This is a genomic window from Vibrio sp. 10N.247.311.47, assembly GCF_041467535.1.
In the GTDB taxonomy this organism is placed as follows: Bacteria; Pseudomonadota; Gammaproteobacteria; order Enterobacterales; family Vibrionaceae; genus Vibrio; species Vibrio crassostreae_C.
On sequence record NZ_JBFSUR010000003.1, the window covers coordinates 173,015 to 230,685 of the forward strand.

Consider the following 57,671-nt stretch of genomic DNA (forward strand, 5'->3'; position numbering starts at 1 on the left):
TCGTACGCTTTTTCTAGGGCTTGGACAAAGTCTAAAGGGTGATAATAAGAAATGTACTGAAGTGCGTCAGCGACACTGCTGATCACATCTTGCTTACGAATAACCGTCATTGCATGCCTCTTTATTGTTCTGGTTCCATGTGGGTTCACAGTTTGACTATATGTGCCAAATCGAATTAGGTGGTTTAGCTTTTTATTGTGTTGAGCTGTATTTAGTTGCTTTAGCAATCGCTTGCATAGCTTTAAACTAAACCACTTGGATTACTCCGTTCTAATCAAGAACCCATTTTATTTTCAATTTATGATACTCTTGCTTCCTCTCACACGCCATGCAGTGATCGAACTCTTTGTCACAAATTAAACAAATGAATAACAACGAATTTCGCTCTATCCAAATCAAGCCGCTTGAATATCAATCAACTTTAGCTAAACAGCTGTTTTCCCATATTGAAAACCTGCCGTGGGCAATGCTATTACGCTCCGCTTCAGAAAGCCACGTTGATAGTCGATACGATATTTTAGTTGCTCAACCCATCGCCACCTTCGAGACAATCGGTGCAGAAACGACCGTTAATGTTAATGAGACGTGCGAGGTTTCAGACTCTGATCCTTTCGAACTACTCGACCAATATCAGCAACAATTATTGCCTGCGACTAAAGAGCACACTCAGTTGCCATTCGTTGGCGGCGCTTTAGGCTATTTTAGCTATGATTTAGGGCGCAGAGTCGAGACACTTCCATCACTCGCAAAGCGTGATATTGAAGCACCTGACATGGCAGTTGGCTTGTATGAATGGGCTGTTATCGTTGACCACCAATTGAAAACGGCGTGTATTGTCGGTAGCAATATCGATGAACATCATGATTGGCTAATGCAGCAGATGGCTCAATCACACCTATCACATGCGCCCTTTGGGTTAACCACACCGTGGCAATCCAATATGAGCGAAGAGAGCTACGCCACTAAGTTCGATAGTGTTCAAGAGTACCTGTTATCCGGGGACTGCTATCAGATTAACTTAGCTCAGCGCTTCAATGCCCAATACCAAGGTAGTGAATGGCTGGCTTATGACAAGTTAGAACAGTACAACTCAGCGCCCTTTTCGGGTTTTATCCGTTTGGCCGACTGCGCAATCATCAGTGTTTCGCCAGAGCGTTTCTTAGAACTCAAAGACAACGTCATTGAAACCAAGCCAATCAAAGGCACACGACCTCGTTCTGAGGACCCGATGATTGATAATGCCAACGCGCAAGACCTAGCAAGCGCCGATAAAGATCAGGCGGAAAACTTGATGATCGTCGACCTACTTCGTAATGACATTGGCCGAGTAGCAAAACCGGGCACAGTGCATGTACCAAAGCTCTTCGATATTGAAAGCTTCCCTGCCGTGCACCACTTAGTGAGCACGATACGAGCGGACCTTGATGACCAATACTCTGCAACTGACCTTCTGAGAGCCTGTTTCCCTGGAGGCTCGATTACTGGCGCACCAAAAGTTCGCGCGATGCAGATCATTGAAGAGTTAGAACCGCATCGACGTTCAGCGTACTGCGGCAGTATTGGCTACATCAGCCGAAATGGCAGAATGGATACCAGTATTACCATTCGTACATTAGTCGCCGAGAACAACACGCTTTATGCTTGGGCTGGCGGTGGTGTGGTATTTGATAGTGATTGTGCTTCTGAATACCAAGAAACACTGGATAAGCTGAGTCGAATTCTACCGGTACTTGAAGATTGCTAAACCTAGTGTCATTAACTGCGAGTTCCGCGACTTAATGACGAGTTCCGTAGCTTAACGGCTAGCAAAAGTTCGATATAAAAAGAAACCGAAGGATCGTAAGATCACTTCGGTTTTTTAGTCTGTAAGTTAGAGTACATAACTCACAACGCTTTATTCGCGTGTTTAAGCGACCTTCACCGCTGAGACACCCCACTTCTTGAGCATCTCTTTCAGATCGTTGGCGGTGTAAGGCTTACTCAAAATGTCATCCATTCCACACTGAATACAACGTTCGCGTTCTTCCAATGTCGTTCCGGCGGTCAGTGCCACAATAGATTTAACGTAACCCTTCTCTCTTAGCTTCTCTGTTGCTTCAAACCCGTCCATAACAGGCATTCTGCAATCCATGAATACAATGTCGTATTCGTTGTCTGACGCGAGCTCAAACCCTTCGACACCATTGCTTGCGATAGCTGGTTCAATCTCATGTTTACGAAGCATCTGTTGGATGATGATCTGGTTCATCTTAATATCATCAACCACCAGCACTTTAAGTAGTGACAATTCCGCCTCATACTCAAAGCCCTTGGCGACACTATCACTCTCTGCCGGAACATCGACAACTTGAAGAGGAATCGAGATGGTAAACGTCGTGCCTGAACCAACGACACTGGTCACCCCAATATCACCATTCATCAGAGCCACCAGTTTGCGACAAATCGCTAACCCAAGTCCTGTACCCTCATAGTTCCGACTACTTGAGTTATCTGCCTGCGTAAAAGGTTCAAACAGCGTCTTATGCGCCGATTCAGCGATTCCGACTCCGGTATCTTCTACAGAGAAAACAAATTGGTTTTTGTCCCACTCAATATCAACATTCACATGCCCTTCTTCTGTAAATTTAATCGCATTACCTATTAAGTTCACAAACAGTTGTGTGATGCGCTCTAAATCGCCTTGGAAATGGGAGGGAACGTTTGACGTAACACTGATATTGAATTCGAGCTGCTTCTCAATTGCTCGATTGACGAAGATGCTTTCAATCGTGTTTCTCAAATCACGTAGGGCAAATTTCTTTGGAATAAGCTCTAACATCCCTGCGTTAATTTTGCTGTAATCCAATAGATCATTAATGATGGTTCGGAGAAACTCTCCAGATTGGCTCAGGTTGTTCACTATCTCACGCTGAGAGCTATTCAGTTCGGTATCACTGATCAACTCGGCACTGCCTAGTAAGCCATTAAGTGGAGTTCTTAACTCATGATTAATCATGGCCACAAAGTCACGCGTTGCCCTTTCGGACTCTTCCGCTCGTTTACGTGATTCAATATTTCGGTTGATTGCTAGTTGATGGGTTAAGGCACTGCAGATAAGGTCCGTGACCAACAACAGTTGGCTTTGGATAAACTCGTAGTCTTGGTCTAACAACCTGACTCTGACGATTAACGCACCAACTATGACTTTTTCAACCTCTAAGGGCACGGTCAGTAGGTTGTCTTGCCAATGAGGTTCTTGAATGTCTTGCTCTAACACCTCGACAGTCTCATCGCCATAATCATAGGTCTGTAACTGAGGGATGAGCTTGGGAGGTAGAATCAAACGACTGGCTTCGATTAAGTAACTGTTAGTCACGTTGGTCGTTAGTTCAGATAGCATGACATCATCGAGATCATTTCTTAGAAACGCGCGCCCAAAATCAATCAACAGGTTGTCGATTTGTTCTTGGAATTCAATGCGGCGTATATTCGCGTTGGAGCGCTTTTCTAACTGACGCAAAGCAAGCTCAAGCTGTTGGTTAGCCTCGAACAGTTCGAGGCTCTTCTGTTCCAACAATCCTTCAGCCGCTTTCCTTGCCGCGATTTGACGCTTAAGCTTCTTCTCTAGGGCAGATGCCAGATCCATATTACTTTTCTACTTTGAGATTAAACCTAACCACGCTTTGGTCATCATTTTGTGGCGTCATCTCCACCGCGATAGATTCACCGTGGTATTCAGCACATCCTTCAATAAGCCCTAAGCAAACATGAGACATACACCTTGCGCTTTTGTAGTCAAAAACAAGTTGTGCTTCGTTCGTGGTGATAAAACTGAATTCAGGTGGCTCAGCATCTGGATAGAGCTTCTTCACTTCAACATGAATGTAACGCTCTACGTGCTGAATAAATTGAAAGGTGGTATTGCTGTGAGCAAGGCTCGCTTTATTCGGTAATGAGGCCAGTAAGTTCTTAAATACAGACTGCCCAAACACGCGTTGCAAGCTTGCCGCATCAATATCGGTTTTCTTACTCAAGTTGATAATCAACCTGACAAGGTCTTTGTGGTCGTAACTGCCGACCGACGTATAGATTCCTTCATCTTCTGACATTTCTAGAACTTCTTCCAAAAGCTCTAGCCCAAACTTGTCTTCAACAAGCTCTAAAAATTCGGTGAATATGATTCCTTTCATCTCATACCTTTTCTTCTATTTCTTTTTAGAATGGTCCACTAAGTTATTGTTATCAAATTCTTAAACAAAAAATCTACGTTTCGTCACCCAATTTTATGACATCGATAACGCTTACTCGCCTGTATGCACATATTGAATATAGCAAAAATCGTCATTTTGAGGAGATTCATCGGTAAACAGCCCCTCATGACGCCCAATTAATAACTAAAAGAGGGAAAGTGAATGAAGAAAAACTCAATATTGGTAATCAACCCACGGTTATGTCTATAATTAAAATCATAATAATCAATATATTGGCTTGATATGAATAAAGAAAACTTCCTTCAGCAATTCCAACTTAACCCTACCGTTGGCTATCACCCAGAGTCAGTAGAGCGTGTTTCGCACATCAGTGGCGAGCAATTACGTAAAGCGGCAGTGGTGGTAGGTTTAGTTGAAAGAGAAGATGGTTTACATGTCATTTTTACTAAAAGAGCGGCTCATTTAAAGCATCACCCCGGCCAAGTCAGCTTTCCTGGTGGTAAACACGAACTTTCTGACCCTTCTATGCAATTCACTGCACTCAGAGAGCTCCATGAGGAGGTGGGAATTCGATCGGATCAAGTTAAAATTGTTGGGCAATTACCTACATTGAGTACTATTAGTAAATTTTCTGTGACGCCGATTGTTGCCATGGTCGATCCTGACTATGAAGCCATCATTGATGAGAACGAAGTTGCCTCAATTTTTGAGGTGCCCGCTACCTATGTTTTAGACCAAGCCAAGTTACACAGCCACACTGTTAACTTTAAACAAATCAAGCATCGTGTTTTTGCGATGCCCTTCCAAGAGCACCTAATTTGGGGCGTTACGGCGCAAATCATCCAATCACTGCAGCAACATGTAGTGCAACGAATTACATAGAAACTACGTTTTGTTTAATCTCTGTTAACAAAATCCAGACTTTCTATGGAACAGATTTATTAATGCAATTTTACGCAAACGTTTCCCTGGTATAAATCTATACAACCCCGCCTTTCGCATAAATAAAAGTAATACCAAGCATAAACATAAATCACCTGTGGCACGCTATTTTCGTGATCAAAAATCCGTTTTTCGCATATCATGTGACACGCCGTTTCATTACATGATTTAGATCTATTTTTTGCAGAAGAAAATTCTGCAGAATTAGCCCCGACTTATTTCCTGTTCCCAAAAAATGAGTAATTTAACATGAACACAACAACTTCTTCGGCAAATGCCGTTAAAGATTCAAGCAAGTTTAACTATAAAGATTTTACCTGGTGTTTATCACTATTCGGTACAGCAGTTGGTGCTGGCGTACTATTCCTTCCAATCAAAGCTGGTGCGGGTGGTTTTTGGCCATTAGTTATCCTAGCTCTAATTGCGGCACCAATGACTTGGTTCGCACACAAATCTCTAGCTCGTTTCGTACTGTCTGCTAAAAACCCTGAAGCTGATATTACAGACACAGTTGAAGAGCACTTCGGTAAGACTGGCGCAAACATTATTACTTTTGCTTACTTCTTCGCTATCTACCCGATCGTTCTTATCTACGGTGTTGGTATCACAAACACAGTTGATTCTTTCCTAGTAAACCAAATGGGTATGGAATCTATTCCACGTCCTCTTCTTTCTGGTGCACTTATCCTTGCTATGACAGCAGGTGTTGTATTCGGTAAAGAGCTGATGCTTAAAGCAACTTCAGCAATGGTTTACCCACTAGTATTCATCCTACTAGCGCTATCTTTTTACCTAGTTCCTGATTGGAACACTTCAATGATGGACGTAAGCCCAGAATGGTCAACAATGCCTTCTATTATCTGGCTTGCTATTCCAATCATCGTGTTCTCTTTCAACCACAGCCCAATCATTTCACAGTTCTCTAAAGAGCAACGTCGTGTATACGGTGATGACGCAGTTAAGAAAACTGACGCGATCACTGGCGGCGCAGCAATGATGCTGATGGGTTTTGTAATGTTCTTCGTATTCTCTGTAGTTCTTTCTCTATCTCCAGAGCAACTAGCAACAGCACAAGCACAGAACATCTCTGTTCTTTCTTACCTAGCAAACGTACATGAGTCTCCACTTATCTCTTACATGGGTCCTCTAGTAGCGTTCGCAGCGATTACTTCTAGCTACTTCGGTCACTTCCTAGGTGCTCACGAAGGTCTTGTTGGTCTAATCAAGTCTCGCTCTGGTTCTTCAGTAAGCACTATCGAAAAAGCATCTCTAGCGTTCATCGTTGTTACTACTTGGATTGTTGCGGTAGTTAACCCAAGTATCCTAGGTATGATTGAAACAATGGGTGCTCCAATGATTGCAGCTATCCTGTTCCTAATGCCTGTATTCGCGATGCAAAAAGTACCAGCAATGGCTAAGTACAAAACTTCAGCACCTGTACAAATCTTTACAGCTTTATGTGGTCTAGCGGCTATTAGTTCTGTAATCTACGGCGCTCTTTAATCTCAAGCCCTTTTTATAAGATGGCATCCATCTTATATCACGAGATTAGACAAAAAATATAATGATAATAAATGAGCCTCCCTACTCCCCTTGGGAGGCTCTCTTTTTGAGGTAATCGCTATGATTAGTGTATTTGATATCTATAAAATCGGTGTTGGTCCATCGAGCTCACACACAGTTGGACCAATGAAAGCGGGTAAAGAATTTATTGATGACCTACGTTCAATGGGAAAATTGCGCGACATCACTAAAATCACCGTGGACGTATATGGATCACTATCACTGACAGGGAAAGGTCACCACACAGATATCGCAATCATCATGGGTCTTGCTGGCAATACTCCTGAGCGTGTTGATATCGATTCTATTGCTGGCTTCATTGCTCGCGTAGAAGAAACTGAGCGCCTTCCTGTTGGCATGCACTGTCATACAGTATCGTTCCCACGCGATGGCGGTATGAACTTCCACACTAGCAACCTTTCTCTACACGAGAACGGCATGAGCATTCATGCATGGGTTGGTGACGAAGTTGCATACTCAAAAACGTACTACTCAATTGGTGGCGGTTTCATCGTTGACGAAGAGAACTTCGGCAAAGAAGAAGAAAACCCAATCAAAGCACCTTACGAATTCACAACAGCTGAAGAGCTGGTTAATCAGTGCAAAGAAAGCGGTCTTTCTATCAGTACACTGGTTATGAAAAACCAAGCAGCGTTCCACTCAGACGAAGAGTCTCGCACTTACTTCGCTAACATCTGGAAAACTATGCGTGAGTGTATGGATCGCGGTATGAATACTGAAGGTATCCTGCCTGGTCCACTACGTGTTCCTCGCCGTGCAGCAGCACTTCGCCAACAGCTAATGACTTCAGAAAAAACAACCAATGATCCAATGTCGGTTGTTGACTGGGTAAACATGTTTGCTTTCGCAGTAAACGAAGAAAATGCAGCTGGCGGCCGTGTAGTAACGGCACCAACAAACGGCGCATGTGGCATCATCCCTGCTGTATTGGCTTACTACGATAAGTTCATCCAAACAGTGACAGAGAAAGATTACATCCGTTACTTCGCAGCTTCTGGCGCGATCGGTGGTCTTTACAAGCGTAACGCTTCAATCTCTGGTGCTGAAGTTGGCTGTCAGGGTGAAGTTGGTGTGGCATGCTCTATGGCTGCTGCTGGTCTTGCTGAGCTTATGGGTGGTAGCCCTGAGCAAGTATGTATGGCTGCAGAAATCGGCATGGAGCACAACCTAGGTCTAACATGTGACCCAGTTGCTGGCCAAGTACAAGTACCATGTATCGAGCGTAACGGTATTGCTGCAGTTAAAGCAATCAACTCGACTCGTATGGCGCTTCGTCGCTCTTCTGCTCCTACTGTTTCTCTAGATAAAGTTATCGAAACAATGCTAGAAACAGGTAAAGACATGAACGCTAAATACCGTGAGACATCTCAAGGTGGTTTGGCTGTTAAGGTTGTTTGTTAATCATTCTGAATTAATAAACCGATAATAAAAAAGGAACGCCGCGGCGTTCCTTTTTTGTATCTGAAGCTTTTGGAGCTAAAGCTTGGTGACTGATTGATTCAACCGACCAAATTGTTTTGTTAAATCACTTGCGAGATAAGCAGGAAACAACCAAACAGCAGTGAGAACAACATCATTGCGCTGCCACCTTCTGCTCGGTATCGGTCATCAGCAACTTTCATGAAACGCTGTTTGTGGACCATAACCAGAGGAACAAACACCGCTAGGAACACCAAGATGATACCTGCGTAATTCAGTACTTGTAGGAACTTGTCTGCCGCAAGCAATGAACCAGCCAACGGCAAGATAAAGCTAATGCAGTACGTTACCGCTGTATTTTGGTTGAACATGTCTTTGTTCTGGTTGAACAACGCCATCGCCACACCAAAGAAAGAGGTCAACAACGCCAAGCCCGTGAAGGTAGACAGAACGTTACCCACCCAAGGAGACTGAGCCTCAAACGCCGCCATCAAATCTGATACGTTCTCAAAGCTTCTGAATTGCTCTTCACTCAAGTTGCCCACTACCGCAAACAACCAACACAAGTAACACACTAATGGGATCAGAGAACCGATGATCACCATGTTACGCAGCTGTTTGTCTGTCGCTTCGTGGTTGTAAGAAACCAAGGTTGGAATCACCACCATAAAGCCAAAGCTCGTAAACAGGATGGCACTGGTTTTGATTAGGTCAACGTGGTCATGGCTGGTTACCTGCATCAAGTTTTCTTGAGTCATGCTCGGCGCTAAGAAGGCCATGGTTGCAAACAAACTAGCAAGCATCACGAAGAACAATGCTCGATTGAGCTTATCAATCACACCAGTACCACTTGCGACTACTGCGCCAGCAAGCAAGGTAAACACGGTTTGGCTGGTAGTCGCGGTAATTTCGACGCCAAAGTTAGACAGTAACTTACTCAGCAAGTCACCTGCGCCCAGAATGTAAGCCATTAATAGGCAAATCAACAACGCGTATAGCAAGCCGTTGGTAAGCAACTGACCTTGTTTACCCAAGGTTTTTCGGGCAATAGAGTTTAATCCTAGACCGCCACCCGCTTTGATGGTCGCTTCTAGAAGTAGTAATGCTGCGTAAGTCGTACCGAAACAGATCAGTACCATAAGCAGTGTGCCGTAAAGCAATCCGAATTGAGCTAATACCATTGGGATCGCAAGCATACCAGCACCGAGAGCGGTACCAGCGATAATTAGGGAGCTACCCATCATTTTAATATTCATTGTTTTTAACTTATTTGTTTAGTTTTTATAGATGTGAGTCTTCGTTCATCGAGCGGATGACAAAGGAGTTCAGATAGAAATAAAGTTATAAAACGAATAACAATAGGAGCGATAAGCGGTAAAGAAGCGTGCAGAGACGTTGTCGAACAGGGCGTTCAAAGGGGAGCTTGTCTTAAAAGAGGTAAAACGAGAAGCGTGAGTAAGCATTAACTGATGTGGTGAACCTTCCGTAGGTTCAATAATCGGTGATGTAATCTTGAATTTCATGTATGTGTCCAATAAGTCACATTCCATAGTATTTGAAGCAGCGTATCCGTTGCTGCCCTACCTCTATCATAGAGGTCTTTTCATCTTATCGAATGAGCCTCGAAACACAACGCTATAACCACAATTTTTGCTATTAAATTGAACAAAACAACCACTTGGATATAAATTGACCACTAAGTCGTCTAAAACAATAGTCTTTATTGATAAAAGACAAGCGGACAAATACATCGAGCTAATTAACAACCTAGGCTTTTCTAATTATCAGCACAATCAAAACTCGATGCTGCACTTCAATTTTCCCAAAACAACAGTCTGTTTTAAGAACAGCGAGGAGCTTGAAGCGCGTTCCATTTCAACATCAGACACAACACAAACTCGCTACATCACAGAAACATAACCACAACCGGAGTGTGGTCACACAATTCGTTATACCCCATAGGTGGTAGGAATTCTTACTAGTACAGTATTTGCGTCATTATAATTAATAAAAACAAACACCTTATGCGCTCAACAATCACCTTTAAAATCCTAGTGGCCCTCGCCATCGTGTTCACCTTTTTGCTGGCAATATCGACCTATTTCCAATATTCGCAACAAAAGCAACTTGTAAACTCAGTGTTAAGTGAGCAGCTTCACGACAAAGCAAGTAACTACTTCGATAGCCTCAATATGATGATGCTCACCGGCACCATGGCACAAAAAGAGACCCTTCGTCAGAAAGCACTGGCTCAAGAAGGCATTGAAGACGTTCGTGTTTTACGCGCCGACGCTGTCAGCAAGTTATATGGCCCAGGTAATGACAACCAAACACCGGTTGACGATATTGATAAACGAGCGCTAGCGGGCGAAACCGTTATCGAACCTTTTTCTGCTGATTGGGGCAAAGGCTTGGTTATTGCTCTGCCAATGAAGTCGAGTGAAGATTACCGAGGAACCAATTGTGTCGCCTGTCATATGGCACCAGAAGGTGAAGTCTTGGGTGCGATTCGTCTCGAATATAACCTTAACCATGTTAACTCGCTGATTAACACTCAAACCATGGCTGCTATTGGCATTATGGCAGTGATCTCGTTTGCCGGATTTGTCCTTACGATGGGATTAATTCGTAAGATTATCGTGCGCCCGCTGCAACAGACTTCTCGCTTTATGACCCAAGTCAGCAACGATAAAAACCTATCCACTCGCCTGCCGGAACAAAGCAAGGATGAGATTGGCACGCTGGCTAACTCCATCAACTCGTTCATGGGAACCGTATCCGACAGCTTAGAAAAGGTACAAAACACCTCGCACAAACTGAATGCGTCTGCCAACCAACTGACTAGTGTCGCGCAAATTACCGAGCAAGCCGCCAGTGACCAGCAAAGCGAAACCGCCGAAGTGCAACATAATGTCGAAGGAATACAGGCACAGCAAGTCAATGTAGAACAAGCGACTTTAACGGCTTCAGAGCTTATTAATCACACCGCAGATGTGGCATGTAAGAGTGCCAACCAAGCACACGACGCAAGCAGTGAGATAAAAAACCTCGTTAGCAGCATAGAAGAAGTGAAACACAAAATACTGACACTCAATGAGCAAACCGGAGAGGTCTCTTCAATATTGAGTGTGATTCGTGGCATTGCTGACCAAACCAATCTTCTGGCCTTGAATGCAGCAATTGAAGCGGCACGTGCGGGAGAACAAGGTCGTGGGTTTGCGGTGGTGGCTGATGAAGTTCGCCATCTTGCATCACGAACCGCTGAAGCAACAGGCAGTATTGAGTCAATCATTCATCAGTTCCAGCAAGGCAGCGAAGAGTCGCTGACTTCTGCCGATCGCGTTTGCGAACAAGCCCATCAAAGCTCAACCGATATCGACGCACTTTCAATTGAAATGAATGGTGTGGTCGAAGAGATGAAACAGGTGCTGGCTCACGCACAGAATATTCAGCAGCAAACGCAATCCACCACACAAGCGACTCAAGATGTTCAACAAAAGGTTGAAACCATCACCTCTCACGCCAACAACACATCGCAATCCGCGGCTGAAACTCGCAACATCAGCAATGACTTAGAAGAGCTATCTGATCATCTTGAATCGCTGATTAATCAGTTTACTTTGTCGAGTACAAAGAAGAAGTCGTAGATCGCCAACAAAAAAGCGCTCAACAATGAGCGCTTTATCTTCATAGCAACGTCTAATTCAGGCTTTCAGGCTTTAAAAGAACCGTAAAACAAGATTAGTGCGTAATGGAAACCGCGGTTAAGTCTTTATGCTTGTGATACATCGCGTGTTTGACTATCAGGTTCGCACTCACGCTATCCATTCCTGACACTTCAACGTAAGCCCCTTTTTTACGGAAGTTGAACACAACCTTATCAAGCGCCTCGACCGAGGTATTATCTAAGAATGACGCATCCGATATATCGATGGTCACTAAAGAGGTCGCGTTGTCATAATCAAATAAGTCGACAAACGCATCTGACGAAGCAAAGAAGACATGGCCTTTTACTCGGTGAATGGTGTGCATTTCGTTTGTCACGACTTCATCGGATATAAACACCATGGATTTGCTGGCATGTGCATAAAACAGAGCCGACAGCACCACGCCAACCGCAACACCTATTGCTAAATTATGAGTAAACACCACCACCGCCACGGTTGCTAGCATGGTTACATTGGTTGGCAGTGTGTGATCTTTAAGCTCAACAATGGAACGCCATGAGAATGTGCCGATAGAAACCATGATCATCACAGACACTAAAGCCGCCATCGGTATAAGCTTCAACCAATCAGAAACAAACACCACCATTAGCAACAAAACAACCCCAGCGATCATGCTGGACAATCGGGTTAAGCCACCTGATTTGATGTTAATGATCGACTGACCGATCATTGCGCAGCCCGCCATTCCACCAAAAAGGGAAGCCACGATGTTCGCAACGCCCTGCCCTTTACACTCATTGTTTTTATTGCTTTCAGTATCAGTCAGGTCATCGACTATGGTCGCTGTCATCAAGGATTCCAACAAGCCAACCAGAGACAGAGCAATCGAATATGGCAGGATGGTTGCAAGCGTCTCAAACGTGAATGGAATATTAGGAATCAAGAACACAGGCAGTGAATCGGGAAGCTTGCCCATATCGCCAATCGTTCTCACATCTAAGCCGAAGAGCAAACTAATGATTGTCAGGGTAACAATCGCGACCAGTGGAGAAGGTATTGCGCGACCAAACTTGGGGAAATAAGGAAGCAGATAAATGATCGCCAAACCCAAAGCGACTAACACGTAAACGCTTGAAGGGACGTTGATTAATTCAGGAAGTTGGGCCATGAAAATTAGAATGGCGAGCGCGTTAACAAATCCAGTAATCACCGATTTGGAAACGAAATTCATCAGGTTACCAAGCTTGAGATAACCAGCTGCGATCTGAATGACGCCAGCTAGAAATGAAGCGGCGAGTAGATATTCTAGTCCGTGCTCTCTCACTAAAGTGACCATTAGTAGCGCCATAGCGCCTGTTGCACCGGAAATCATTCCCGGACGACTGCCAACCAAAGCAGTGACGACACAAATACAGAACGAGGCATAGAGCCCTACTTTAGGGTCAACGCCTGCAATAATTGAAAATGCGATGGCTTCAGGGATCAATGCGAGTGCAACCACAATCCCAGATAATGAATCTCCTTTAACGTTTGATAACCAGTGTTTTTTTAAATAATTAAGCATGTAATTCTCTTTTACTTGTACAGCCAGTCCTGCCTTGTTGAGACATAATTTGATCGACTGTTTTTCTTGAATGAGCGAGCGCTCGAAAAGTGCGGGTGTAGAGAGAATGCAGGGGTTAAGGCGGCGTAATTAACACGTAGATATTAAACTCCTCTTGTACTTTAGTGGGAAATTAAGAAGGTGATCAAGTCCAAAATGACTGAATCCGCGCCAATATAGAGTGAGTCTCAACACAATCACACTGCCATTATTGAAAACAAAGGTTTCGATTACGCCATGCTCGTTCAGCAGCTCACATAGGGTGAAAGGTAAGGCTGACGCTAAGATCGAACAAAAAACACACCCTCAAACCTATTTATCGTCAGTAGACACAATATTTCTTTCTCCAAGCAAGAATAAAGGTTGAAGCTGTCGGTATGACAGGTAATATGTTCAATCGATTTAAAAAGTTTATACAACTTAATGTTTCGGCTAATTATTGTGCAAATGTATATTTATTTGCAGCAATGCCAGAGACTTTGAGTTGAATTTGTCCCTCAATGGAGAATGAAATCAACATGACTTACGCGCCTGTAACAGACGTACTTGGCGGCAAGCTAGCGGTAGACAGTGAAGTAACTGTTCGCGGCTGGATCCGTTCACGTCGTGATTCCAAAGCTGGAATCTCTTTCCTTGCCATTTATGACGGCTCTTGTTTCGACCCGATTCAGGCCGTGGTTCCTAATAATCTTAATAATTACGAAAACGAAGTATTAAAGCTAACAACTGGCTGCTCTGTTGAAGTAACGGGTAAGATTGTTGAGTCTCCTGCGAAAGGTCAAGACTTCGAACTAGCAGCAACTGACGTTAAAGTTGTAGGCTGGGTTGAAGACGCTGACACTTACCCAATGGCTAAGACGCGTCACTCTATCGAGTACCTTCGTGAAGTTGCTCACCTACGTCCACGTACAAACGTGATTGGCGCAGTAGCACGTGTACGTAACTGTCTATCTCAAGCGATTCACCGTTTCTACCACGAGCAAGGTTTCTTCTGGACTTCTGCTCCGCTTATTACTGCATCTGATGCAGAAGGCGCTGGTGAAATGTTCCGTGTTTCTACGCTAGACATGGAAAACCTACCACGCACTGAAAAAGGCGACGTAGACTTCAACGAAGATTTTTTCGGTAAAGAGACGTTCCTAACAGTATCTGGCCAACTTAATGCTGAAGCTTATGCTTGTGCACTAAGCAAGGTTTACACGTTCGGTCCTACGTTCCGTGCTGAAAACTCAAACACAAGCCGCCACCTAGCTGAGTTCTGGATGGTTGAGCCTGAAGTTGCGTTTGCAGACCTTAACGATGTAGCGAAACTGGCTGAAGACATGCTTAAGTACGTTTTCGCTGCTGTTCTTGAAGAGCGCCGCGACGACCTTGAATTCTTCGCTTCTCGCATCGACAAGCAAGCAATTACTCGTCTAGAGCAATTCGTTGACGCTGACTTCGCACAAGTTGACTACACTGACGCAATCCAAATCCTACTAGACTCTGGTAAGAAATTTGAGTTTGACGTTGAGTGGGGCATCGACATGTCTTCTGAGCATGAGCGTTACCTAGCTGAAGAGCACTTCAAAGCACCTGTTATCGTTAAGAACTACCCGAAAGACATCAAAGCTTTCTACATGCGCTTAAACGACGACGGCAAAACAGTTGCAGCAATGGACGTACTTGCACCAGGCATCGGTGAAATCATCGGTGGTGCACAACGTGAAGAGCGTCTAGACATTCTAGACGAGCGTATGATTGCTATGGGTATCGACCCTGAGCACATGAGCTGGTACCGCGACCTACGTAAATACGGTACAGTGCCACACGCTGGTTTCGGTCTTGGTTTCGAGCGTCTAGTATCTTACGTAACAGGTATGGGTAACGTTCGTGACGTGATTCCATTCCCACGTACACCACGCTCTGCAAACTTCTAATTCGAAACCTATTCGATATTAAAAGTTAAGAACAAACAAAAACCTCCGCACTTGCGGAGGTTTTTTTATGTTCGGAATAAAACGAGTCCAGATGCTTCTGCGTGCCACTATCTGAGACTCATTATTTCAAAAGCTAATCCACATCTTGGTCGATAGCGTATTTTATTGCAAGACCGCAAATTGCCATCATAACGAATGGGATCGCGGCAGTGGTGTATTCCGCCCACGCCATATCAGCGAATGCTTTTGCCAGCAGTACGTGGCCGAGAATAAGCAGAAGCGCACACACAATAGCGACAATAATCAGCTTAACTTCATTTCCCATAGTCATTTTCAACATAACGGTATCTCCAATATTTGGTCTACCGTTATTGAATCACAACTCTTTGGTCAATTAGGCGTACAGTTACCCCACAAACAACCCGTACAGTTGGAATGATTGTCTTTTTTATGAGGGACTTAAGGTTTTACGAGTGCGTAAGTTGATGTGCCAGTTTGCCAAGCCAGATGAGCGCCTGTTCTTTCTCTTCTGTCAGTTCATAAGAGAAGTTCAATCGTATCGCGTTATCCACTCTGCCATGCTCACTAAACAGATCGCCAGATGCAACGCTAATACCTTGTTCGATAGCCAGTTGATGAAACTGTTGGCTGTCGAATTTTTCAGAAAAGCGAATCCATATCAAGTAACCACCAGCCGGCTCTTCAATCTCTATTGAATGCGGAAAGTACTGCTTAATGACATCGATAAATCGCTCTTTCCTGACGACAAGGTTTTTACGCAGTTTACGAAGGTGATTGTCGTAGCTTTCATGCGTTAAGAAATGAGCGACACCAAGTTGAACAGGAGCGCTACTCGATAACGTAGAAAGAAGATGTAACTTTTGAATCGCGTCGTTAAAACGCGTGTTCACAACCCACCCTACTCGATAACCAGGACACAAACTTTTTGAATACGACCCACAAAGCAAGACGGAATCGGTCTTATCGAAGGCCTTTAGTGGCTTCGGCTTATGCCCTTCGTAATAAAGATCGCCATACACGTCATCTTCAATAATGTAGGTTCCATGCTGTTCTGCAATCTCTACCACACGGCGCTTTGCCTGTTCCGACAAACTGGTTCCCGTTGGGTTTTGAAAAGTCGTCATCAGCCAACACGCTTTAACATCTTGGTTTTGTAGCGCGTTTTCAAACTGCTCTATATTCAACCCATTGATTGGGCAAACGTCCACTTCGATCGGGTTAAGCCCGAGCCTCTCGACAGCCTGCAGAGCACCATAGAATGCGGGAGACTCAATCACGACGTTATCACCCGACTTGGTGACCGTTTGCAGGCTCAAGTTGAGCGCCTCCATAGCACCCGACGTAATCACGATGTCTTGATGATTAACCGTGATCCCTTGCTGCAGATAACGCTGTGCGATTTGCCTTCTCAAGGACTCACTGCCCGGTGGTAAATTATTTATCACACTCGCGCCAGTCATCTTCCTACCCGCGCTGGCAAGGTTTCGAGTCAAGGTAGGTAACGGGAAAAGGTCGGGATCTGGGAATGCAGAGCCGAAAGGAATCACACCTTCGGCTGAACTCGACTTCAAGAAATCAAATAAGCGGTCATTAATGGCTTTCTTTTCACTAACGAGTGGCTGTGCGTAGTCAACGCCGTCCAGCCTTGGCGCTACAAAGTAGCCCGACTGAGGTTTAGCGATGATCCACCCTTCGCTTTCTAGCAACTGGTAGGCTTGTAAGACAGTACTATTGCTGACGTTGTAATTTCGACAACTCATGCGTACCGAAGGGATCTTCTCTCCGGATCGCCACGTATTGTTGGCTATCTGAGTTCGAATATCCTTTGCAAGCTCTTCATAACGCGCCATCTAATTGTACTACCTAGAGAAATTCTGTGAGCCGGTGATTTTATCACTTACGCCAACAACTATTGCTGCTATCCATATGATCGCACCTAATTTCCACAATAGTGTGAATTGGTTCACAGATAACTTTGTAAGCTTTGCTAAGTTTGTACCCAAGGTAGGAGCTAAGTTGGCTTTCTACCTCAATAATTTGATGTAACCCAAAAACATGCGAGATAACAATGAAAAAAATAGAAGCAGACCAATTAAGTTATAAAGGAGAGTCAAACGGTGTTCACAGTTGGACAACACCGAGCGGTCAGCCATATTACTGGCACCCAGATTGGCTCCATATTGCTGAAGATGCGACAGGCTCACATCCAAAGCAAAAGATCGATGTCGAACAAGACCAAGCACCAACGGAAAAACACGCGGTGTCTGCTATTCTGAAACACATCAACCAATGGGCTGCAGACAAACTAGCGTCTCACCCTGAGATTGAAACCGGCTCAATCGAAGCTGAAATCAATCTCAAAAAGTAACGGGGTAAAGTAGATAGCAAACTCAATCACTCGCGATTCTAACCAGTACACAGACTGAATAGCCTCGAACCTCGACCGAGGCTATTCAAGTATCTTCATAAAAATGCTGCAATAACCCCCACCTAGCTAACAAATCTCTAACACAAACCAGTTTCTTGTATCAATCCACGAAAGCTATCGATAGAATTTCCGGTCTTATTCACGTCACTTATGCTAATCATTCGCAATTCTAAAGTCGTGAATCAATGAATGCGTAAATCTAATAAGAATGAGAACAAAGGCTTACCGATGGATACTTCAAATTACAATCAATCGCTAACGACTAAGTTATACGTCATTGCTGGCGTGCTGTTTGGCACCTATGGCAGTCGGGTGTGCCCTATGCTCGATAGCTTAACGACGTTAGAGATTTTCACACAAGTCAGTATTGTGTTTATCTTATTATGGCTCGCACGTCGTTACCCATTGGCGCAACATACCTTGGTCAAGCAAGGCCGATTCGCGCAACTCGATACCCTGCTATTTTTTGCTGCAAGTGTGCCTTTCGCGCTCTACTACAACTTAAGCTATGAATTCACCATAGATAGTAATTTGAAGGTGCTGTTTGGCATGAGTCTATTCGGCTTCTATACCGGAACCATTCTTCAATTGAATGCCAAGCTCAGCCAAATGGATAAAATGGAGACGACTGGACAATTCGACTTCCAACTGGTTGGTGAAAGAAGTTCACTGGTCAAGCAGATGATAGGCTTGGTTATCGTGCTTCTGGTAACACTGACGACTATGTTGACGATGATTGCTGTCAAAGACATCTTCTGGTTAGAACATAACCCTGACCGCTTATTGGATGGCACCGGCAAGATCAGCGTGATCAAAGAGTTTATTTATTTGGCTGTGGTACTGGGTGGCTACGCGATAACCATCATGACGCTTTGGAGCAAGCTAATTAAGCGTATTCTCCTAAGCCAAGAGCACGCATTAAACAAAGTCACCAATGGCGAGCAAGGCGTTCGCTTACCTATTTTCGGCTACAACGAGCTTGGCTCAATGGCATCTATGACCAATACCATGCTTGATAGCCTTGAAACCGCGCAAAACGAAGTCAAAACCACACGTGACGTGGCCATTGTGAGCTTATCGGCATTGGCTGAATCTCGAGACAATGAAACGGGCGCACATATCCTAAGAACTCAAGAGTACGTCAAGGTGCTCGCACAAGAGCTCAGCAAATCAGAAACCCACTCAAGCTTGTTAACACCAAACTACATCGAGTTGCTCTACAAATCTGCGCCTTTGCACGACGTGGGCAAAGTAGGTGTTCCTGATAGTGTGTTATTGAAGCCGGGCAAATTGACGGACGAAGAGTTTGAGATAATGAAAGGTCACCCCGCGATTGGGGCTGAAGCGTTATCTATTGCAGAAAAGCAGTTGGGAAGTAGCTCTTTCTTAAGAGTCGCAAAGGAGATATCTCTGACTCACCACGAGAAATGGAATGGCAGTGGTTATCCTAATCAGTTGTCTGGTGAAGATATCCCGTTATCTGGCCGTTTAATGGCATTAGCTGATGTTTATGATGCGCTCATCTCGAAGCGAGTCTACAAGCCACCCTTTACTCATGAACAAGCTAAACAGATCATCTTAGAGGGCAATGGGACGCATTTTGATCCGCAAGTTGTCCAAGCTTTTCTGGTCGTCGAACAAGCGTTTGTTTCAATTGCTGCGACCTACAAAGATGGCAAAAATGTAGCGAGTGAACTCGAGCGCGAAAGCTTTATTGCTCAACCAGCGTAATCTATTCAAAATCCACTAACTTCTTGCACCCTATAGGTTAATCCGTAGGGTGTTTTGTTATCAAATATCCTCTTTAGTCAATAAATCTGATTGAAATGGATTTTTTTTGGTCTTTCTGTTCACTTCGTATTGTCTTAAAAATTCCATACAGGTATAACTACCCATAGATACTATCCCCTCTCAATTGACATGGATGAAGATTATGTTTGAAAAAGTGTTAGCTGCTCCCGCCGATCCTATCCTCGGCCTTACTGAAGAGTTTAAAAAAGACTCTCGTGCAGAGAAAATCAACCTTGGCGTTGGCATCTACAAAAATGAAGATGGTCAAACACCAGTACTTAAAACAGTAAAGAAAGCAGAAGCTGCACTTCTTGAAAACGAAAAAACCAAATCTTACCTAACGATTGAAGGTACAGCTGAATACGGTCTAGCGGTTCAGAAACTTCTTTTCGGTTCAGACGCAGAGATCGTTGCATCTCAACGCGCTAAAACAGCACAAGCTCCAGGTGGTACAGGTGCACTTCGCGTAGCGGGTGAATTCATCAAGCGCCAACTGGGCGAAGTGAAAATCTGGATCAGTAACCCAACTTGGGCTAACCACAACGGCGTTTTCGCAGCTGCGGGTATCGAAACTGCTCAATACAGCTACTACAACGCTGAAACTAAAGACAAAGACTTCGCTGGCATGGTTGCTGACCTAGAGAAAGCTTCTGAAGGCGATATCGTTCTTCTTCACGGCTGCTGTCACAACCCAACAGGTATCGACCCAACAACTGAAGAGTGGGAAGTTCTTGCTAAACTGGTTGCTGAGAAGAAACTGCTTCCTCTATTCGATTTTGCTTACCAAGGTTTTGCAAAAGGCGTTGAAGAAGATGCTGCTGGCCTACGTATTTTTGCTCAATACAACAAAGAGATCCTTGTTGCTAGCTCGTTCTCTAAGAACTTCGGCTTGTACAACGAGCGTGTTGGTGCATTCACTCTGGTTGCTGAATCAGCAGACGTAGCAACGACAGCATTCTCTCAAGTTAAGAGCATTATCCGCTCTATCTACTCTAACCCACCAGCCCACGGCAGTGCTGTCGTTACTCACATCCTTGGTGATGCTGATCTACGTGCTGAATGGGAAGCAGAAGTAGCAGAAATGCGTGACCGTATCCAAGAGATGCGCGAGCTATTTGTAACAACACTGAAATCAGAAGGTGTTGATGCAGACTTCACATTCATCGAACGTCAAAACGGCATGTTCTCTTTCTCTGGCCTAAGCAAAGAGCAAGTAACTCGCCTAAAAGACGAATTCGCAATCTACATTGTTGGTTCTGGCCGTATCAGTGTTGCTGGTATGACTAAGTCAAACATGGGTCCTCTATGTAAAGGTATCGCTGCGGTTCTTTAATCGAAAAGCGAAACCTTTATTTGCAGACCAATAGATATGCAAAAGCCAGCAATCAAGCTGGCTTTTTTGTGTCTGCCTCTTTGTATATAAGAGCTATTAGGGCATGTAGCCTTTTCGTTACTGGCTAATACTCTAGGAAAAATTCCACACCTAGCTCGTTAGTACGTTCGCTACGAATTTTACCTTCACCATCTCGATGTTGGTATGACCCACCAATCGCAAACTTGTTGGTCACTAGATAACGTAAACCTAAGTGATAGATCTGTTCATCAAACAGGTCACTTCGATTCACTTGCACACTCCCGTTAGCTATCCAACGTTTCGCAAATCCATAGTTAAGCTCAGCTTTTACCCCTTGGATGAACTCGGTGTCTGAAGATTCAGTTCGGTTGGTGTCATTATCTTCAACCTTACCTTTCGTGATACCAAGCAGGTAGTAAGCCACTATATCTAAATCTTTCTTAATGCTGTAACGGTAACCAACACCTGGCATCAGCGTATCAATTCGAGTTGTGGTGTCATCAGGGTGAATGAAGCGTGCGCTGTAGTCTCCCAGCAGCAACCAATCATCCGTCATCGCGTAACTGACGCCTAATCCATAAGACGAGGCATTGTTATTACTGCCTGCATCTTCATTTAAACTGCCCGAATGCGCCGTGGCATAAATATGGTCGTAATCTAAAATATCCACCGCGTTAGTGTCCGCCCACAAACTTGGAGAAAACATAAAAACCGCAGATACAAAACTAAGCTTCCACTTCGACATTCCTATCATCCTTAAACTGTCACTCCATTAATTGAAAGGTTAGTCTATCCATAAGACTTTAAAAAGGTTTTAGCTCACAGATTGATTTGTGACGGCAAAATATTATCAAATGTTGTACCATGAAATCATACAAACCAATGGATGATCATTATGGATGCTGAGTTATTAGAGATTCAAAACTTTCTGGCACAATACCCCCCTTTCACAGAACTCCCTGAGGAGATGTTGGCGAAAGTGACCAGTAGCGTGGAAATTTCTTATTACCGCCAAGATACCCCTATCATTCACTTTGGTGATCAAATACATGACTTATACATCGTTCGAAGTGGCGAAGTCGAAGTCTATCGTCGTAAAGGCGAACTCTATAACCGCCTTGATGAAGGCCACTTGTTCGGTCAAATGGGCCTACTGACCAACAACAAGGTGCGTTTTCCAGTTAAAGCGACTGAAGACACCCTACTCTACTGTATTCCTGAGCCTATCTTCCAAGAGCTCTACGACAACTACGACTCCTTTGCCGATTTCGTAGAAGTAGAAGATAACGCACGACTGCGCCAAGCCAACTCAGACAGCAACGACGCTAACGACCTAACAACATCCAAGGTTAAAACGCTACTGACCAGCGAAGCGCCAATGATCGAAAAAACGCGCACCATTCAGCAAGCCGCGACCATGATGGCACAAGATAATGTTTCCTCTTTGCTGATCATCGACCCAGATATCGTTGAAGATGATGAAGATGACTCAACACCCGTGATTGGCATCATCACCGACCGAGATTTATGTACGCGTGTCCTCGCCGAAGGTCTCGACCCATCGGATGAAGTATCCAGCGTGATGACGCCCGAGGTTATCTCACTCGACCACAATGCCTATGTATACGAAGCCATGATGACCATGCTTCGCTACAACGTGCACCATTTGCCAGTACTTAAAGATAAGAAGCCGATTGGTATTATTGAAGCGACCGATATTGTTCGTTACGAATCTCAAAACTCACTGCTATTGGTAAGTAGTATCTTCCAACAACAAAGCATTGAAGATCTAAAGGTGCTTTCCGAGCAAGTGAAAGACAGCTTTGTGCGCTTGGTTAACGAAGATGCCAATGCCCACATGGTGGGTACTGCAATGTCGGTAATTGGTCGTAGCTTTAAGCAGCGAATTATCGAACTGGGCGAAGAGAAATTGGGCAAGGCGCCTATTCCTTACTGTTTCCTCGCACTCGGCTCAATGGGGCGTGATGAACAGCTGCTGGTTACTGACCAAGATAACGCAATTATTCTTGATGATACCTACGACGAGAAAAAGCACGGTAAATACTTTGAGGAGCTGTCGACCTTCATTTGTGATGGCTTAGATCAGTGCGGCTATGTGTACTGTACTGGCGACATCATGGCGACTAACCCAACGTGGCGTATGACTCGTCGCCAATGGGAAGAGTGCTTTGCCGATTGGATTGATGATCCAAACCCGAAAGCACTGTTGAATGCTTCAATCTTCTTCGACTTAGATGGCGTTTATGGTCGTCTGAAATGGGCGGAACAATTGAACAGCTTTATTGTTCGACGCGCACGTAAGAACAACCGCTTCTTGGCGTGTCTTGCTCGTAACGCGCTCAACCGCACACCGCCGCTCGGTTTCTTCAAAGATTTCGTGATGGAGAAAGATGGCCGTCACAACAACTCTATCAACCTTAAGCGTCGTGGTACTGCGCCACTGGCCGATTTGATTCGTGTTCACTCGCTCGCGGTAGCGTCTCGCTCTAAGAACTCATTCGAACGCTTAGATGACATTATTGACGCTGGCATTCTGCCAAAAGGCCGAGCTCAAGATTTGAAAGATGCGATGGAGTTTATCTCTCTGGTTCGTATTCGCCACCAAGCACACGATGTCGACAACAACATTGAACCTGATAACAACATCGAGCCAGAGAACCTGTCTGACTTCGAACGACGTAACCTAAAGGATGCATTCCAAATATTAAGTAATGCGCAAAACTTCCTTAAGTTCCGTTATCAAGCCAGCAACAAGTTTAAGTAGGGCCTATGAACAAACTATTCAGATCACCTGCGGTCGATTGGCCATTTAAGTTTGCTCAGAAGCTAGAACGAGCGAGAGACGAGCGCTTAAAGCACTTTTATAGCCAACCTCTTCCTGCGCCTGATACGCCACTTTCAGAAGTGATGTTCTTGGCTGTCGACTTTGAAACGACGGGGTTAAACCCAAACAAAGACGGCATCATTACCATTGGTTTAGTGCCATTTACGCTCAATCGTATCTACTTGCGACAAGCTAAACACTGGACGCTGAGACCAAAACAGAAGTTGGAAGAAGAGTCTGTCGTGATTCATGGCATCACTCACAATGACATCATTGATGCGCCAGATCTTAGCGAAGTGTTGGGCGAGATCTTGGAATCAATGGCGGGACATATCCCAGTGGTTCACTATCGTCGTATCGAACGTGACTTTTTGGATAATGCATTGAAAGTGAGATTAGGTGAAGGCATTGAGTTCCCAGTCCTCGACACGCTCGAGATTGAATCTCAGATCCAAAATAAACTGGCTGGCGGCTTGTGGAATAAGCTAAAAGGTAAAAAGCCAGCTTCAGTGAGACTGGGGCAGAGTCGTCGTCGATACCACCTACCCGACTACACGCCGCATCATGCATTAACTGACGCTATTGCGACCGCTGAGCTACTCCAAGCACAGATAGCTCATCACTTTGACGCTGAGATGCCTTTGAAGAGTTTCTGGCTCTAGCTGAGTTACGTAAGCTAAATACAAACACAAAGCCCATCAACTTTCCATTGGTGGGCTTTTTCATTTTTATCGTCTGTGTTTAAGCAACGGTTGGCCCGACTAAGCGCATTTCCCATAAGCGTTTAAACATATTATAACGTCACACCGCAGCAGTTCCGCTCTAATGGACGTCGAAAATCGTGATCGCTATTTGTCAGCGTGATTGGCATTATTACTTCCCAACCACAGACAACGTTTGGTAATAAAGACGCTTTTGCTGATACATATTCTCATCAGCGACTGAGAACAATTGCTCAACGTCTGTTGAATTACTAGAGGCTGCACCAATCGAGAATCTGACAGGAATAGAGATACCCGCTTTAGTCTCGATTGCCTGTTGCTCCTGAGCAATGTACAACTGCTCAGTCATCTTTGCGACATTGAGCGAACTCGACTCACCAGACGTTAAGGTAAGCACCGCAAATTCATCTCCACCCAAACGGTATAGATTACTGGCAGGTGTCAATTCGTGGCTGATTACGTCTACGCAGCGCTGTATCAGCTCATCCCCGATCTCATGCCCATGAACATCATTGGTCGTTTTCAAGCCATTGATATCAATAATGATCAAAGAAATCTGATTTTGATTGTCGTTAATGCTGCGTTTACTGAATTCGAGATCTTCATTAAAAGCTTTACGATTCAAACAGCCAGTCGGCATGTTAATCCGTGTAATATTTTCGAGCTCTAGCCAACCAGCTAACTGTTTTTGGTACATGTCAAAAATCAGAAGATCTTCTTCACTGAGGACATCAAATGAACTTGAACAAAAATACCCGATCGCCGTCCCCTGTGAGTCACAGAGTATCAGGTCAGCCTCGCCAGTCCGGTTAAAATGAAACTGAATCGAATGTTGAACAAGTAATGTCTTTAACTCTTGATCGACCATTTGAGGAATCAACCGATATTCAGCCGCGTGTCTTGATGATGCAAACTGAACGATCTTCAAAAGACGATGCTTCTGGGATTCTTCACGCGCGAGCGAATACGTTAACTTGCTGGTTTTCTCTTCAACTAAGTCCTCTAGCAGAACATTAAACCTTTCGAGTTTATCGTTACTTTCTGTAAGCTCACGGACTTGGTATTGTATGCGACCCCACAAGGTTTCCAATAAACGACTCAGCGTGACGAACTCTGTAAAACGATGTTCATCCACACTATGAGTCGGTGACTGGTTATGCGAATACGACGTAACAGATTCAGCCAACAGGTTTAACTGCCCTGAGAACCAGCGGCTTAGGAACAGAGCAAACACAATCGCGATGGCAAGCGTCGCCACCAATATTCTGACAAAGACCACCTGAGCTTGTTGCATCTCTAATAAACGCTCACTGTCGGAAATATGATGTTTGACGTTCAGTACCAATTTGTCGGTAAAGAATGTGCTGTCGATAGAGATAATGTTCGCACTTTGTTCAGAAGATTGAGCATCCGTTGAATCAATATAGTTAAACTCAACCGACTCATTTTGATAAAGGAAAGGCGTCACTTTAGTCTTAAGTCTGTCATACCCCATAAGAACCACAAGATAACCCTGCGGCGTGTATGTAGAACCTTCTATCAAACGATAAGGTAAAATCGGCGCGACAAAAGCGATACCTGCAGCGGCATTATCCGCCACTTCAGTTTCGGTAAACTCGGTGTGGAACAATTTCCCTTGCCCATAAACCGATTGAGGACGCTTCAAGCTTTCTAATAACTGGCTCTGCTCAAAATGGTACAAGCTGCCTTTGCTGTCATAAATGGGCTTCCAGTTTTGGTCCAGAATATAAGTCGCGGACACACTCTCCGCTAGCGCATTGAAGCTATCCATCTTGTCCCAAACAACACTCGAGAAAAAGATATTACCACCCGCTTTAATCAATGATCGGTCATGCGAATACCATTGAGTTAGGCTCGCCGTCAGCTTAATTTGCTCTTGTACGGTTTGACGAATACCGGTCGTAGAGTTGTCCAGCTTGGTTTCTTTTTGCTCTAAAGAACTTTGGTTTTGTTTATTGAGAATCAACTGTCCCGCTAGGTAAACAGGAAGCATTGAGCAAGCCAGCAACACCAAGCCCATGGTGTATTTTAATGATAGCTTCAATCTCTTACCCTCATATTCGCCGAGTAATATTGAACAAAATCATTGTAAAACTTATGCAGTTCACTCTTTGGCATCCCTGACTTGTAACGCTGATACGCCCGAGCCGATGCCTCCCAAACGATCGCCATCTTGTAGTCACTCGACATCATTTGCGATGCTTGAAACTCATCGTACATATTTGAAAGTGTCTGGTTACCTTCCTCAACACGGCGTTGATTAACCTCATAAAACGGCGAAACCATGGCACTCGAGTGAGCTAAATAGGTGAAACTGTTTGATTGCAGGTATTGAACGACTTCTTTCAAAGCCAATTTCTTATCTGGGTTTTGCATGCCTTTTTCCGTGACAGCAAAAACCTTTGCGCCACTAAATGAAGACATACTTTCACCACGATAGGTCGGCAACGAATTGATGTACAAATCTCGACCAAAGGCGGCATCGAGTTCGCTGAACGCCCAATCACCGTCAATCAAAAACTCGACTTCCCCATTGATGAACCTCTGCCTCGCGCAAATATCGCTGCACGATGATTCGATGACTTTTTTCTGCTGCAACATGTCGATGAAATCAAAGATAGCAACTAACCCTTCACCATTAACATTCTTCGACGATAATAAGTCTTCAGAAAAAAGCTGATAGAAAGCTAGATAGAAGTACATGTTTGGATTGGGAAAAAGCACGCTCACTTGATCGGACTGAGCAGAGCGTTCAATTAGGCTCTCCCATGTCACGACTTGCGCTTGAGGCTTGCTCGAATACAGAACGACTTGGTTTCCAATACCAACCGGTAACGCCTTAAGCTCACCGTTGATGACCACTGCATCAAGCGCTTTTTTCTCATAGCGTTGGGTATCGACCCAAGCATCAGGAAGCGTCGCTAAATCGATATATTCAGTTAGACCTAAGAAGTCAGAAGGAACCCAGATGGCGTCGGGAAAGGTATTGTCTCTAGGATCAGCAACAAGCAGTTCAGAACGAATACTGTTGACGTCAAACGAACGAATTTCTACACGATGATCAGTCATCGCTTCGATATGTTCTTTTACATAATCGGCCGTTTCATAATTAATACCAGCCCATATTTCAAGTGTGGACGAACAAGCAACGGCCGGAAATAGCATCGCAAATAGACTCAATAACCTCACACTTGGTTCCTTGTGGTAAAAATTAGACGTTGGATTTTAATCGCCCATCAATAAACCGGGCGATGCGGCTTATCGCTCACTGCTCATGATTAGAGACCTAGCTTTGGGCGACACGTTATATAGTAAAAAGTGCCTAAATAACAGTTGATACTCTCGCTTTAAGAGAAAGGTCTGCTCATTCTGATACATCCGTCATATCTCTGGATGACTGTTCTTACAATAAATCAACATACCATACCCTTTATTATTAACGACAAAAAAAATGCCGCAAAAGCGGCATCTATCTCGTTCGGTGCATTCGACACAATAAAAATCAAATAAGCAATTTATCAGTCAAAGCCCTATCATCGATTAAGCGTATTTCTCTTCGAAATCTTTCATGAAGCTAACCAGCGCTTGAACGCCTTCCAGAGACATTGCGTTGTAAAGTGAAGCTCTCATTCCACCTACTGCTCTATGCCCTTTCAGTGATTTCAGACCTGCAGCATCAGCCAATTCTAGGAACTTGCCATCTAACTCAGGTTTCGCCAGTTGGAACGGCACGTTCATTCTAGAACGGTTTGCAGTGTGAACATCGTTTTTGTAGAAAGCTGAGCTATCGATTGCATCGTAAAGCAGCGCTGCTTTCTCTTTGTTCACCAACTCCATCGCTTCAACGCCACCTTGAGCTTTCAGCCACTTGAACACAAGGCCTGATAGGTACCAAGCGTACGTTGGTGGTGTGTTGAACATTGAGTCTTTTTCAGCAAGTACTTTGTAGTTCAGAATACTCGGCAACACGTCGTTTGCGAGTTCGAGTAGATCATCACGTACGATTGCAATGCAGATACCCGCAGGGCCGATATTCTTTTGCGCGCCCGCGTAGATAACACCGTACTGAGACACATCAATCTTACGAGACAGAATGTTAGATGACATATCCGCTACGATTGGCTTATCCGTTTGAGGAAGCTCGCTGATTTCAATACCATCGATGGTTTCATTCGGACAGAAATGTACATACGCAGCTTCCGGGTCAATTTTCCAATCTTTAGCCGGAACAACCGCTGCTTTACCATCAATTGACGTCTTCGCGTTGAATACATCGATTTCGCAATATTTGCTCGCTTCAGTCACTGCACTTTCTGCCCAGTAACCCGCATCAATGTAAGTCGCTTTCGTCGCATCACCTAAAAGGTTTAGAGGAACAGCAGCGAATTGAGCACGAGCGCCCCCCTGACAGAAAAGAACTTTGTAGTTGTCTGGGATGTTCAGAAGATCACGTAGGTCCTGTTCGGACTCGTCAGCAACTTGAATAAATTCCTTGCTGCGATGGCTGATTTCCATCACGGAAGTCCCTAAACCATTCCAATCAATAAAGTCCGCTTGCGCTTGTTTCATTACCGGTTTAGGCAGTGCAGCTGGGCCAGCACTGAAGTTGAATACGTTATCTAATGTAAGTTCCATGGGGATGATTGCTCCTGCTAAATAATAACTATGCAAGTAATACCATGTTTTACCCAACATAAAAACAACAAAAGAGGTCTTAAGACCTCTTTTGTTTTGTACCGTATAAAATGTTTAAGCTTAACCTGCTAAATCACCCTATCAGTATTCACGCCTGCTCTGTTTATTGAACAAAAACCGGCATAAGTAGAGCGATTAATGGAATTTCTTGTCCATTTTCGAACACTAGGTTTCCATTTTCTAAGTCAGCGCTGATTTCATAACCACTGTCTGTTTCCTTGATCATTTCCATCACAAGCAATTCATCGATACCTTCACGGATGAATGGATACTCTTCAACAAGTTCATTTGAGAAGCTAGAGTGAACGTTGCCCGTTAATGCAAGCATGATCATCGAAGGGTTGCTGCTGATGTTTTCGGTCCCTTCCGGCACGCTCACCAACCACTTAGATTCGAACTGTCCCTTACCTAACTCTAACGACATGTTGTTCATTGAAAGGTCGAAACCTTTAGCAAACAGGATATCGATAAATGGAATGATCTCTGCAACGTCTTCTTGCGTCATCACAGGATTAGATTGGTAAATCTCAAAGATTTTCTCAAACGACTCGCTATCCAACTTCGACATTTCAAAATCGACGTTTAGGTTGTTCAACTGGCCTTCACTGGTCTCGATGTTTGCGATATCTAGCTTGAGGTTGCTGCGCAGACGCTTAGTTGCTTCATCTAGATGTGATTCAAAATCGTACTTAGAATTTTCAATGGTCATGAAAGGCTGCATTGCAGAATCTGAAACCAAGAAGCTATCGATAGTAAAATTCTGAGTACCTAACCAGTAGCCTTTCGCTTGTTGGCCTGAACCCACACCTTTCAGATTAGACAGCGTTACCTCTTCACCGGTTTCAAAATCAATTTGAACTGAAGGGATTGAAAGCTCGTAATCAACTTGGCCTAAAACAGTCGCATGGCCAGAAAGATTCGATTTAGTGATCGAGACCGAAGTCCCATTCTCTTCAGAACCTTGGTGATTGAACTGGCTTAACTCAAAGTTAAAGTCAGTGTTGCCGTTTAGCTCAGTACTAGTGGTCAGAGTTAAAGGCAGAATATCGGTATTCTCAAACGTCGACAGTGCATTTAGACTCACCAAACCATGGCTAACCGCACTATTTATGACAAACTCACTCGGCAACCCATCAATCGCAAGTTGCTCTTTCAGGTTTTCATCCATCACAGTTAAACGAGTGGTTACGTTGGAAGACAAGTAACCTCTATCGTATTCCACGATCTCAGCTTGAATGCTTGAATTGTTAAGCTTTGCAACGCCATCGGTAATCGCATTTTGTCCAATTTGCCCAACCGCTAGCGGCCAACAAAGTGCCAGTGAGATTGCTCCGCCAATAGCACCAATTTTTCTTAACTGTTCCATGAGTTCTCTTTCTACACGTGTCTATTTTTTTTAGTCTAACCCATCAGTAGCAAACAAGAAACATTGAGTTAAATCAGTCTATTGCTCGATACTTCGATTGCCTCAATAAATTAACGGCTAGCTCTCATCCTTATTCGGCGGTTCTTGCTAGGCTAAAGACGTCGCTACTATTAAGGTTGAGCTGTGAATCAATACGCTGTTATCTGTTTGGACAATAATCCGGTTAGCATTGAAAGAATACGTTCGGAGCTGGCTCCGTTGGCTTCTGTATTCGATATTTATACTGCCGAGAACATAGAAGACGCACATCACGCATTAGAAGATATTCATGATCACAACCAAACCGTTGCCTTGGTGATCACTCATCATCATTCTGAATTTAATGGCGTGCAATTCCTGATTGAACTTCAACAGCTGCCCCATAGTAATACCGCAAGAACGATATTAGTCAGCGCTTCGTCAGACATTCAATCCATTTTAACCGCTGTGAATGAAGGTAGGCTCAACCACTGTTTAACCAAACCGGTTCAAGATCAGGTTCTGTTCAAATCAGCGCAAAAAGAGCTGACCTCTTTTGTTATCCAATACGACTCAGAAAACCTGCTCTCTTACAGCGATGCATTGGATCAACAACGCTTACTCAGAGCGCACATTGAGCAAAAGATTCACTCTTTCCAATCGGGTTTCATTCACGACTACCACCAGCTTTCTGATAATGCCCTTGCAGAACGTGTCGTCAGTGCCTTACAAGATGTGTTTTCAAAAGATGACAAAACTAAGGCCATTCGTGACTATTCCCCCGAGCATCTACTCACTGTGGAAGGCGAAGACAATCGCTTTTTATGGCTGATCATTGAGGGTGAAGCAGCTCTTTATAAGAAAGATGAACTTGGGCAACAGCGGGAAGTGGTACGTCACTCCAAAGGGAACATTGTTGGCGGGATGTCATTTGTAACAGGCGAGCCTTCGTTTTCTACGGCGATCACCCTAACGCAGACTCGCGTTATCAAACTGGATAAAGATAGCTTTGCTCAGGTGATGCATTCAAACAATACCCTGCTGCCTTTATTTACCAATCTATTGCTCCGTCATTTTAATCGACGTTTGCAACGCAGCATCACCAATAAGATCAAACTGCAGCAGACACTAGAATCATTAGAGTCTGCACATCAACAACTGATCGAGAAAGAGAAAATGGCGATGCTCGGGCAGCTAGTCGCGGGAGTCGCACATGAGCTGAATAACCCGATTGCTGCCATATTAAGAAGCATCGAAACTCTGTCAGACCATCTCGACCAAATATTGGCAAACCTATCCGTTCCAGAGTCCAATAAAGGGACTGACGTACTGGCACATTCAAAGTTAGCTAAGCCACTATCAACAGCCCAAGAAAGACAGCTCGTAAAGCATCTTACGTCGACGATTAATGACCGTGCTTTAGCAAAAAAAGCCGTGAGACTAAACCTAAGCCAAGACTCTACGGTTCTAAACACATTAAAGGCGTCCCCTGTCGCAGGCAAAGAGCTGCTCAATGACTTAGAGCATTACCATTATGTTGGAAACTCTATCCGCTCAATTCAAGTGTGCAGCAAGCGTATTGCCGATATGGTCAAAAGCTTAAAAAGCTATGCTAGAGAAGATGAAGAAGTTCGCCACTACACAGATATCCACGAAGGGCTTGAAGATACCTTAGTGATCTTCGAAAACAGGCTTAAACACCACCAACTCGAAAAGCATTACGATACCGACTTACCGCCTTTATTGTGCCAGTCGCTCTCGCTGCAACAAGTGTGGACCAACCTTATCTCCAATGCGCTCGATGCCCTATCTGAACGAGGAAAAGTGACCATCACCACTTCTCAACAGACAAAAGGCGACGACGCGTTTCTTGTGGTGCAAATCTCCGATACTGGCCACGGCATTGCCAAAGAAGACATCAACACCATTTTCAACCCAAATTTCACGACTAAAAAAGAAGGCAACTTTGGTTTAGGGATTGGGTTATCCATTTCTCAACAAATCGTTTCGGCTCATCAAGGGTTTATTTTGGTGGAGTCAGAGGTAGGCAGCCATACAAACATGCAAGTGTGGCTTCCATTCAAACAAGAAGGAGCACCTCATGAATAAGTACCTAATTTTATGTGTCGATGATGAACCTGAAGTTCTCAATAGTGTCCTTCAGGACTTGGCGATATTTGAAGAGAACTTTCTGGTTGAAGGTGCAGAGTCGGTCGATGAAGCCAAGCAAGTAATCAAAGAAATGGGACAAGATGGTATTAAGCTCGCGTTAATCTTATGCGACCACATCATGCCAGAAGAAACCGGCATTGATTTTCTGATCGAACTCAACCAACACGACGCTACTAAACCAACGCGTAAGCTGTTGCTCACCGGGCAAGCTGGGCTAGAAGATACCGTCACAGCCATTAACAACGCAGCACTTGATTTCTATATTTCAAAACCTTGGCAAGGCGACCAACTGAGAGACACGATTACTCAACAATTGACTGACTATGTCATTGCCAACGACAAGCAATTGCTAAACTGGACTTCCATCTTAGATACCGAGCGCATACTGACTTCAATGGCGGATAAACGCACCAGTTTTGGTGAATAGCACTGATTGGTTAATGGATACTGAGAATAGCGTCATCCGATATAAAAACCTTCCGAATGTATACAAATTTTGGATAATTCGCTCGTCTATTTTTCTCATTCGCCCTAAACATGAGATCTCCGTTACATACTGATCCTTAATTTGCTTGTTTTTTAACTAAATGAGTAAGGTTTTACATTTTAAAGGATTACTTTTCCGTGAGTTAGATTAAACTGTCTCAATGTTTATGGTTTGCCGATTTGTCTCAAACCAAAGGAATTAACACTAATATAGGTTTACGGTCGTTATGCGCAAAATTCTACTTACTACCGCTATGCTATTGGCTTCTGGTCAAGCACTAGCTGTTGATGAACAACCACAGGTAATGAGCAACTTTAACTATGATTACTTTGAAGCACGTATCGGTGCTAGCCCAGTAACATTTGGTGGTGCGTTCAGTAAGTCCATTCACCCGAACGCTCACGCTATAGCACGTATCGATTCAGAATTTGAAAGCGATTACGACTCAGCTGTAGGTCTTGGTTTCCACGCTCCATTAAACAACTGGGCAGACCTAACAGGTGAAATGCTAGCTCGTATCGTTCAACCTGAGAACTCAAGCTCTACTGATATCGGTATGGAAATCAACATTGGTGTTCGCCAATGGCTTGGTCCACAACTAGAAGTTGGTGGTAAAGGTGGTTACGTTTCTATCGATGACAACGATGATTGGACAGGTTCTGTTTACGCGCGTTTCCACTCTACAGAGCTTTTCTCTTTAGGTGCTGAAGCTCGTATTAACGACTTCTACGGTGACCAACTTATGTTCACTGCTCGCTTCAAGTACTAATACTTAAAGCTCAAGCCCTAGCAAATAAGCTCTCTATGAGCACTTAGCCTTTTGATACTTAGTCTTTTAAGAAATCCGGCTAAGACAGAAACAAAAAAACCGAGGACATTCCTCGGTTTTTATTTATTAACAGTAATCTTAAGCATATAAGGTAAACTTCTTTAGTGGCAGCTCTTTAGTAATTGCTGCTTGCGTGGCTCTTGTAATAGTTTCCAGTGAATACCATCAATTGCACCCGCAAATTTCCAAAGTAGTTTTAGGTCAACATCGTTTCCGTACGCTTCGCGAACCTTATTAAACACTTCAGGTGCGCCCAACTGCATAAACATTGAAACATCATCCACACCCGCCTTTTTAACCATGCGCTCTAACGTAAGCTGCATGTTTGGTAGATCTCTTAATCTACGGCTAGCTGATGACTTCTTGAAGCTACGCTGCTGAATTGAATTATCGATTGAAGTACGAATAATACTATCCAATTCAGGATGTTCACAGGTAAACAGATCCGTAATGTCGTAATAGTTTACGGTTGCTGTTGTCTGCTTCTTTACATGACGATACTTTTCACAATCAAGATCGGTCAGTTTTTTATCTAATGATTTTCCACCTCTAATGAATAAACAACCTTCACTCAATAAAGCGAACATAGCGTCATTTTGAAAGAGGCCAATACCTCCGAACATAGAACGTTTTTGATGCTCACCAAATTGATTCACGTAATTAATAAATGCTGTCTCGGTCATATCCGTTGATCCTTAATCAAATTACCCCGATTAGGTTGATCACCAGACAAGCAGCTTGTTATGCGAAAATTTTAAATCTATTTTGTTATTCTATAGGTGAATATTATGGTTTCGTTTTTCACCTTTAAATAAATCATACTTCGAAAAGAAAAATAAGTCTGGACTTAGTTCACATCAATCAATTGAGTATTCCGGTTTTTCATGATTGACTTCACAGTAAACTATCAAACCATGCTTGAATTTGGACACCTAGTGATACACCGGTTCAAATTATTAAAGGTTATGTAGACGGGTGAGTATTGCCTCGCAGCATCGTGGCTTGTAAAATGGCAGGACAGACCTGTTTTTACTTTTTATATGAATCATTTATCGTTTTTCTGGCTACCTCAAAATAAGACTCTTCTCTTAAAGGGTCTAGAATCAGAGTTTGCCCAACTTGTTGGACATTCTATCTCAGCGGGAAAAATAACACTTCCTCCTATCCCTAACGTTGTACTGAAGATTCAATCGCTTTGTACCCTTGAATCAACTGGGATTGCTGACGTTGCCGAGTGCTTACTCGAAGACCCAGGCCTCGCTGCTATTGTCATTCGTGTGGCTAACTCTGTCGTCTTTAACCGACGTAATATTACTTGTGTTGATATTATGACGGCGGTGTCGCGCCTTGGCATATTAAGAGTACGTGACATCGTGACGGCTCAGGCTATTGAGCAACTCAAACACTCAGTCAACCTCAGTAAAGAATGTAATAAGGTATTGGTTCAGAGCGCTTCTGTATCAAAAGAGCTGGGCGCTACTATGGTGCTTGTTACCAACAGCTTCAAAGAGCTCTCCCCTACTGAATACCGTTACCTTGAGCATGAAAAATCGCTGCTTGTTGGATTACTGGCTGATATTGGTTTGTTCTGTTTGGTTAGCGAATACCACCTCTACCTCGAAAATGGCAATTACCTAGATCACGACATCGCTCTACAAATCTTCCAAGGCCAATGTTCTGCTACCAGTAAATTGGTGCTTAACCGTTGGGGCTTCGACAGCGACTTTATTGATGTGTGCAGCAATACCATCAATAACCACGAACAGCGTGAAGTCTCTTACTTAGATATCGCTCGAATCGCTAACCACCTGCTGATGTTCAGAAACAAGGATGAGAACATCGATGATCACGAAGTTGAACTTAACGTGACAGGTGCAGAGGTGCTTTATAAATTAAGCAACTTGAGCAAGCATGATTTTAATGCAAAGCTAAGCGACGTGATCAATACTAGCGGCTTCTAAGTCACTGTTAAATTACAAGTAAGTGTAATATGAAGTAAATGCAATGGGGAAAGCATGTTTACAGGGATGATCTTTATATTTGCGCCACTCGTCGTGGGGTATCTTTTTGCAATTTCGAACGCTCAGACATTAGAATTTATCAACCGCTCAACATCGCGGTTGATCTACGTGATTCTGGCGTTAATGGGACTAAGCTTAGCCGCCCTCGATAACCTAGGCAGTAACCTGCAGACAATCCTTCTATATACCGTCACTTTCTTTGTCTGCTTAAGCGTATGTAACCTAATGGCACTGCCCGCTATTGATAAGTTATTGCCACTCAAAACCGACAGTAGCAAGAAGAAGCTTCCCCTCTCTTCTATGGCGATGGAATCTGCAAAACTCATCTTAGTGGTAGGTTCAGGGCTAATCGCTGGCTTAGTGCTGCCTATTGGCCTTGATTGGGTTGATACCGCAAGCGAATGGATTCTGTTTGTTCTTCTATTCTTTATCGGCATTCAGCTGCGTAATAGCGGACTCACACTTCGTCAGATCTTACTCAACAAGCACGGTATGGTTATCGCAATCACCATTATCATCACCTCAATGTTAGGTGGTGTAATCGCGGCTTACATCCTAGATATCCCTCTGTTCAAAGCCTTGGCAATGTCTTCTGGATTTGGTTGGTACTCTCTGGCTGGTATCTTAATGGGTGACGCCTTTGGTCCTGTCTATGGTGGCGCTTCTTTCATGCTTGAGCTGTTAAGAGAGTTAGTTGCCTTGGTACTGATTCCAGTGCTAATTCGCAGCTACCCATGCACTTCCATTGGTTATGCTGGTGCGACTGCGATGGACTTCACCTTACCGGTCATTCAAACAACAGGCGGCGTTAGATGTGTGCCTATCGCTATCGTCAGTGGCTTTATCCTCAGCTTGCTTGTTCCGATATTGATGTTGTTCTTTGTATCTCTTGCTAACTAGATCGCAGGAATAGCGTTTGTTTTAGATTAGAATGCAACTCGAATACCAATGCCCAAGACACCGATACAGTTACCGAAATAAAAAGACACTAAGTGTCATTGCTCAACAAATAACGATCACGGTAACCTGTAACGACAAAGTTATAAAAAGAATAAACTTACAAAAGGAACCACTATGAAACGCCTTTGCGTCGCATTACTGCTAGCTTCAACTTCTACTTTCTCTTTTGCAGCAGATTCAATGTCTGAGACAAACCAGTGCCAAGCAAAAAAATATGATGCGTACATCGACGCTTCTTTGAATTGGTATGCCGACCTTGCTGCATTAACCTCTGAGCAATATCCAGAGCTAACAGAAGTGAGTGAGTGGTTCCTAGAAGGTCGTAAGCACCACTTTGAGCTTAACCGTGCTGCGGTTCACTACTACTTAGTAAACGACTCAAGCAAAGTGGCAACAGAGCAACCTGTAGAAGGTTGGTTGCAACTTGAGCAACACGACATTAAAACGCTATCAACACGTGATGATGAGCTTGGTAAAATCGCGAAAACAACATTCGATGACCGCCAATCAACGCCTCACGCTCAAAACTACGAACTACGTTCTGCCTTTGCAGAATTGCTTAGTCACCCTAAGCAAATCGACTCAGCGCTGCAGCGTTACAACCAGTCGATCAGTAAACTTGAAGCGATTAAGTGTAAATAACCCCGCATTTAATATGCTTTTTTGAGAAGTTGGATTTCATAATTAAGACGGGACATTGTTCCCGTTTTCGTTTAGATTGTCCCGCTCGCGTCAATATTAGAAAAATAACTCGCTTGCTATGGTTACGGAACAAAAAACAGCAGATGTTAGCTTCGACAGTCTTCTACGTATCTTCACGGTACCTGAAGGCCCAGATTCAACACTCACTCAAATTGAAGACAAACTTTCACGAAACCTGAATCAATTCTTACGTGAACATATTGTGGCTGAAGAAAAGCCGCTACGTGAAATTGAGAAAGATTTTTCAAATGCTCATATCCCAGAGCAGCCTGAGTTTGTTTCTGAACATACTGAGCATCTCCTCGATTCTCTTGTGTCTCATTCGGTTCACACGTCTTCGCCAAGTTTTATTGGCCATATGACCTCTGCGTTGCCGTACTTCCTGATGCCGCTTTCAAAAATCATGATTGCGTTGAATCAGAATCTAGTAAAAATCGAGACCTCAAAAGCTTTCACTCCCCTAGAACGTCAAGTTCTGGGCATGTTACATCGCCTGATTTATCAAGATAGTGACCAGTTTTATTCTCGTTGGATGCACAGCGCAAACCACTCTTTAGGTGCGTTTTGTTCTGGCGGTACCATCGCGAACATTACAGCGCTCTGGGTTGCACGTAACAACGCACTAAAAGCGCAAGGTTCGTTCAAAGGTGTAGAAAAAGAAGGCCTGTTTAAAGCCATGAAGCACTACGACTACGAAGGCCTTGCCATCTTAGTCTCTGAACGTGGCCACTACTCTCTGAAAAAAGCCGCGGATGTCCTTGGTATTGGTCAAGAAGGTCTAGTGTCTGTTAAAACAGATAACGACAACCGTATTTGTACTGATGATTTAAGACTCAAGATCGAGCAGCTCAAGCAGAACAAGATCAAACCTTTCGCCGTCATTGGTGTGGCTGGTACAACCGAAACCGGTAATATCGACCCGCTAAGAGACATTGCTGAGGTGTGTGCCGAATCCGATTGTCATTTCCACGTTGATGCAGCTTGGGGCGGTGCGACTCTGATGTCTAACAATCATCGTCACCTACTTGATGGTATTGAACTGGCGGATTCAGTCACGATTGATGCGCATAAACAGCTTTATATCCCTATGGGCGCGGGTATGGTTCTGTTTAAGAAGCCAGATGCGATGACTGCGATTGAACATCATGCTCAATACATTCTTCGTAAAGGCTCAAAAGATTTAGGCAGCCATACGTTAGAAGGTTCTCGTTCAGGTATGGCAATGCTGGTTTACGCCGCAATGCACATCATTAGCCGCCCAGGTTATGAACTGCTGATCGACCAAAGCATCAACAAAGCGCGCTACTTTGCCGACCTAATTAAAGATCAGAGCGACTTCGAGCTGGTTTCAGAACCTGAGCTTTGCCTACTGACTTATCGCTATGTCCCTGAGTCAGTCAAAGCGGCACTGCTTAAAGCTGAGCCTGAACATCGTGTCGAACTGAATGAGTTGCTCAATGAGCTGACTAAGTTTATTCAGAAGAAGCAGCGTGAAACAGGTAAGTCTTTCGTGTCACGTACACGCTTAAACCCTGAAGCATGGGTACATCAGCCAATCATCGTTTTCCGCGTGGTATTAGCAAACCCACTAACAGGCAATGACATTCTTTCGTCAGTGCTTGAAGAACAGCGTGAGATCTCTAAACTAGCACCAAACTTGATGGGCAAAATCAACAAACTGGTTACGCAAATCAACGCATAGTCATTCAATTTTAGTTGCATCAAATTGAAAATTTCTTTCTTTTTGATGTAACTAAGCTGTCAGTTCATACCCATTTTGCATTCTTTTTGCTCAAACTCTCTTCCAATTCTGTAGTTTTCTAAAATTTTGTTGAGGTTTGTCATATTCTTAAGCATTCATGCCCTGTTTTTGTATTAGTAAATAGTATGTTGGGTTTATACTGACTCTATGGTGCTAGTTAGCTTGATATCTATTTGACGCAGCAGTATTTACGAAACCGAATATACATCGGCTTTGTGTTTACTGATATTTGCTTCAGCCATACCCCCTGGTAAAAGATATTAACTAGCAAGTTGTTCTCTATACCCTTGTGAACACTATGAATACATTAGAAAAAATACAAAAAAACCTGGAAAATTTCAGCAAGTCTGAGCGCAAGGTAGCCGAAGTAATTATGGCTTCCCCTCAAACTGCAATTCATTCTAGCATTGCTACCTTAGCTAAAATGGCTGACGTGAGTGAGCCTACAGTTAACCGCTTCTGTCGTCGATTAGACACAAAGGGCTTCCCTGACTTCAAACTTCACCTAGCTCAAAGCTTGGCAAACGGTACACCTTACGTGAACCGTAATGTTGAAGAAGATGATGGTCCAGATGCTTATACGCATAAGATTTTCGAATCAACTATGGCTTGTCTAGACGTTGCTAAAAACAGTCTAGACGCGATGCAAGTAAACCGTGCTGTTGACTTGCTGACTCAAGCAAAACGCATTTCGTTCTTCGGACTGGGTGCCTCTTCTGCTGTCGCCAAAGATGCTCAAAACAAGTTTATTCGTTTTAATATCCCAATCACATGTTTCGAAGACATCGTGATGCAACGAATGAGCTGCATTAACTGCAGTGATAACGACGTTATTGTTCTGATCTCTCATACTGGCCGCACTAAAAGCCAAGTTGAGATTGCAAACTTAGCGCGTGAAAACGGTGCGACAGTTATTGCTATCACAGCAAAAGATTCTCCACTGGATAAAGCGAGCTCGTTGTCTATTTCTCTGGATGTTCCAGAAGACACTGACGTTTACATGCCAATGGCAAGTCGCGTTGTTCAGATGACGGTTATCGATGTGCTAGCGACAGGCTTTACGCTACGTCGTGGTTCTGGTTTCAGAGAGAACCTAAAGCGCGTCAAAGAGTCACTTCGTGATTCACGTTACGAGAAGTACTCTCAGTTCTAATCTGCTTAGTCATGAACTGAAAACAGATGACCAGAGAACAAGTTGAATTAAAAAAACGGAGCCTAGAGCTCCGTTTTTATTTGTCTGTATAAAATGACTTATACAACGAACAAGTTTAAGACCGTTAGATAGTCCAACTATTGCCCTTCTCAACCACGCTGTTTTCGGACGCATAAGAATTGATAATGGTAAAGCTCGACTCGACAGCTGGCTCTTGCCCAATTTGATTCATTGAAGCTCCCTCATGATGCCCTTCTCTACAACTGCACTTCTCGCATACTTGCTTCAAAATATGCACGAGCCTCTCTTGGTTAAGCGGCAAAGGGTTTCCTTTAATCGCCACTGATTTGAGCGCGTCGGCAGACACCTCATCAAACTGGGCTTCACAGACACCAAATTCCAACAAGTTGGGTAACTTAAGCGTATCAAGCACTTCCGATAACCAAGAAATTGCCTCCTCTTCTATTGCTTCTACGTTACCTGTTACTATCTGAGCGATTCGCTGATAACGCGCTAGGATGTCGCTTCTTTGCTGCTCTTTTGCAACGGCTATGTTCTCCAACATCACAAACGGCGCTAAACGCGCGGTAATCACACTATGAGGCGCAGAAATCTTACCTCCTAGTGCGGAGGCTAAACCATGGGCTGCGCCAAGCTTGGCATTAGTTATCGCCATACCACCGAGCATAGAAGCGAAAGCAAGATCAGAACGCGCTTGAGGCTCATCATAAACACACGCTTTAACCACAGAACCACTCAACTTACGCAGCCCTTCTTCACAAATCATATCGGTTAACGGATTCGGTTCACCACACACGTAGGCTTCCATTAGATGAGTAAAGGCATCCATCGCACCTCGCCCAGATAGATATAGATTGGTTCCATGAGTTAGGGTTGGGTCGACAATCGCAACGTCGGCCAGCATGTCTGGGCTTCTCAGGCTGATTTTTACTTGGTCTTGGCCTGATTTCAGCACCGCGTTTTTAGTGACCTCGGCGCCGGTACTCGCTGTGGTTGGAATTGCGATAAACGGAAGTGGTTTGGTTTTAAGAGGAACATTACGCCCGACCACTTCAACATAGTCATATAAATTGCCTTGATTAGGTAAAACCGCAGCCAACGCTTTGCCCATATCGATGGCGCTACCGCCCCCCATGGCGACAACCATATCTGGCTTAAATCGACGAGCAGAAATAGCCGCCTCTTCAACCATTTTGATATTAGGTTCACCGGAAACGGCAATGTGCTGATAACGCATACTCTGCGCATCAAGATAGTCAGTAACAATTGAAGTGCGCTCTAATGTATTGCCTGTAACCAATAGCACGCTGTAGCCATATTGATTAAAGAGAGACAATGAAGCGGAAAGTGCTCCATCACCAAAGATGATCTTTGTAGATGTCATAAATTGAAACATGGTGCCTCCTGCGCCTATGACCGAACAAAACTGCGAACTCTTGGTTATTGGAATTTAGCCTTTATATAGTGCATCAGTATTAAGATGCCTCGTTCTGTATGCGCTTTTTTTGACGAGGTGCAACTTGTCGCATTAAAGATGGATTAATGTCGTATTCTTAGGGGTAATTCACACTCTTAAATTAAGGGTAATCAATCTGAATACCCATCAGAAATCAGCATGGATCCTTTTTGTGACCATTATTTGCTCTGATAGACAAAACCTATTGTATTAAGAGGTAATTCCATCTTTATTTCCCCATGGCATTGAGGCATAGTTGGTTTTATGAAATTTTGAGTGGCATTCACTAAAGAATAGTTAACATAATCGAGTTAACGAGCCTCATCCCGTATTTAGGAGAAATTAAATGTTTGTAGTTATTTTTGGTCGCCCTGCTTGCCCATTCTGTGTTCGTGCAAAAGAGCATGCTGAAACTCTTAAAGCTAAACGCGATGACTTCAACTACCGTTACGTTGACATCCACGCTGAAGGTATCAGCAAAGCTGATCTAGAGAAGACTGTTGGTAAACCTGTCGATACAGTTCCACAAATCTTCATCGACCAAGACCACATCGGCGGCTGCACAGAATTTGAAGCATACGCAAAAGAAAACCTAGGTCTTTTCGACTAAGCTAGGATTTCTCAAACGAGAATCAGGGCTAAAGCCTTAAACAGCTGACCCATTTAGGCGTTAGACTGTACGATTTATAGAAAGCCCGCTCACTGTAGCGGGCTTTTTTATGACCAGTTTTCATACGGAATAAGAATAAGGTCAAAATCAAGTAAATTAACAAAATATTGCTTATAATTTATTTATATTTAGATACAATTCACCTCTCAAACTTACCCTGTGTTCCACGCCAATTATTGAGCGACCACCGTGAATATCGACGTTGTTTTTCTGTTAGAACAAAACCCCATTCTCCTCATCTTTGTTGTTTTATCGATTGGATTAGCCATTGGTAAAATTCGTTTCGGTAGCCTCCAACTTGGTAATTCAATCGGTGTTTTGATTACTTCCCTTATCATGGGACATCTTGGCTTTTCTTTTAACGCAGATGCGCTCACCATTGGTTTCATGCTGTTCATCTACTGTGTTGGCATTGAAGCTGGACCAAACTTCTTCGGTATCTTCTTCAGAGACGGTAAGCACTACCTCATTCTGAGCCTTGTGGTACTTTCTACCGCAATTGCCCTAACCTATTTCAGTAGTCATTACCTTGGCCTAGGCTTTGGTTTATCTGCAGGCATGATGGCAGGTGCCTTAACAGCAACGCCGATATTGGTAGGTGCTCAAGATGCTCTGAATTCTGGGCTTGCAGAATTACCAAGAAACATGGACTTGAGCCTGATTATCGAAAACCTTTCAGTCGGTTACGCGATGGCTTACTTGGTTGGCTTAATCAGTATGATTATGTTTGCTCGCTTGATTCCAAAACTTCAAAAAGTGAACCTACACGACTCGGCAGAGCAAATCGCCCAAGAACGTGGGTTAGGCGCTTCAGGTCAGCGTAAGGTTTACTTGCCCATTATTCGTGCTTATCGAGTGGGACCAGAGCTCATCTCTTGGACTGACGGTAAGAATCTGCGTGAACTGGGCATCTATCGCCAAACAGGCTGTTACATCGAGCGTATTCGACGTAATGGTATTCTTGCCCATCCAGATGGTGATGCAATTCTGCAAGAAGGCGATGAGATCGCATTGGTTGGTTTCCCAGATAGCCACGCTCGTCTAGACCCAAGCTTCCGTAACGGTAAAGAAGTTTTCGACCGTAACCTTCTCGATCTGCGTATCGTGGAAGAAGAGATCGTCGTTAAGAGTGACAGTATCGCAGGTAAGCGCCTATCAGACTTAAACCTGTCTGAATACGGCTGTTTCCTTAACCGCGTAGTACGTGCTCAGATTGAAATGCCGATGGACTTAAACATCGTGCTTTCTAAAGGTGACGTCCTACAAGTGAGTGGTGAAAAGAGTCGAGTGCACGGCCTAGCTGAGAAAATTGGTTTCATCTCAATCCACAGCCAAATGGCGGATTTGATGGCCTTCTGTAGCTTCTTCATTTTGGGTATTTTGTTTGGTTTGATCACCATGACATTCGGTCAGGTATCGTTTGGGCTAGGTAACGCGGTTGGCCTGCTTCTATCGGGCATCATGCTTGGTTTCCTACGAGCGAACCACCCTACTTTCGGTTATGTGCCTCAGGGGGCATTGAACATGGTCAAAGACCTAGGTTTGATGTTCTTCATGGTCGGTATCGGCTTGAGCGCCGGCGGTAAGATGTTTGAACACTTAACGCAAGTAGGCCCTCAGGTCATCGGTATTGCTCTAGTAGTGAGTGTTCTGCCGGTATTCTTCGCTTACTTGGTGGGTGCTTACGTATTGAAGATGAACCGAGCTCTATTATTTGGTGCCATCATTGGTGCGCGAACCTGTGCTCCGGCGATGGACATCGTAAATGACCACGCTCGCTCAACTATCCCAGCTCTGGGTTACGCGGGTACGTACGCGATAGCCAATATATTGATGACCTTAGCGGGCACTTTCATCATCATTATTAGCTAGCGTCTACTGCTTTAAAAGCAGCCAAGCTTAGATATTTCAAATGCACTAATTCACCTTTGGATTAGTGCATTTTTTATTACTTCTTCTCAGCTTTTAACGCATCCCAAGTCTGCTCTTAGAGCTTTTGCATCCTGCTATTCGTATCAGCTCTTTAAATCTCTTCGCATCCCGCAACTCATATCCCGCATCTGCTCTTAACTTCTCTTCGCATCTCGCCACTCAAATCCCGCATCTTCATTTATTTTTCCATATCTGCTTTTAATCTCTTTCCTCAAACGACGGACAAAAAAATAGGCGCTCAATGAGCGCCTATTTCGTTTAGATTCGATAACTTGAATTAGATGTCAGCTACATCAAATTCAACAGCTGGGTTAACGTCAGCTTCGTAATCAACACCTTCAACACCGAAACCAAATAGCTTCAAGAACTCTTCTTTGTACTCTACGTAGTCAGTCAGTTCTTTTAGGTTCTCAGTTGTGATTTGAGGCCATAGGTTACGACAGTGATCTTGAATGTCTTCGCGAAGCTCAAGGTCATCTAGACGTAGACGGTTCACTTCATCCACTTCTGGCGCGCTGCCGTCTTCTTTGTATAGACGTTGGCTGAACATACGGAAGATCTGTTCCATACAACCTTCGTGAATACCTTCTTCACGCATCTTCTTGAACACCATAGCGATGTAAAGAGGCATTACAGGGATTGCAGAACTTGCTTGAGTCACTACAGACTTAAGAACAGCAACGTTTGCAGTACCGCCAGTTTGGCCTAGCTTCTCGTTCAGCGCTGTCGCTGCACGGTCTAGATCCATCTTAGCTTTACCTAGTGCGCCATCCCAGTAGATTGGCCACGTTAGTTCAGTACCGATGTAGCTGTAAGCAACCGTCTTACAACCGTCCGCTAGAACACCAGCTTCAGAAAGAGCATTGATCCAAAGTTCCCAATCTTCACCGCCCATTACAGTAACAGTGTCTTTGATCTCTTCTTCAGTTGCAGGCTCTACGCTTGCTTCGATGATTGTGTCTTTGTTGGTATCAACCGCAGTTGACGTGTACGTTTCGCCGATAGGCTTTAGAGATGAACGAATTACTTCGCCAGTCTCTGGCATTTTACGCACTGGAGACGCCAGTGAGTATACAACCATATCGATTTGGCCTAGATCTTCTTTGATCAGGTCAATTGTTTTCTGTTTCGCCTCGTTAGAGAAAGCATCGCCGTTCAGGCTTTTTGAATATAGGCCTTCTTCTTTAGCAAACTTGTCGAACGCTGCTGAGTTGTAGAAACCAGCTGTGCCAGGCTTTTTCTCAGTACCGGCTTTCTCAAAGAAAACACCGATAGTTGAAGCGCCGCCACCAAATGCAGCCGCAATACGTGAAGACAAGCCGTAGCCACTTGAAGAGCCAACAACTAGTACACGTTTAGGTGCGTTTGCGATTGGGCCTTGAGCTTTTGTGTAAGCAATTTGTTCTTTTACATTAGCTTCACAACCGACTGGATGTGTTGTAGTACAGATGAATCCGCGAATTCGAGGTTTGATGATCATATTCAACTTCCTTAAAAAATCAGGTTAAGGATAAAAGTTTCGTACGCAAATGGCATCTAATTTCTGTAAAAATGTGGCGAAAATGCAAGTGGTTGGAGCACTCAGTGAATATTTGCTGACTAAGTCACCATTTGTTAACGCCTCTATTGCAACTTCTACGACAAAAACAAAAAAAGGCACCTAATAAGGTGCCTTTTGTCATTTCTTTATCTAAGCAACGCTATTTAGCTTAGGTTTTAACTCTTTTCGCGTCAAAGTTTCACTGTAATCATGACTGAAGTGGTCAACTTGAATCGCTGCGTAGCGAAGTTTGTCTGCAGCAACAATTTGGTCGACTTCTTCTTGTGTCAGAACATCAGCAGCAAGTGCTTGAGCCAGTTTATCCGCAAGTAAGCCTTTACGAGCCACTTTGCCCTCTTTCACTGCTTTGAAGATCTTACGCTCCAGAGGCTTGATGCTGTACATCGCATTGAAAGCATTCTCCATAAGGCCAACACTATCATCTTCCTCTTTGCCAATGTAACAAAGGTGAGTCAGACGTTCACGGTGTGCTCCCGGAGTCATCAAGCTTTCTGCTAGTTGAACGGTTAGGTTATCACTCGGTTTTTCGAAGTGGTTACCAACAGGGAAAACTAGTCCTTTCAGCACTTTCCCAACCATCTTGTTCGGGAAGTTTCTGTACGCTTCTTGTAGTGATTTAGCCGCATTGTGGAAACAGTGTTGAACCGCGTAGTGTACGTAGTCTAGGTCAGCTTGTTGGCGACCTTCGTCTTCATACTTCTTAAGTGCAGCAGACGCCATGTATAGGTAACTTAGACCATCACCCAAACGTGCCGAGATAAGCTCTTTACGTTTCAGTTCGCCACCTAGCGTCAGCATTGCGAAATCCGCACTGACTGCAAGCGCACGGCTTAAACGAGTCAGGTCTTGGTAGTAAGGCTTCGTTGGGCCGCTCATGTCGGCTTTAATGAACTTAGATCCAGTCAGTGCTGCACCAAATGCGCCAAACGTGTTTTTAGTTGCGTGTGAGATGTGCTTGAACAGCAAGCTATCAAAGTCTTTTGCACCTTGCTTCTCGTCTGGGTTCGCTGCCGCTTCCATTTCGCTCAATACGTATGGGTGACAACGTGTCGCACCTTGACCGAAGATCATCAAGTTACGAGTTAGGATGTTCGCACCTTCTACTGTGATAGCAACTGGAATACCTAGGTAAGGCGCAGCCAAGTAGTTCATTGGGCCATCTTGAATTGCACGACCTGAATGGATATCCATTGAGTCATTCAGAATAGTACGTGCCATTTCTGTCATGTGATATTTGGCGATAGCCGTTACGATACCCGGCTTCTCTTTCATATCAAGCGAAGTGGTTGTCAGTGTACGAGTCGCTTCTAATAGATACGTTAAACCACCAATACGTCCAAGGCTCTCTGCAACACCTTCAAACTTACCAATCGACATACCGAACTGCTTACGAACATAAGCATATGCGCCGGTCGTTTTCGCTGTTAGGTGGCCCATCGCCGTGCCAAGTGCGGGTAATGAGATACCACGACCTGCAGACAGACATTCCACCAGCATACGCCAGCCTTTACCTGCGTAATCGGCACCACCGATTAACCATTCCATAGGAATAAATACATCGTGACCGCGTGTTGGACCATTCATAAACGCAAGACCAAGTGGGTCATGACGCTCACCAATCACAACACCTTCGTGGTCAGCCGGGATTAGCGCACAAGTGATGCCAATGTCTTCTTTGTCACCCAGTAGCTTTTCTGGATCGTGCAGTTTGAAAGCCAGACCAAGTACCGTCGCCACTGGTGCTAGTGTAATGTAGCGTTTGTTCCAGTTAAGCTTGATACCTAGCGTCTCTTTACCTTCGTGCATGCCCATGCACACAGTACCGACATCAGGGATACCACCCGCATCAGAACCCGCTTCTGGGCCTGTTAGTGCGAAACATGGGATATCTGTACCGTCAGCAAGACGAGGTAGCCAGTAGTCTTTTTGGTCTTGAGTGCCGTAGTGAGACAGCAGCTCACCAGGACCAAGAGAGTTTGGAACCATTACTGAAACCGCAGTACTGATACTGCGAGTCGCAATCTTAGTTACGATAGTTGAGTTAGCGTGTGCTGAGAATTCACGACCGCCATACTCTTTCGCAATAATTAGCGAAAAGAAACGCTCTTTGCGTAAGAAGTTCCACACCTCTTCAGGAAGGTCTCGATCTTCTTTTACAATTTGGTGGTCATCAAGCATAGCGAGCAAGGTTTCAAGCTCATTATCCATGAACGATTGCTCTTCTGCTGTCAGCTGAGGTTTTGGGTATTGGTGCAGCTTAGTGAAATCTGGTTTACCAGAAAACAGCTCTCCGTCCCACCACACGCTACCCGCTTCCATCGCTTCTTTCTCGGTGCTAGATAGTGGTGGTAATACTTTTTTAAAGAGTTTAAAAGCTGGGTCACTTACCCATTTTTGTCTTAGAGAGCTCATAGTTCAGATCCTTTTGTTCACTATATTGGTTGTGAATGTTTCGCTTTTTATTGTTTTATTCTTCTGCTGACATGCCTGCGGCTAAATATGGAATAAGAATATCGACCACTGCCTTAGCATCTATCTTTCTGTCATAGTCATTCTCTGCAATTTCTACCAGAGCCTGACTTGATGCCATGGTGAATACACAAGTCCCTAGGGTGAAGTGTAATCGCCAAAATAACTGTTCTTGAGTGAGGTTCGGATTCGCCTTCATTACAGATGTCGTAAACAAAGAAAGTACTTCGCTGTAGCGAGTAGTAATGAACCAACGCAAGTGTCCTTGCACATCCGTATAGCCTCTGCCGATAAGTAACATGAATCGGCTTGTACCATTTGGCCTAACATCATTAAGTGCTCTTAGTGGCTGTCTCAACGACTCAAACACGTCACTCATAGAATACGTTTCGTTCAAGTTTAAGTTCACTAATGCATCTTGCAGTGCTGGCATAAATGCTTCTAAGTAACGATTGAGTACCGCACGAACCAGAGTCTTCTTATCGCCAAAGTGATAGTTCACTGAAGCTAAGTTGACATTCGCTTTACTCGTAATCGTACGTAAAGAGGTGTCATTAAAACCGTGCTCAGCAAATAAGCCTTCAGCCACATCTAAGATTTTGTCTTTGGTTGTACTTCTTGGTGCCATTTCAATCACTCGTATTAAACAACTGTTTGAAATATACGCTTAGTACATTTACTTAACAAGCAAGCAACATCACATTTTCACAAATTGGTCGTACCAGTTAATAAAACTCAGCACTAAACGATTGAATCGCTGTGTGTTTATAAAAAAAGAAAAAATAATGAATTTTCTTGGAACTGAAATGGAAATGGAGAGTCCTAAATTAGGTAGAAAACAGCGTATTTAGAAGTTTAACAGCCCGTCAAACTTGTTCTTCTCACTGCTTTCTTAATTACTGCATTTTCCTTATTAACTCCTATACTTGTATCCGCCCAAACCACGTTGGTTTGGGCTTTTTTTTGTTTGTTGTTTAGGGTGAAACCTTACTTACCCTTCTTCACAGCTACAACTACAAACTAAACAGCGCGATCGATTCTTTTTATATTGTCATTTTTTACTAAAAATCGAACTACCACGCTTGGCACATTGCTATCACTGAGATACGTATTTCAAACAACCTCCTAACCAACGTTTACCAATCTCTGCCCAAGCCGAATTCTAGCCTTGCATTTATTTTCAACACATCTACTCGAAGCTTGCCACCTGTCACAACTGGTAAATTAATCAATAGCGATAGAGACTTACATTCGAAATAAAGCCAACAAACTTAGCAATTTCTAGCAGATGTCCTAAGCTTCGTTTAATACCCTTCTCAATTAAGTAGTTAAACGCTAGTTGGGAGGAGGCGGGAGCTTTTAAAAGTAGAAGGAGACCTACTTTGAGACTGTTTAAATTACCCATCATCTGTTGCTTAGCTATTGCAACCCCACTCTCTGCTCAGACTTTAGAACAGGCTGTTGCCATTACCTTGGCTACCAATCCTGAGATAAAAAGTATTTTTAATGAGTTTGTGAGTGTACAAAAACGAAACGATGCCGCAGGTGGTGCTTATAGGCCGAGTATCGATCTTGATGCTGGTATTGGCTATGAAGGCATAAACCCTGTGCCAAACAACGGTCCTGATACCGATCTCACACGAAAGGAAGCCACCATATCCCTCACTCAGTTGTTGTGGGATGGTTCGTCGACTCTCAATGATATTGATCGTACTGCCGCAGAAGCAGAATCGGTTCGTTTGCAATTGCTCGCGGATGCCGAAGACAAAGCGCTAGAGGTCACACAGATCTACTTAGACGCAGTCAAAGCAACTGAAGTTTTAGCCCTTTCGGAAAGTAACCTCGCTATCCACAAGAAAATCTATAAAGACATCAAAAAGCGTGCAGTCTCAGGCATAGGCTCAACCGCAGATGTATCTCAGGTAGAAGCAAGGATTGCAAAAGCTCACGGCAACTTATTAGCCGCACAGAACAACCTAATTGATACCCACACCCAATTTAGAAGAATAGTGGGTCAAGAACCGCTTGGCTTAGCCTACCCAAGAGCCGATATTTCTATGATTCCTCTGTCATTATCAGACGCGCTTGTTGATGCTCTGGACCAACACCCAGTCATCAAAGTCGCGACTGCAGATGTCGATTCAGCGCACTTCCAGTACAAACAATCAAAAGGGGTTAACTACCCGACGTTCTCTATCGAGGCATCTCAATCATGGCGCGATGATGCGGGAGGCGATGAAGGTTCGAGCCAAGAGACGTTGGCAATGTTAAGAATGCGATACAACCTCTACAACGGTGGTACCGATAGTGCTAATTCAGAAGCTGCAGCTTACCAACTTAATAAAGCGAAGGATCTAAGAGATCGTGCTTATCGACAAGTTGAAGAAGGCCTTCGCCTCTCTTGGAGTGCATTGGATCTGACGTTACAACAAAAGAACTTCTTGTCTGATCACGTGGATTCGGCGTCAGAAACCGTTATCGCTTATGAGAAACAATATCGAATCGGCAAACGTACGCTACTTGATCTGCTTAACACTGAAAACGAATTGTTTGAAGCCCGCAAAGATTACTTAGATGCGCATTACTCTGAACAGTACGCTAAATACCGTGTAATGAACGCGACAGGCTCTCTATTGAACGCTCTACTGGTCGACATTCCAGACGAGTGGACAACGGCAGTGGAGTATTAATGATGAAGAGACCTTATTTATTACTTTCCGCATTAACGATAACGCTATGTGCATGCTCTAGCCAAAATGAAGAGCCCTACATAGAAACGCCAGAAGCGGAGCAAATTTCTGACCTGCAAGACGATGATAACGATGGTGTGGTCAATGCACGAGACACCTGTCCTGGCACACCAGAGTCGTCTCTGGTAGACAACGAAGGCTGTGGAGAGACGGTTAGCTCGCAAGAAGTCAGACGGCTGAACATCCTTTTCGCCAATGACTCCTATGAAGTTAACCCTATCTTCTCAGATCAAATCACCACTATGGCTGAGTTCTTAGAAACCTACCAAAGTGCATCGATAGAGATTCAAGGTTACGCCAGTAAAGTCGGCGCGAGTGAATACAACTTAGAGTTATCAAAGAAGCGCGCTCACCACGTTGAAGATGAATTATTGTCGAATGGTATAGACCCGAGCCGAATAAGAGTTGTCGGTTACGGTGAAAACCGCTTAGAGAGCGATGGCAACGATGCTACTTCTCATGCACTGAACCGTCGAGTAACAGCAACGGTTGTCGGGCTGAATGAGCAGATCGTCGAGGAGTGGACCATATTTACCACGCTAGAAAAATAACATGACACTGTCACTCTGGTCATCCAAAACGATCCGCAATTCATGCCGATCAAAATAATGAGTTGAATCTAGGAGTTTTAGATCATCAATAACTAACCAAACTAAAAATACTAGCAGTTAGGATCAATAAAGCCGAGATAGGAAACCCTATCACGGCTTTTTTGTTCTTTGCTGTCACATGAATCGGGGAGGATGATTCTGTGACTCGTCTTGCTACTCAGAAGTTAGCTTGTTAATCAGTGAATAGGCTCGCCGTTAAACGAGCCTACCGCTGATTATAGTTTTACTTCTTGTTGCTTTGCTGTTTTCGGTAAAGAAACGCTTAGCAGGAAGTAACCTAGAATTGCAGCTGTTGTAGATCCCATCAGGATGCCTAGTCGAGCTAGTGTGTCAAACTCTACATTCGTTGGGCCAAATGCTAGTGATGAAATAAAGATAGACATTGTAAAACCAATACCACACAGGACAGATACTGCGAAGATGTTCATAAAGTTCACACCTTCAGGGAGCTTAGCAACACCCAATTTCACCGCACCCCAGCTGAATGCAAAGATACCAAGAGGCTTACCAATCAATAGACCCATAGCGATACCAAGCGGTAGCATACCTGTTAGGCTTGAGATTGAGATACCTTCCAATGAAATACCTGCGTTTGCAAAAGCAAAGACTGGCAAGATTGCAAAAGCGACGTATGGGTGCAGAGCATGTTCTAGATGCTTCAGCGGAGAATGTTCACCTTTATTGCCTTTCAGTGGGATAGCAAAACCAATCACTACACCAGCCAGCGTTGCATGAACACCAGACTTCAATACTGCAAACCACAGAATTGCACCAACAATGAGATACACACTCAGCTTAGTTACATGCTTGTTGTTTAGCATGAACAGCACACCAGTTGCGATGAAACCAACCGTTAACGCAAGCGTTGATAGGTCGCCTGAGTAGAACAGTGCAATGATAACAACAACGCCAAGGTCATCGATAATTGCTAAAGCCAATAGGAACACCTTCAAGCTAACCGGTACACGGTTACCAAGAAGCGCCATGATACCTAATGCGAATGCAATATCAGTTGCCGCTGGGATAGCCCAACCTTGAAGCGCTTCTGGGTTACTTGAGTTAAATAGCACGTAAATAAGTGCCGGAGCTAGCATACCGCCAACGGCTGCGATAGCTGGGAAGATTGCTGTCTCTTTAGACTTTAATGCGCCTTCTAAAAGTTCGCGCTTAACTTCTAAGCCGATTAGAAGGAAGAAGACAGCCATTAAGCCATCGTTAATCCAGTGAGACACAGACATACCAAGAACGTAACTATGCAATACGCCTTGGTACATTTCGTTCAGTGGTGAGTTTGCTACAAACATTGCGATCGCCGCAGCGATGACTAGTATGATGCCGCCAGCAGATTCCATTTTAAAGAAGTCACGGATGACGTCGGTCATGATTTCGCCCTTATATTTATTATTTAAATAAACGAATAACAAAGAATAACCATGAGTTTATATCCAAGCGTAATCGATAGATAATCACTTCTTCGGATGTTTAACTTCGGTTTTTCCTACAAATACTAAACAATACGTCGTATATTCCATAATGTTGTTATGCACCATGAATTAAGTATAGATGAGATCATCGAACCTGTATGCACAATTCATTGGGGGACGCTAAAAGGCGCAGGCATAAAAAAAGGCTATCAAATTATAGCCTTAGGTGTTTTTTAGTAGCCAGTTAACTGCATAAAGCCTGTCGCTTCATGGCTCCCGCTCGCCTTAATCGGCCCTTCCCAATATGGTATGACAAATGGAAGCCACATATCCCTGCGTATAATACGCGTTGTGAGGTTGATATCATGCTTAGGGACGTTAATGATCCACTGCAAAGGCATCCGTCTTCCATTCATCAACGTTGTATTTTGCAATGGTTGAATGGAAATGTCGGATTCCGTTAATTGGTAAACTTTGCCTGAGCGCGTTGCTAATGTCCCGAATATGTAAGGCAACTGTTGGTTATGACGATAGCGGTTAATGCTCAGCGCTGTGCCGTCATCGAGGTTAAATACAAACCAATCCCAACCTTGTTGGCCCACTCCAAGTAAGCCACTGCCCCACTCTTTATGTACCCACGCAGTTCCTTCCACTTCCTTGGTAACGCCGTCTAGGTTCAACACACCGCTCAACGATAAAAATGGAGCGCTGAAGTTATAAGACGCGACAGGTAATAAGTCGTGCTTTTTCTGATAACCGTTATCGCCGTTGAGCACATAGGGCCCTTTTGCAATGGTGTCGAGTTCAAGTCCAAACGTGTCTGTTTGCACTTGAAGGCGTCCTGGGAATGGGGTGTTGCCGAGTGCACGCCAGTTCCAGTTATCAATCCAAAGCCTGAATGGACGATTAGTCATTCCCGCTTGGCCAATGCCGCCACGAGCCATGCGCTGTTCTTTCCATACTTTGGACTTAGAAGAGACCACTACATTTGAGATATAGACTTGAGGGCTTTGCCACCCTGGTGTTTCACGTTCGTCCGTTGCGATACGGAAAAAGCTCCACTGGACCGAATAGTCTTTACCATCATCACCTTTCAAAGACGCAAAGTAATGCCACCACTCGTGCTGAAACTCTGGGTGGAACTTAAAATCTTGTGGTAGCGACACATTGCGGTCTGGCAAAACAGGTTCGAACACATTGAAGTGTTCATTAACCAATATTGAGTTAACTTCATTCACGCCCTTTTCACCAGGATCGATGAAATAGGAGTAATAACCCCAAACACTTAAAAAGATGCCGAAGAAACTGATTAATAGCAGAGAAGACAGGATTCGTTGTCTTAACTTAGTTGAGGTATTCCGTAAAAACATACTAAAGCGCATCCCTCAGTGACTTCATCGGAGTGTTCCGAATCATTCTCATCACTGGTAAAGCACCAGCTAGCATCAATGCTGCCATGGCCCATGCAAATGTCTGCAAATAGTCCCAAGGAATCACTTGTAACTCGAGTGACCACCCAAAAGACTGCTTGATCACGATATCTACAATTAGGCTCGCTAGCGCTAATCCGAGCGGAATCGCAATTAAGGAGGAAATAAGCCCGAACACAAACAGCTGCAAACTACCTGTCAGGATCAGTTCTTTCGCCGAGACACCCAAACAGCGCTGCAAGGAAATATGCCTTTGGCGAGATACTTCACCCGCAACCGTCGCGAAGAAGATACCGAAGACGGCGATAACCAAGGTGATATTGCCTAGTGTATCTGCAATCGCGAACGTTCTATCAAACACCCGCATCGCTTGACTGTGAATATTGTTATTATCGAAAACACGCTCAGAACCAAGCCTGAATACACTTTCTAATCGGTTGCGAAGCCCTAGTGAATTCACATCGTCTTTGAGTATTACGCCAAGGCCGACATTTCCCCGCCCTGCAAACCCATACAGCCAATTTCGATGCGACATCATGACTTGATGGTAAGGGTTACCGTAATCGTAATAGACACCGACAACCTGCCAACCAGAGCCGAGACTGTCATAGAGGTCGATGTAGTCGCCAGGGCGAATCCCCAGCTTGAGAGACATCGATTCACTGATCAACACACCTTTAGAGTGATGTAAGTGATACCAGTAATTCGGAATACCTAATTTGATCGTCAGCGCTTCTAGTTCGCCTTCAGAAGGGCCTGTACTGACCACCTGAATACTACCGACTGGAGACGCAACATCTTTCTCCCAACGCCACCAAACCGAATCCACTTCAGGTTGGTCAGATAACCAATTACTCATACGAGCAGCGGCATTGTTGGTTGGGTAGATATAAAGATCGGCTGCCAAACGCTGTGTTAGCCATTTATCAGTGGTATCTCTAAAGCTACCGACCATGGTTTCTACACCAATATTGGCTGTTAAGGCCAACATAAAGGCCATCGTCGCCACGCCACGGTAACTCATACTGGAGGCTGCATCAGCAAAGAACCAGCGAGCACGAACCCAGCGCAACGAATAAGAGAGGCTGTTAAATAACTTCCACATCAAAAACGGGGTAAATAGCGCCACACTGATCAGCATTAGCGCGATAATCGCAAAACCCGTCTCTTGAGTCTGAGGGGCTTGATACACGGCGACAGCGGCAACCAAGAAGCCACAGCCAATCAATGCTTGCCAAGTAAACTCTGTACCCGCAAAGCGCATCAAAGATAAGCGAGAGGTCAAACGAATCGGTTGTGATCTAAGCAAACGCACCAATGGCCAAGCGCACGCTAAAAACGCACCAAGTAACGCCATCAATAAGCTGTAGCCGCTCCATCGCCAATTCCAGTCGATCGTTAAGCCAACGTTGGCGTCGTATAAGTCGCCTAAGCTTGAAGATACCGCTGGTAACAATTGGTTGGCTAACATGACACCGAATACATTACCGCAGATCCAGCTCAGTACGACCAATATCAACAATTCTAAGCAAAGCGCTTTAGCCAATTGCCAGCCCGATACACCTGTTTGTCTTAAGATTCCGACTAACGGTTGGCGCTGAATAAATGACAACGACATCGCTTGATAGAAAATAAATAAACCAACCACAAACGACAGCATACCCATCGCTTTTAGGTTTAAGTGGAACGCACTGGTCAGCGACTCAAGCTCTGCCTTAGAGCTACGAGAGATCGTCAAACCATTAGGTAACATATTTTTAAGACGTTCAAACTTCTCAGTGGGCATGTCTGAACAAGCAATCACTGAAAGCCCAGCACTGCGTTTAAGCATTCGGAGCAAGGAGATATCCGCAATCAACCTTGTACCATTAATCATATTATTTTGATCAACAACCACAGGACCAAGTTCAGAACCATCCATCAAAGGGATGTAATCACCGTTGTGCCATTCCATGTGTTCAGCAAGATCATCACTGACAAGGATTGGATATGGTGGCTTCATGAGGTTCAAAGCGGTAAGATCTTTTAACGCTATACCAGGTTGTAGCTGAAGCATAGAAACAGGATCTATACCGACAACCATGAAGTTTGCGCCATTTTCATCAGTGATACGATGGTGATCAAGAGGAGAACACTGTTGAAAACCTTCACGGCGAAGTTGGATATAAAAGCCTTGCGGGATTTTATTGGCGTTGTGTTTTGGTCGAATACGGTAAGGAAGAGGATTCGAAAAGAGTTTTTCGCCATGCGCATAGCTTTGCTTGGCGTGTTGGTTGATAGCAGTAACACCAACCAAAAGTGATACGCCGAGGGTTAAACCAAGCCATACCAAAATAATCTGCAGTGGGTAACGTCGATAGTGACCGAGTAGTGCCTTAACTACGGGCCATAACATGCAGTTGCCCTCCTTGCAGACGGATCCTACCATCCATATGCAGAGCTACTTTTTCACTGTGTGTTACCAACAGCAACGTACATTCTAATTGACGAGCCAAAGAGGTCAGCAAACGCATTACCGCTTCTGCATTACGCTCATCTAAACTACCGGTCGGCTCATCGGCCAGCAATATTTTTGGTTCCATATACAGCGCACGCGCAATGGCCGCACGTTGTTGTTGGCCACCAGACGCTTCTTCAGGGTAACGGCCAAGTAAAGGCATAAGATCTAAAGCAGA

General features: G+C 44.1%; 45 protein-coding genes (2 of these 45 running past the window's edge). 23 read left to right on the forward strand and 22 right to left on the reverse strand.

Annotated elements, in window-relative coordinates; genetic code table 11:
* Positions 1-110, reverse strand: the 5' end (the start) of a protein-coding gene (locus AB6E51_RS03525; protein ID WP_017068776.1) for a fumarate hydratase. 1,408 nt of this gene lie to the left of the window's left edge; 110 of the gene's 1,518 nt are visible here — the first part of the coding sequence; it begins with the start codon at positions 108-110; the stop codon falls past the left edge of the window.
* 254 nt (positions 111-364) lie between these two features.
* Here AB6E51_RS03525 and pabB point away from each other — a divergent pair, with 254 nt between their 5' ends.
* Positions 365-1,744, forward strand: a complete 1,380-nt coding sequence (gene pabB / locus AB6E51_RS03530) for an aminodeoxychorismate synthase component I (RefSeq protein ID WP_017065426.1) — start codon at positions 365-367, stop codon at positions 1,742-1,744.
* A 162-nt stretch (positions 1,745-1,906) separates the two neighbouring features.
* Here the strand turns inward: pabB and AB6E51_RS03535 are convergent, their stop codons facing one another.
* Both AB6E51_RS03535 and AB6E51_RS03540 read right to left on the reverse strand, forming a co-directional pair.
* Positions 1,907-3,625, reverse strand: a complete 1,719-nt coding sequence (locus tag AB6E51_RS03535; RefSeq protein WP_102428579.1) for an ATP-binding protein — start codon at positions 3,623-3,625, stop codon at positions 1,907-1,909.
* A gap of 1 nt (position 3,626) precedes the next feature.
* Positions 3,627-4,169 (reverse strand): heme NO-binding domain-containing protein, encoded by a 543-nt coding sequence (locus AB6E51_RS03540; protein WP_065584176.1) that lies wholly within the window; start codon positions 4,167-4,169, stop codon positions 3,627-3,629.
* 303 nt (positions 4,170-4,472) lie between these two features.
* On the opposite strand from AB6E51_RS03540, the gene AB6E51_RS03545 reads away from it, so the two are divergent.
* The 3 genes from AB6E51_RS03545 (at position 4,473) to AB6E51_RS03555 (ending at position 8,117) form a co-directional block, all read left to right on the forward strand.
* Positions 4,473-5,072 (forward strand): CoA pyrophosphatase, encoded by a 600-nt coding sequence (locus AB6E51_RS03545; RefSeq protein ID WP_372058516.1) that lies wholly within the window; start codon positions 4,473-4,475, stop codon positions 5,070-5,072.
* Between the two features lie 309 nt (positions 5,073-5,381).
* Entirely contained in the window at positions 5,382-6,635 is a 1,254-nt protein-coding gene (locus AB6E51_RS03550; RefSeq protein WP_102320452.1) for an aromatic amino acid transport family protein, read from the forward strand.
* 120 nt (positions 6,636-6,755) lie between these two features.
* Positions 6,756-8,117, forward strand: a complete 1,362-nt coding sequence (locus AB6E51_RS03555; protein ID WP_017060420.1) for an L-serine ammonia-lyase — start codon at positions 6,756-6,758, stop codon at positions 8,115-8,117.
* Positions 8,118-8,236: 119 nt separating this feature from the next.
* On the opposite strand, the gene AB6E51_RS03560 is transcribed toward AB6E51_RS03555, so the two are convergent.
* Complete coding sequence (locus tag AB6E51_RS03560; RefSeq protein WP_017060419.1) at positions 8,237-9,379, reverse strand: amino acid permease; 1,143 nt, start codon at positions 9,377-9,379, stop codon at positions 8,237-8,239.
* Positions 9,380-9,460: 81 nt separating this feature from the next.
* Entirely contained in the window at positions 9,461-9,658 is a 198-nt protein-coding gene (locus tag AB6E51_RS03565; protein WP_048611631.1) for a hypothetical protein, read from the reverse strand.
* Positions 9,659-10,159: 501 nt separating this feature from the next.
* Here AB6E51_RS03565 and AB6E51_RS03570 point away from each other — a divergent pair.
* Positions 10,160-11,782, forward strand: a complete 1,623-nt coding sequence (locus AB6E51_RS03570; RefSeq protein WP_017068771.1) for a methyl-accepting chemotaxis protein — start codon at positions 10,160-10,162, stop codon at positions 11,780-11,782.
* Between the two features lie 94 nt (positions 11,783-11,876).
* Here AB6E51_RS03570 and AB6E51_RS03575 read toward each other — a convergent pair whose 3' ends face one another.
* On the reverse strand, positions 11,877-13,367 hold the full coding sequence (locus AB6E51_RS03575; RefSeq protein ID WP_372058517.1) for a SulP family inorganic anion transporter: 1,491 nt from the start codon (positions 13,365-13,367) through the stop codon (positions 11,877-11,879).
* A 557-nt stretch (positions 13,368-13,924) separates the two neighbouring features.
* Between AB6E51_RS03575 and asnS the strand changes: the two genes are divergently transcribed.
* Positions 13,925-15,325: an asparagine--tRNA ligase gene (gene asnS / locus AB6E51_RS03580; protein WP_017060416.1), complete on the forward strand. Its 1,401-nt coding sequence runs from the start codon at positions 13,925-13,927 to the stop codon at positions 15,323-15,325.
* 133 nt (positions 15,326-15,458) lie between these two features.
* Here the strand turns inward: asnS and AB6E51_RS03585 are convergent, their stop codons facing one another.
* Together AB6E51_RS03585 and AB6E51_RS03590 are read right to left on the reverse strand one after the other, a co-directional pair.
* Positions 15,459-15,665 (reverse strand): hypothetical protein, encoded by a 207-nt coding sequence (locus AB6E51_RS03585; RefSeq protein ID WP_004734707.1) that lies wholly within the window; start codon positions 15,663-15,665, stop codon positions 15,459-15,461.
* A gap of 127 nt (positions 15,666-15,792) precedes the next feature.
* Positions 15,793-17,196, reverse strand: a complete 1,404-nt coding sequence (locus AB6E51_RS03590; RefSeq protein WP_372058518.1) for a PLP-dependent aminotransferase family protein — start codon at positions 17,194-17,196, stop codon at positions 15,793-15,795.
* 218 nt (positions 17,197-17,414) lie between these two features.
* Here AB6E51_RS03590 and AB6E51_RS03595 point away from each other — a divergent pair, with 218 nt between their 5' ends.
* The 3 genes from AB6E51_RS03595 (at position 17,415) to AB6E51_RS03605 (ending at position 20,898) form a co-directional block, all read left to right on the forward strand.
* Positions 17,415-17,714 (forward strand): hypothetical protein, encoded by a 300-nt coding sequence (locus tag AB6E51_RS03595; protein WP_017060414.1) that lies wholly within the window; start codon positions 17,415-17,417, stop codon positions 17,712-17,714.
* A gap of 249 nt (positions 17,715-17,963) precedes the next feature.
* On the forward strand, positions 17,964-19,505 hold the full coding sequence (locus AB6E51_RS03600; protein WP_372058520.1) for an HD-GYP domain-containing protein: 1,542 nt from the start codon (positions 17,964-17,966) through the stop codon (positions 19,503-19,505).
* 202 nt (positions 19,506-19,707) lie between these two features.
* Entirely contained in the window at positions 19,708-20,898 is a 1,191-nt protein-coding gene (locus AB6E51_RS03605) for an amino acid aminotransferase (protein WP_017065416.1), read from the forward strand.
* Positions 20,899-21,022: 124 nt separating this feature from the next.
* Here the strand turns inward: AB6E51_RS03605 and AB6E51_RS03610 are convergent, their stop codons facing one another.
* Positions 21,023-21,664: an outer membrane beta-barrel protein gene (locus tag AB6E51_RS03610; protein ID WP_102333202.1), complete on the reverse strand. Its 642-nt coding sequence runs from the start codon at positions 21,662-21,664 to the stop codon at positions 21,023-21,025.
* A 150-nt stretch (positions 21,665-21,814) separates the two neighbouring features.
* On the opposite strand from AB6E51_RS03610, the gene AB6E51_RS03615 reads away from it, so the two are divergent.
* Both AB6E51_RS03615 and AB6E51_RS03620 read left to right on the forward strand, forming a co-directional pair.
* The gene (locus tag AB6E51_RS03615) at positions 21,815-23,704 is read left to right on the forward strand and encodes a DUF294 nucleotidyltransferase-like domain-containing protein (protein WP_048609207.1); all 1,890 of its coding nucleotides are present in this window, start codon (positions 21,815-21,817) and stop codon (positions 23,702-23,704) included.
* 5 nt (positions 23,705-23,709) lie between these two features.
* Positions 23,710-24,426 (forward strand): 3'-5' exonuclease, encoded by a 717-nt coding sequence (locus tag AB6E51_RS03620; RefSeq protein WP_050634574.1) that lies wholly within the window; start codon positions 23,710-23,712, stop codon positions 24,424-24,426.
* A gap of 211 nt (positions 24,427-24,637) precedes the next feature.
* Here the strand turns inward: AB6E51_RS03620 and AB6E51_RS03625 are convergent, their stop codons facing one another.
* The 4 genes from AB6E51_RS03625 to AB6E51_RS03640 all read right to left on the reverse strand — a co-directional run bounded on the left by AB6E51_RS03625 (position 24,638) and on the right by AB6E51_RS03640 (position 30,568).
* Positions 24,638-26,527: a GGDEF domain-containing protein gene (locus tag AB6E51_RS03625; protein WP_017065412.1), complete on the reverse strand. Its 1,890-nt coding sequence runs from the start codon at positions 26,525-26,527 to the stop codon at positions 24,638-24,640.
* 20 nt (positions 26,528-26,547) lie between these two features.
* Positions 26,548-27,696, reverse strand: coding sequence for an extracellular solute-binding protein (locus AB6E51_RS03630; protein WP_029235305.1), 1,149 nt, complete (start codon positions 27,694-27,696; stop codon positions 26,548-26,550).
* Positions 27,697-28,047: 351 nt separating this feature from the next.
* Positions 28,048-29,142: a 3-phosphoserine/phosphohydroxythreonine transaminase gene (gene serC, locus AB6E51_RS03635; RefSeq protein WP_017065411.1), complete on the reverse strand. Its 1,095-nt coding sequence runs from the start codon at positions 29,140-29,142 to the stop codon at positions 28,048-28,050.
* A 163-nt stretch (positions 29,143-29,305) separates the two neighbouring features.
* Complete coding sequence (locus AB6E51_RS03640; RefSeq protein ID WP_102333198.1) at positions 29,306-30,568, reverse strand: DUF945 family protein; 1,263 nt, start codon at positions 30,566-30,568, stop codon at positions 29,306-29,308.
* Positions 30,569-30,751: 183 nt separating this feature from the next.
* On the opposite strand from AB6E51_RS03640, the gene AB6E51_RS03645 reads away from it, so the two are divergent.
* The 3 genes from AB6E51_RS03645 (at position 30,752) to AB6E51_RS03655 (ending at position 34,014) form a co-directional block, all read left to right on the forward strand.
* Positions 30,752-32,695, forward strand: coding sequence for an ATP-binding protein (locus AB6E51_RS03645; protein WP_017060404.1), 1,944 nt, complete (start codon positions 30,752-30,754; stop codon positions 32,693-32,695).
* On the forward strand, positions 32,688-33,185 hold the full coding sequence (locus AB6E51_RS03650) for a response regulator (protein WP_017065410.1): 498 nt from the start codon (positions 32,688-32,690) through the stop codon (positions 33,183-33,185). The genes AB6E51_RS03645 and AB6E51_RS03650 overlap by 8 nt, the downstream gene beginning before the upstream one ends.
* 286 nt (positions 33,186-33,471) lie before the next feature.
* Positions 33,472-34,014 (forward strand): hypothetical protein, encoded by a 543-nt coding sequence (locus AB6E51_RS03655; protein WP_017065409.1) that lies wholly within the window; start codon positions 33,472-33,474, stop codon positions 34,012-34,014.
* Between the two features lie 161 nt (positions 34,015-34,175).
* Here AB6E51_RS03655 and AB6E51_RS03660 read toward each other — a convergent pair whose 3' ends face one another.
* Positions 34,176-34,757, reverse strand: coding sequence for a TfoX/Sxy family DNA transformation protein (locus AB6E51_RS03660; protein ID WP_017060401.1), 582 nt, complete (start codon positions 34,755-34,757; stop codon positions 34,176-34,178).
* A gap of 357 nt (positions 34,758-35,114) precedes the next feature.
* On the opposite strand from AB6E51_RS03660, the gene AB6E51_RS03665 reads away from it, so the two are divergent.
* The 5 genes from AB6E51_RS03665 to AB6E51_RS03685 all read left to right on the forward strand — a co-directional run bounded on the left by AB6E51_RS03665 (position 35,115) and on the right by AB6E51_RS03685 (position 40,672).
* The gene (locus AB6E51_RS03665; protein WP_017066065.1) at positions 35,115-36,035 is read left to right on the forward strand and encodes an HDOD domain-containing protein; all 921 of its coding nucleotides are present in this window, start codon (positions 35,115-35,117) and stop codon (positions 36,033-36,035) included.
* Between the two features lie 54 nt (positions 36,036-36,089).
* The gene (locus AB6E51_RS03670) at positions 36,090-36,995 is read left to right on the forward strand and encodes a lysine exporter LysO family protein (protein WP_017071961.1); all 906 of its coding nucleotides are present in this window, start codon (positions 36,090-36,092) and stop codon (positions 36,993-36,995) included.
* 174 nt (positions 36,996-37,169) lie between these two features.
* Positions 37,170-37,697: a hypothetical protein gene (locus AB6E51_RS03675; protein WP_017066066.1), complete on the forward strand. Its 528-nt coding sequence runs from the start codon at positions 37,170-37,172 to the stop codon at positions 37,695-37,697.
* A 118-nt stretch (positions 37,698-37,815) separates the two neighbouring features.
* Positions 37,816-39,459, forward strand: a complete 1,644-nt coding sequence (gene panP / locus AB6E51_RS03680) for a pyridoxal-dependent aspartate 1-decarboxylase PanP (protein ID WP_017060397.1) — start codon at positions 37,816-37,818, stop codon at positions 39,457-39,459.
* 358 nt (positions 39,460-39,817) lie between these two features.
* Positions 39,818-40,672 (forward strand): MurR/RpiR family transcriptional regulator, encoded by an 855-nt coding sequence (locus tag AB6E51_RS03685; RefSeq protein WP_004734686.1) that lies wholly within the window; start codon positions 39,818-39,820, stop codon positions 40,670-40,672.
* A 124-nt stretch (positions 40,673-40,796) separates the two neighbouring features.
* Here the strand turns inward: AB6E51_RS03685 and AB6E51_RS03690 are convergent, their stop codons facing one another.
* Entirely contained in the window at positions 40,797-42,089 is a 1,293-nt protein-coding gene (locus tag AB6E51_RS03690) for an iron-containing alcohol dehydrogenase (protein ID WP_017060396.1), read from the reverse strand.
* Positions 42,090-42,495: 406 nt separating this feature from the next.
* Between AB6E51_RS03690 and AB6E51_RS03695 the strand changes: the two genes are divergently transcribed.
* Both AB6E51_RS03695 and AB6E51_RS03700 read left to right on the forward strand, forming a co-directional pair.
* Positions 42,496-42,759 carry a GrxA family glutaredoxin gene (locus AB6E51_RS03695; RefSeq protein WP_009847069.1) on the forward strand — a complete coding sequence of 88 codons (264 nt, stop codon included), beginning with the start codon at positions 42,496-42,498 and terminating at the stop codon, positions 42,757-42,759.
* A gap of 249 nt (positions 42,760-43,008) precedes the next feature.
* Positions 43,009-44,691, forward strand: a complete 1,683-nt coding sequence (locus AB6E51_RS03700; RefSeq protein WP_372058521.1) for an aspartate:alanine antiporter — start codon at positions 43,009-43,011, stop codon at positions 44,689-44,691.
* Between the two features lie 337 nt (positions 44,692-45,028).
* Here the strand turns inward: AB6E51_RS03700 and fabV are convergent, their stop codons facing one another.
* The 3 genes from fabV to AB6E51_RS03715 form a co-directional block, all read right to left on the reverse strand.
* On the reverse strand, positions 45,029-46,231 hold the full coding sequence (gene fabV, locus AB6E51_RS03705; RefSeq protein WP_017065406.1) for an enoyl-ACP reductase FabV: 1,203 nt from the start codon (positions 46,229-46,231) through the stop codon (positions 45,029-45,031).
* A gap of 210 nt (positions 46,232-46,441) precedes the next feature.
* Positions 46,442-48,724, reverse strand: coding sequence for an acyl-CoA dehydrogenase (locus AB6E51_RS03710; protein ID WP_372058522.1), 2,283 nt, complete (start codon positions 48,722-48,724; stop codon positions 46,442-46,444).
* Positions 48,725-48,779: 55 nt separating this feature from the next.
* On the reverse strand, positions 48,780-49,409 hold the full coding sequence (locus AB6E51_RS03715; RefSeq protein ID WP_017065403.1) for a TetR/AcrR family transcriptional regulator: 630 nt from the start codon (positions 49,407-49,409) through the stop codon (positions 48,780-48,782).
* A gap of 754 nt (positions 49,410-50,163) precedes the next feature.
* On the opposite strand from AB6E51_RS03715, the gene AB6E51_RS03720 reads away from it, so the two are divergent.
* Both AB6E51_RS03720 and AB6E51_RS03725 read left to right on the forward strand, forming a co-directional pair.
* A complete protein-coding gene (locus AB6E51_RS03720) occupies positions 50,164-51,471 on the forward strand; it encodes a TolC family outer membrane protein (RefSeq protein WP_372058524.1) in 1,308 nt (435 codons plus the stop codon).
* A complete protein-coding gene (locus AB6E51_RS03725; RefSeq protein WP_372058525.1) occupies positions 51,471-52,082 on the forward strand; it encodes an OmpA family protein in 612 nt (203 codons plus the stop codon). The genes AB6E51_RS03720 and AB6E51_RS03725 overlap by 1 nt, the downstream gene beginning before the upstream one ends.
* Positions 52,083-52,357: 275 nt before the next feature.
* Here the strand turns inward: AB6E51_RS03725 and nhaA are convergent, their stop codons facing one another.
* The 4 genes from nhaA to AB6E51_RS03745 all read right to left on the reverse strand — a co-directional run.
* Complete coding sequence (gene nhaA, locus AB6E51_RS03730; RefSeq protein ID WP_010441484.1) at positions 52,358-53,524, reverse strand: Na+/H+ antiporter NhaA; 1,167 nt, start codon at positions 53,522-53,524, stop codon at positions 52,358-52,360.
* 275 nt (positions 53,525-53,799) lie between these two features.
* Complete coding sequence (locus AB6E51_RS03735; RefSeq protein ID WP_017068753.1) at positions 53,800-54,948, reverse strand: lipocalin-like domain-containing protein; 1,149 nt, start codon at positions 54,946-54,948, stop codon at positions 53,800-53,802.
* Complete coding sequence (locus AB6E51_RS03740; RefSeq protein ID WP_102333195.1) at positions 54,938-57,391, reverse strand: ABC transporter permease; 2,454 nt, start codon at positions 57,389-57,391, stop codon at positions 54,938-54,940. The genes AB6E51_RS03735 and AB6E51_RS03740 overlap by 11 nt, the downstream gene beginning before the upstream one ends.
* A protein-coding gene (locus AB6E51_RS03745; RefSeq protein ID WP_017060385.1) for an ABC transporter ATP-binding protein crosses the window boundary here: on the reverse strand, positions 57,372-57,671 show its final stretch. 372 nt of this gene lie beyond the right edge of the window; the window shows 300 of its 672 coding nt (coding positions 373-672); the start codon falls outside the window, past its right edge — the gene reads right to left on this strand; it ends in the stop codon at positions 57,372-57,374. Before AB6E51_RS03745 ends, AB6E51_RS03740 begins: the two co-directional genes overlap by 20 nt.

Coding starts and splice junctions, on each gene's coding strand:
- AB6E51_RS03590 (WP_372058518.1), bottom strand. CDS start 17,196: ATGGCGCGTTATGAAGAGCTTGCAAAGGATATTCGAACTCAGATAGCC.
- AB6E51_RS03725 (WP_372058525.1), top strand. CDS start 51,471: ATGATGAAGAGACCTTATTTATTACTTTCCGCATTAACGATAACGCTA.
- AB6E51_RS03565 (WP_048611631.1), bottom strand. CDS start 9,658: ATGAAATTCAAGATTACATCACCGATTATTGAACCTACGGAAGGTTCA.
- AB6E51_RS03715 (WP_017065403.1), bottom strand. CDS start 49,409: ATGGCACCAAGAAGTACAACCAAAGACAAAATCTTAGATGTGGCTGAA.
- AB6E51_RS03695 (WP_009847069.1), top strand. CDS start 42,496: ATGTTTGTAGTTATTTTTGGTCGCCCTGCTTGCCCATTCTGTGTTCGT.
- AB6E51_RS03685 (WP_004734686.1), top strand. CDS start 39,818: ATGAATACATTAGAAAAAATACAAAAAAACCTGGAAAATTTCAGCAAG.
- AB6E51_RS03560 (WP_017060419.1), bottom strand. CDS start 9,379: ATGATGGGTAGCTCCCTAATTATCGCTGGTACCGCTCTCGGTGCTGGT.
- AB6E51_RS03660 (WP_017060401.1), bottom strand. CDS start 34,757: ATGACCGAGACAGCATTTATTAATTACGTGAATCAATTTGGTGAGCAT.
- AB6E51_RS03650 (WP_017065410.1), top strand. CDS start 32,688: ATGAATAAGTACCTAATTTTATGTGTCGATGATGAACCTGAAGTTCTC.
- pabB (WP_017065426.1), top strand. CDS start 365: ATGAATAACAACGAATTTCGCTCTATCCAAATCAAGCCGCTTGAATAT.
- AB6E51_RS03710 (WP_372058522.1), bottom strand. CDS start 48,724: ATGAGCTCTCTAAGACAAAAATGGGTAAGTGACCCAGCTTTTAAACTC.
- AB6E51_RS03540 (WP_065584176.1), bottom strand. CDS start 4,169: ATGAAAGGAATCATATTCACCGAATTTTTAGAGCTTGTTGAAGACAAG.
- asnS (WP_017060416.1), top strand. CDS start 13,925: ATGACTTACGCGCCTGTAACAGACGTACTTGGCGGCAAGCTAGCGGTA.
- AB6E51_RS03655 (WP_017065409.1), top strand. CDS start 33,472: ATGCGCAAAATTCTACTTACTACCGCTATGCTATTGGCTTCTGGTCAA.
- AB6E51_RS03740 (WP_102333195.1), bottom strand. CDS start 57,391: ATGTTATGGCCCGTAGTTAAGGCACTACTCGGTCACTATCGACGTTAC.
- AB6E51_RS03665 (WP_017066065.1), top strand. CDS start 35,115: ATGAATCATTTATCGTTTTTCTGGCTACCTCAAAATAAGACTCTTCTC.
- AB6E51_RS03535 (WP_102428579.1), bottom strand. CDS start 3,625: ATGGATCTGGCATCTGCCCTAGAGAAGAAGCTTAAGCGTCAAATCGCG.
- AB6E51_RS03585 (WP_004734707.1), bottom strand. CDS start 15,665: ATGTTGAAAATGACTATGGGAAATGAAGTTAAGCTGATTATTGTCGCT.
- fabV (WP_017065406.1), bottom strand. CDS start 46,231: ATGATCATCAAACCTCGAATTCGCGGATTCATCTGTACTACAACACAT.
- AB6E51_RS03640 (WP_102333198.1), bottom strand. CDS start 30,568: ATGGAACAGTTAAGAAAAATTGGTGCTATTGGCGGAGCAATCTCACTG.
- AB6E51_RS03690 (WP_017060396.1), bottom strand. CDS start 42,089: ATGTTTCAATTTATGACATCTACAAAGATCATCTTTGGTGATGGAGCA.
- AB6E51_RS03600 (WP_372058520.1), top strand. CDS start 17,964: ATGCGTAAATCTAATAAGAATGAGAACAAAGGCTTACCGATGGATACT.
- AB6E51_RS03610 (WP_102333202.1), bottom strand. CDS start 21,664: ATGTCGAAGTGGAAGCTTAGTTTTGTATCTGCGGTTTTTATGTTTTCT.
- AB6E51_RS03675 (WP_017066066.1), top strand. CDS start 37,170: ATGAAACGCCTTTGCGTCGCATTACTGCTAGCTTCAACTTCTACTTTC.
- AB6E51_RS03620 (WP_050634574.1), top strand. CDS start 23,710: ATGAACAAACTATTCAGATCACCTGCGGTCGATTGGCCATTTAAGTTT.
- AB6E51_RS03595 (WP_017060414.1), top strand. CDS start 17,415: ATGAAAAAAATAGAAGCAGACCAATTAAGTTATAAAGGAGAGTCAAAC.
- AB6E51_RS03735 (WP_017068753.1), bottom strand. CDS start 54,948: ATGCGCTTTAGTATGTTTTTACGGAATACCTCAACTAAGTTAAGACAA.
- panP (WP_017060397.1), top strand. CDS start 37,816: ATGGTTACGGAACAAAAAACAGCAGATGTTAGCTTCGACAGTCTTCTA.
- AB6E51_RS03615 (WP_048609207.1), top strand. CDS start 21,815: ATGGATGCTGAGTTATTAGAGATTCAAAACTTTCTGGCACAATACCCC.
- serC (WP_017065411.1), bottom strand. CDS start 29,142: ATGGAACTTACATTAGATAACGTATTCAACTTCAGTGCTGGCCCAGCT.
- AB6E51_RS03545 (WP_372058516.1), top strand. CDS start 4,473: ATGAATAAAGAAAACTTCCTTCAGCAATTCCAACTTAACCCTACCGTT.
- AB6E51_RS03570 (WP_017068771.1), top strand. CDS start 10,160: ATGCGCTCAACAATCACCTTTAAAATCCTAGTGGCCCTCGCCATCGTG.
- AB6E51_RS03555 (WP_017060420.1), top strand. CDS start 6,756: ATGATTAGTGTATTTGATATCTATAAAATCGGTGTTGGTCCATCGAGC.
- AB6E51_RS03550 (WP_102320452.1), top strand. CDS start 5,382: ATGAACACAACAACTTCTTCGGCAAATGCCGTTAAAGATTCAAGCAAG.
- AB6E51_RS03605 (WP_017065416.1), top strand. CDS start 19,708: ATGTTTGAAAAAGTGTTAGCTGCTCCCGCCGATCCTATCCTCGGCCTT.
- AB6E51_RS03625 (WP_017065412.1), bottom strand. CDS start 26,527: ATGGGCTTGGTGTTGCTGGCTTGCTCAATGCTTCCTGTTTACCTAGCG.
- nhaA (WP_010441484.1), bottom strand. CDS start 53,524: ATGACCGACGTCATCCGTGACTTCTTTAAAATGGAATCTGCTGGCGGC.
- AB6E51_RS03670 (WP_017071961.1), top strand. CDS start 36,090: ATGTTTACAGGGATGATCTTTATATTTGCGCCACTCGTCGTGGGGTAT.
- AB6E51_RS03575 (WP_372058517.1), bottom strand. CDS start 13,367: ATGCTTAATTATTTAAAAAAACACTGGTTATCAAACGTTAAAGGAGAT.